Genomic DNA, 57671 nt, shown 5'->3' on the forward strand with positions numbered 1-57671 from the left:
CTGATGTTCTGCGCATTTTGTGCCATTACATTTATAGAGAGTAGCATGAGCATAATCAATAAACCCTGCAGCCTGCATACCTCGGTAAAGTAAATCAGTTTGTAAATTTTTTTCATGAATGAATAATTTATAGTTTGTTTGCATTAGCCAGAAACGGCACCTCATTTGGCGAAAACCCAATGACTAATTTTGCTACAAAGATGAGCCTGACCGGTTAGGAATTTATGATATAAAAAATACTGAATTGTTAAATTACGGAAGGAAACAGCATCTAAATGTTAAGAAAACCACGATTAAGCTCCATGTTAATCTTTTTAATTTAACATGAAGTTTAACAATCATTTATAAAACCATGGTATCAGCTGTTTCCATCTGACGCTGCTATTGAAATCGCTTTAACCTTTAAGCTGAAGGATAATTAAAAATCAGATGAACTAAATTTAATTTGCTTTTCATCCCCACTTCAGACCCCTGAAGTAGTTTTGAATCATAAAATCATTTAAAATCAAAAGAAAAGCATATGAAAAGTCAAATCAAAAAAACAGCAATAACAGCTGGTTTCACACTAATGAGTATAGCAACCTTTGCGCAGGTTCGTCCAACAGATAACGTTCCGGTACCACCGACCAGGGTACCCGGAGAAATGCCCCCTCCTCCCGCACCTCAAAGAGGCGGCTTGGAAAGAGGACATGCTTTAAAAGTTTTAACCTCGCTGAACGGAAAGGTAATTGCTTACCAAACGAACGACAGGTATATCTATAATCGTTTCACCTTGCAAAATGGCAGCCAGGTAATCACAGTCCGATTCCCGGAACAATTGGGCAAACAATTAATGAGTGCTGCAGCTAAGGGCAAATCAATAACGGTAAAAGGTTTCACAGATAATGGGCCGGATGGTGTAAGTACATTCCAGATGGCGAGTTTATCCGTTGACGGAAAACAAATAGTAGACACGCCACCAAGTTTACCTATTGCACCGGTTAGTGCAACTTCAGAGACGTTTACAGGAAAAATCAATGAGTTTAAACGAGATCAGGGCGGTGCAATCCGCGGGCTTAGCCTTGACAGCAAGGTGGAAATAGATTTACCACCACATGCAATTGAACAGCTGCAACCGCTATTGAAAGCAGGTGATAAAGTAAAGGTGACCGGCATTAAAGACACCCCGCCATCGGGTGTAGCACTGGAAACCGGCGCCCCAACCGTCATTCATCCGGAAACCATCGAGATCAATGGACAGACTTATTTGTTAAGATAGCCTGGTTGGATTGGGAGCGCAAAATTTGCTCCCAATCTTAAAATATTTACTGATGTGTATGAACTAATTGGCTGCATTACTGTTAACTGATAAAATACGACAGCTATTTTGCAGGTTTTATGAAAATGGAGCGAAATAATGATTTACAGGATAAGCCAATAAGGATGAACAATTACCGTCCACTACTGGTCGTCATCATTATTTTGCTATTGGTTATTATCTGGCTGCTGATCAAACCTCCGGTACCTGTTTTACCTAAACCACCATTACATCATAATGGGCCGAAGATGGAAGGGCCACATAAACAAAGGGTAATTACCGGAACTGTTACCCGATATAAGAACAATCCTCATTTGGATATTAATGCCCTGGAGTTAAAAACGGAAAAGGCTGGTTTAATTACTATTGATTTTCGGCCACATACGGCAGCATGGGTAACCAAAATTGGTGCCGTTGGTGAGCAGGTTACGGTAACATATGGATTAAATCCGAGCGATGAGGTAGTTGGCTACCAGTTAATAGCCATCAAAAACAATAGAAGGGGGATTAGCCAGACGCTAGATGATTTACCCCCGCCGCCTGATGTCCCCGATCAGCGATTAGAAAAGTTTCAGCTGGAAAATCCTGTTTTAATCACAGATCAATACGGTGGAATTGTGGCACTCAGAAAGAATAACCTGTTATTTCACTTTAAACCAGGTCTGGTAGATGATATTGCACACCTCATCAAAGTCAGTAATACCTTTCATCTGGAAGCAGTGAGACGGCAGGATGACCAGGGCTTTATTAACATCAATCATGACAAAGTATACATTGTGCTCCGCATTACGATAGATAACAAAACATTCCTGGTAAGATGAAAATATTATTGATAGAAGACGAGTTAAAGTTAGCTGGATTTATTGCCGACGGCCTTACGCAGGCGGGTCATATCTGTGATGTGGTTGCTGATGGTAATAAAGGTTTGGAAACCGCCATGATTGGCCATTATGATCTTATACTATTAGATATGATGTTACCCTCGCTAAATGGCCTGGAGGTTTTAAAAAACCTGCGTAGCTTTAATAACCAAACCCAGGTTATTATTATCAGTGCCCTGAATGATACCGAACATGTGATAAACGGACTTGACCATGGTGCTATTGACTATCTTAAAAAGCCATTTGAACTTGAAGAACTGTTGGCCAGGATACGTTCTGTACAGCGGCGATCATTTGCACAGGATTCACTCAAATTACAGGTTGCAGACCTCAAGGTAGACCTTTTGACCAGGGAAGTTAGCCGCTCCGGCAAAACAGTTATGCTGAGCAACCGGGAATTTGCACTACTGGAGTTCCTCCTTGCTAACCAAAATAAAGTGGTTACCAAATCACAGATCCTTGAAAAAGTGTGGGACATCAACTTTGACCCCGGTAGCAATGTAATAGAAGTACATCTTTACCAGCTTCGAAAAAAAATGGACAGAGGTTACGATGAAGAATTGATCCATACGGTTGTGGGGCGGGGTTACATTTTAAAAGGCGATGTAAAACAAGGTTAAATGAGAATAGGAAAGCGTCAGTTCGGTATCAAACTTAAAATTACGGCTGCATTTAGCCTGATTTTTATTTTGTTAAGTTTCTCCTTTAACCTTTACTGTTACCGGAAAATCAGGATGCTGATGATATCAGATAATGATGCTTATTTAATAGCGAGGGCCAAAACGCTTCTGGATAAAACGGAAGTATTGCCTGCAATTATTCCTTTGCCTGATCAGAATACCTCCATCAGGGTATTATATCATTCAGCGGGGAAACCCATCGTGGTGTTCCAGTCTCCGGGCATCATTAAAAACATCCGCACACCTGCAAAGGCAGGCGTAACCGATACCTTAGGCATGAGGGTTGCATACGTGGCTAGCAATAATGAAGACAATCCAGCCGAACTGATGCTGGTACGCAGTGCTGATCAACTTAACAGTAACTTACAATACCTGCTCCTTTTACTTTTTACCTGCAGCCTGCTGAGTGTTTTACTTGCAGGTCTCATTGCCTATATTTTATCTTTTTACCTGCTACAGCCTGTGCAGCGCATCATTAACGCAGCCAAACTCATCAATGCGCATAAACTCCGCGATGTTATTCCAGTAAAAAAAACGAATGACGAACTGCAGGAATTAACTGAAACCATCAATACCATGTTGGTTCGGATCGATGAATCGTTACGGCAGCAACAAAACTTTTTTGCCTCTGCCTCGCACGAATTAAAAACACCGCTGGCCATTATGCGTGCTGAAATAGAGGTTCAACTATCAAAACCGGGGTTGACACCCGCACTATCAAACCTAATGGAAAGTCAGCTTACCGAGATCAACAGGCTGCAACAGGTGGTGCAGGAGTTCCTGCTGGTAAGCCAGTTAAAAAGTAGCGGCATTACGTTACATCGGCAACAGATAGACCTTTCGCTGGTAATACTCCGATTGTTTAACCGGTTCCAAACATTTATGCAGCAAAAAGAATTAAGCACAGATATTGATTTTGATCAGGATGCTGAAACTTTTCTAGTCATTGCCGATGATGACAAGCTGAATATCTTATTGATGAACCTTATTGAGAACGCGATTAAATATGCTGTCCCGGGAACGCCGATCAGTTGCGTTGTAAAGCAATCTAACATAAAGGATTATATCACCATTAGTCTTAAGAATACAAATAACGAAGAAAGTTTCCCGACTGAAAATCTCCAGAATGCCTTCCATAGGGAGACCATAGAAGCCAACGGTGCAGGGATTGGCTTATGGCTGGTTAAAGAGATTACTAATTTGCACAATGGAAAATTCAGTATAGAAAGCAGCAATTTTTTCTTTGAAGCAGTGGTTGATTTGCCAACTATGCTATAACCTGGTATGGATTTATAATTATTATTGCTTATTAGTATGAAGAAAAATTAATTTAAGCAAAAAACCAATTCAATCATCTGATTTACAAACAAATAACCAAAAATATTCCTATTAAGTGTTTAAACAAAATATCGCACTTGGTGTTAGGAGACCTGTATGAGCAAACAAGCAGCTTTAGGCGTAACAGATAAGCGGATTATCTGGCCCTTACAATCTCTTAATTTTTTCATGGCCGACCTCCAGGCCGGTGTCGGACCATTTCTAGGCATCTTCCTTTTGGCACATGGCTGGAAAAGCGGGCTGATCGGTTCAGTGATGACCATTGGTGGTGTAGCCGGAATGATCATGACTATTCCGGCAGGTGCATTAATCGATGCCACTAAAAGAAAAAGGTTTTATGTGGTTATATCGGCGGTTTTCACCATACTGGCTTCAGGAATAATCTTATTCACCCAGGAGTTCTGGCTGGTGAGCATTTCGCAGGTGGCAACAGCTATTGCCGGGTCGGCCATTGGCCCGGCCATCATCGGCATTACGCTTGGTATAGTAAAACAAAAAGGATTTAACAAGCAAAATGGTTATAACCAGGCCTTCAACCATGCAGGCAATGTGGTAGGTTCTGCACTTTCAGGTTACCTGGGCTACAAATTTGGCATCACGGCTATATTTATTCTGGCAGCTTTTTTTGGGATACTGTCTATCATTTCAGTATTATTGATTCCGGCTAATTCCATTGATGATGACGTGGCAAGAGGGATGAAAGAGGGAGATAAAGATGAAAAAGCAAGTGGATTCGAAGTATTGTTTAAATGTAAGTCATTATTGGTACTGGCGGGCGCGCTGGCCTTTTTTCATTTGGGCAATGGTGCCATGTTACCGCTTTACGGTCTTGCTGCAGCATCCAGTGGAAATGGTAATGCTTCCATGTTTGTAGCCATGACGATTATCATTGCACAATTGGTAATGATCGGCACCTCACTGTTAGCCATGAAAATGGCTGATAAAAGTGGCTACTGGTTAGTATTGTTTATCTCTTTCTTATCGCTGCCTATACGTGGTTTATTTGCTGCGTATATGCACAGTCACATAGGAATTTATCCTGTACAAATTTTAGATGGCGTTGGGGCTGGCCTGCAAAGTGTTGCTGTTCCCGGCTTGGTTGCCCATATCCTGAATGGTACGGGAAGGGTAAATATCGGCCAGGGCGCTGTGATGACGGTACAGGGCCTGGGAGCATCACTTAGCCCCGCAATCGGGGGCTGGATAGCACAGGGAATGGGTTACAGCAGTGCTTTTATGATTCTTGGTGCATTTGCCATTGGTTCCATCCTGTTGTGGACCATCTTTGCAAAAACAATTAAGGATGCCTGCTAACACTGGGAGGTAATCAAAAAATGTATAGCGAAACAGCCAAGTTGAACATAACTGAAAAGCAATATCTTAGCGCGATAAAATATGGATAACATACTCATCTGGATTATTTCTTTCCTTGCCATAGCGGGTGTAATCATCAGGCCTTTTAAAGTTACGGAAGCTGTATATGCAGTTTTTGGGGCCGCGCTGTTATTATTATTCCAACTGATTACCTTTTCAGATGCCTTTTCCGGAATAGCGAAAGGTTTGGATGTGTATTTATTCCTAACCGGAATGATGTTGCTGGCCGAAACTGCAAGAGAGGAAAAACTGTTTGACTGGCTCGCCGCCCATGCCACTATAAGGGCTAAGGGATCTTCGGGACGATTATTTTTACTCGTCTATCTGGTTGGTGTGATGGTAACCACATTCCTTTCCAATGATGCCACAGCTGTTGTATTAACACCAGCTGTGGCAGCGGCAGTTAAAGCAGCTAAGGTAGAAAAACCTTTGCCCTATTTATTGATCTGCGCATTCATTGCCAATGCAGCTTCTTTTGTGCTGCCTATTTCAAATCCGGCAAATCTGGTAATCTATGGTACGAATATGCCATCCCTAATGCATTGGCTGAGTTTGTATCTGATCCCTTCAATATGTGCCATTACTGTTACTTATTTTGTGCTCCGGTTCTCACAGCGTGAGTGTTTTAAACAAAAAATCAGAACAGAGATCAACTTGCCAGAACTAAGCCCGGGCGGTAAAACAGCTTTGATTGGAATATGTGTAACTGCAACTGTTTTATTAGCTGCTTCTGCCATGAACATGGAACTGGGGTTGCCCACATTGATTACGGGTATCATCACCAGCGCCATTGTATTGACCCGCGCGAGAAAAAATCCCGTTAATGTGATTAAAGGAATATCATGGACAGTGCTTCCCTTGGTGGCAGGCTTATTTGTAGTGGTTGAAGCATTAAATAAAACCGGGATGACGCAACAGCTAAGCGGCTTGTTAAATGATGCTATAGCACAATCTGAAACAGCAGCCGTATGGCTTAGTGGTACGGTAACTGCGATAGCCTGCAATTTAATGAATAATTTACCTGCCGGACTGATAGCAGGTAGTGTATTGCAAAATGCCCATGCGCCCGATCTGGTTAAAAGTGCAGTATTAATTGGTGTAGACCTTGGTCCCAACCTCTCCATAACCGGTTCACTGGCCACTATATTATGGCTGGTGGCTTTAAGACGAGAGGGGCAGGACGTAAGTGCCTGGACATTTTTAAAATTAGGAAGCGTAATTATGACGACAGCATTGATAGCTACTATACTATCCCTATGGATTTGATTTGTATTTTATATCGATATCAATAACTTGAATTTGGTCGATACCGATCTGAAGAAGATACCAAGGTTTTGCAAAAGAGCCGCCGGGGTTGCATCAATGTGTATAAAATTGCTAATCCTGAGAAATAATTTATGCTGTAAAAATCAATATAAGTGACTTTAGTATTTAATTGAAATAAACCTTGCCTAGCACCGTCAATAACGAGTACCATCAGGGCTTTTCGCTGAAAAAGAATGGAATTTCATCCGAAAAATATAAACTGATAATCAAAAACTTAAGTTAAGATCAAGATGATTAAGTACAAACAAGCAATCTCTTGCTATTATCAGTTATCAGCTCGCAGGAAAGATTGCTTCACTCTATTGCCCCCCCTCTTCTTCAGTTCGCAATGACGTTAAAAAAACGAATCATTCACAACTCAATCCAATAGCTACTGGATGACGACTTCACTACTAATAATAAAAAAAATGCAGGCGACATCCGTCAACCTGCATAATCATCATTAACTATAAGATTTTTACTTGGTGCGTCCGTCAAATATTTCTTTGATTTTTGCTTCCAGGGCTTGGCCTCTAAGTTCTTTGGCGATAATTTTTCCGCTTGGATCGATTAAAAAATTCATAGGAATAGCTTTAACCTCATATCTAGCCGCAGCCTCATTTTCCCATCCTTTTAAATCACCCACCTGTTTCCAGGTCAGTTTATCGTCTGCTATCGCTTTAATCCATTTCGCTTTATCAGCTGCTTTATCAAGCGAAACACCTAAAATTTCAAATCCTTTTGATTTATATTGCTCGTAAACCTTAACCAGGTTTGGGTTCTCTCTACGGCATGGCGCACACCATGAAGCCCAGAAATCGACCAAAACATATTTTCCGCGGTAATCAGAAAGTTTAACCATTTTTCCGTCAACATCAGGCTGGGCAAAATCCTGGGCCTCTACGCCCTCCTGTGTTTTTTTGAAAGTAGCGATGCGCAGGCCAACCTCTTTACCGAAATACGAATCCCTTAACTTCGGATTGATGGTCAGGTATACTTTTTCCATTTCCACCGCGTCGAAGCCCGGAGCTAAAGTGGAGTTTAAAGCCATCAGCGACATAAAATTGTCAGGGTTCTTTTTTACATAATTGATCTTCGCATCCACAATTTCCTTTTCTACTTCCTGTGCACGTTTTTCCAGATCCATGATAGCCGCCTTATCCTGCTTTTTAGCTTCAGGCATATCCTGGTATTCCTTATTCAGGGCTTGCATTTTATCGTAAAGCGGACGAAGCAGATCATCTACACGGCGACTCTCTTCTGTTTGGGTTGAGCCTTTCATCACGGCGGTTTTTAAAGAATCTTTACCAGTGATGGTAATATCCTCATTATCAAGGATCAGACTCAAACCATCTATTTTAATACGTTTACCCGGAATTTCTACCGCATCGTCATGTTTCAAACGTAGGGTAGCTTCCATAGGGGCGTCTACATGCCCTTTAAAAGTAAAACTTCCGTTTACCAGAGGTACAGAATCCAGTACCTGTTTACCTTCTCTGTTTGTCAATAAAAAAGCTTTTGCAGGCTTGCCCAGTTTACCGATCTGGCCTTTAATGGTATATCCTTTTTGTGCGGTTGCACTCAGGGAACAAAGTGCAGCTAAGGCACCAATGATTAATGTCTTCATATTAGTTTTTTTTCTTTTGATTTGGAGATGATTTACTATTGGTACTTCCATCCAATAATTTGTTGTATGTGGCTTTAGAATTAAGGATAGATAAGGCAGTATCAAAGGCGGTACTGGATTCGTTACGAATGCGCAGGGCATAACCTTTACCTACGTACAACATATCTGCTATGGCGGCTTTAAGTTCTATATTGATGGTTTTTCGTGCAACAGGCGCTGTTTTTGCAGGCATTTTGACACCGAGTTTTGCTGCGTCATCAAAAATCCCATCCACCATGGTTTCTTTCACTTTGAAGCCCTGATCGAAAGCCTCAAAATTGGGATAGGTAGCTGTGAGCTCATTACGGTTCTGCTGCACCAGTTCAAAGGCTACTTTATTTACTAAACCACTATTCATAATTTGATTCAGCCAGGTACTATATAATGCCGTATCTATCGGAACAAACTGATCGGGCATGATCCCCCCGCCGCCATACACCATTCTTTTATGATTAAGTGTAGTGTATTTAAGCGAATCGGGAAAATGATAATGCCCTGCTTCTTTCAACTCACCCGAGGCCATTCTCCTGTTAAAATCTTCAAAATAATCTGCCTTGCCTTTGGTGTAAGGCTTCTGGATAGATCGGCCTGAGGGGGTATAATAGCGCGCGGCGGTTAACCTGATTACCGAACCATCGCTCAATGGCAATCCTTTCTGCATCAAGCCTTTTCCAAAGGTTCTGCGCCCTACAATAACGGCCCGATCCCAGTCTTGCAAAGCACCGGTCAGGATTTCACTGGATGAAGCGGTCGATTCGTCAACCAAAACCACCAGTTCGCCATCCATAAACTGCCCGAAACCACCGGTTAAGTAATAATCCTTTACGCCTGTATTGGTAACCGAATAAAAAACTGTTTTTTCAGGCGGGAGAAATTCATCTGCAACGCCAATGGCCATATCTACTATGCCTCCGCCATTCATTTGTAAATCCAGGATCAGCTTGGTCATGCCCTGAGCCTTCAGGCTTTTTAAGGCGGCATCCATTTCGCGGCGGGTAGATTGACTGAAGACAGATAGGGCAATATAACCGATCTGCCTGGTAACCATGTAACTGGCTGTAATGGATAATTCGGCGATCTGCTCCCGCATTACCGTGAACTTTAAAGGTTCCGGCTGCCCTTTACGCCTGATGGCCAGGTCAACGGCTTTTCCTTTTTCTCCCCTCAGTAATCGCATCACTTCCTGGTTTTTCAGGTTTTTACCTAGAATTGTCTGACCATCTACGCTTACAATCTGATCGCCCACCTTTAAGCCTACCCGGGCAGCAGGTCCGTCTGGATTTACACTGATGATAAACGTACTGTCTGAAAGCATCGCGAATCCGATCCCAATGCCGGCAAAACTTCCCGACATGGATTCGTTCATGGCCTCCACCTCTTCGCGGCTGATGTAGCTGGAATGCGGATCAAGACTGCCCAACATGCCCTTGATAGCGGCATCTACAACGGGTTCATCATTTACCGGATCTACATAGTTATCCTGGATCAGCTTTAAAGCATCCTGTAGCTTAACCTTCGGATTCATCTGCGCCTGAACAGAAAGCCCTATCCAAAAGGAAAAAAAGGCTGTAATTATCGTTTTTCTTATCATTATTTCTCTGCTCTTAAAATCTCAATGGCGGTTGATAATTCATCGCGTAGCTGACTCGGGCTACCGGAATATCCTTCTGAACTATAGCGTACTACGCCGTTTTTTACAATGATTTTGCGTGGAATGGAAGACTGTTTAAACAATGGTAACAGGCTTTTGAATACCTGGTCCTGCGCTCCAGTTGAACTAACCGCATCATGCAAAAGGTTGAAACGAAAGCCCTGACTTTTTACATAGTTCACAGATTTGGCTTTGTAATCGCCGGTTTGCATCGTACCGATCATGTACACTCCCACTTGCGGGTCTTTTGCATACTGATCTACCAGTAATTGCATCCCTGGAAAAGCTTCGATACAAGGTCTGCACCAGGTGGCCCAGAAATCAATCACGACAATTTTATTTACCCAATCATTAGAGTTTACCATTTTACCGTTGGCATCTTCCAGGCTGAAAGGCTTTAACGGATAATTGACCATATTGGCCAATGCATGGGCTTTCAATTCCGCCTTTTTATCGCTTGGCAACAGAGATGATAAATATTCCTCATAGCCTTTTTCCTGACCCTGGTGTTCGCTTTTATATAATTCCTTTAATTTGGCGAACATGTCAGGCGTAACCGCATTGGCTGCTACGCTGTTTTCAAGCAAGGGTTTAATGGCCTGGTCATCTTTCAGTTCGCTCAATACACGAAGATGCATGGCATTCATATCAGCATTACCATAAGTGCCTTCTTTAGATAGGTACTGAAAAAAGTTTTTTGCTGCTGCGAAATCTTTTTGGTTAATGGCTAACGCAACATGAGTAAATAAACGATCGTCCATTTGCTTATCGGCGTTTTCCTGTGCTTTTACCGCATCCCTGCCAAAGTCGGCCAGATAAGACTGATCATGCTGGCGTTCTAACAGGTAAGGAATAATCTTTTTGCTCAATTCGTAAAGTAATTTATAATCAGCTTTACCAGACATGGACATTTGATTCCGGGTAATGTTCCAGCGATAAATTTCGTTGGCCGTTCTAAAATCAATATCCTTAAACAGGGATAAGAATTGATCTATTTGATTACCATCGAAATAATTGGTGCCCAGCCCCCTGTAAATCTCATAATATAAAAAGCCTTTGTCATCCGGGTTTTTCTTCCACTCTGCATAAGGATATTTTTTAAGAAAATCTTCAGATGCCAATTGATAAGCTTTTGCTGAAGCTCCTTTAGTTGCGGCACGGAAACTCAATAATTTTGCTGCTCCGCTTTTTGGCTGGTACTGGAAAATCAGTTTTTCTATTTCTTTTGCCTGCTGATCCCGTTTTTCGCGGATATAGTAATTATGGGCTTCTGTTAAAAATGCTTCACTATATTTTTCCTTTTTGATGGACGACTGTATTGCTGCATCGGCAAAGGCATTAAAGTCTTCAGCAGGCATTGTTGAACGTTTTAAATTAAGATAGGTGAAAAGCACTGGTCCGGCCCCAATTGATTTACCGGAGATTTTCTCTTCTTCTTTTAACAGAGAATCAGTGATCTGGGTATTTTTTTCGGTCGAAACAAAACTATTTAAACTCCAATCGCCGGTTAAGTTTGCCCTTAATGCAGCTTCTGCCAGATAACTGCCAGTCTGTGCTTTTCCGTTGTTACCTACAACCCTGGTAAAATACCCTTTGCCATGATTATTATCACTGGCTTCCGGTGTCTCGACTGGCCCCTGATAAAATTTTAAAGCAAGGAAAACAGCATTTGCAGGCAGCGTATAATTGGCTTGCCATTGGTCTTGATCCTTTTTGAGTGTAAGCGACACAGTATCCCAGCGTTTGCCATCAAAATAGGCCAGTGTTGCTTTGGGCTCGTCGCTAAATTCAAGGTCACCACCTTTTGCCTGGTAATAAAATGTGGCTGGTTGATTTTGCCTTAACAATTCTGGTTTCCAGGTTAAGGTCTGGGCTGCCAACTGCTGCCCAAAAAAAGGGCAAAGCAGTAGCAGACCATTCAGTAAAAGATTTTTTTTCATAAGCTTTCCGCAGATTATCTCGGATTCTGTTGCAATTCGGGGTTTAATAAAATATACTTATCACCTATCGGATAGATATAGCGATTTGAAGTTGGGGAAAGTGTATAATCTGTTCCTTTGTAATTACGCGTTTTGGTTTGGATAAAGGCGTCATCAAGCATTAATCTCTTCTGATCAAACCAGCGTAAACCTGTGCCAAACAACTCCTTTCTCTTTTCTTCCACCACAATCCTTAAGGCATCAGCAGCATACGAAGCCGTTAAAGGCGCATAATTGGCGTTATTAAAACGCTTGATCCTGAGGTTATTTACCACGGTCATGGCGTCGGCCGTCTGACCTGCTCTCGCTAAACATTCTGCTTTGATGAGCATGATTTCAGGTACCGATGGGCCATTGTTAATAACGAATTCACCATTTACCAGATACTTGCATGAAGCCCTCCCTGTAAATGCAGTGCTAAACTGACCAGGAAATCTGCTTCTAACATCTGTATAAATTTTATATCGCAAATCTGTTGTGCCTAAAGATGTAAGCAAATCGTTGCTTAATGAGGTAGCGGGAATAACCACATTCGCAATTTTAGAAAATATAACCTCGGGATTTACCAATCTTACCGGAAGCGTCATCGGCGTATTTTCATAAGCCTTTAAATCGATCAAACCACTTTGCAAGGCTAAGGTGCTATCAGCATATAAAGCAGCATTATTAAAATCACGCATGCTCAAATATGTTTTTGAGAATAGCGCGTAAGCCGCAGCTTTACTCGGACGTACATTAAAATCAGCAATGGCCGGTAAACGACTTATTGAAGTTCTTAAATCTTTAAGAATCTGCGAATAAACTTCAGCTACTGGAGCTCTACTTAATTTAGTATACAGGTTAGGCGTAGTAAGCAGAGGAACCCCCAAATCAGTAGCGGCAGTTGCACTGCTATACTGCTTGCCGTACATATTTACCAATATTAAATAGGCATAGGCACGATGAACCAGTGCTTCAGCATAAATGGTTTGTTTTTCGGTTTCGTTACCACCTTGTGATGTCAACACACCTTGTAAAACTTCGTTGCACACATAGATAGTTTTATACTGCCTTTCCCAATCACCATCGCTTTGAGTATCGGACGTATATTTACTTGCCCAGGTATACACATTGGCAAAAATATCAGCAGATGCGGAGCTTAACGCATTTTGCCGTACCTGATCGGTAATTTCAATATCATCACCCGATAAAATCGGATATGAAAATGTACCTTCTAAAACATTATTGTTGTTTAACGTATTTCTATAGTCGGAGGTATATTTTAGCGTTCTGATTGAAAGCTGATCAATCTCCACATATTTTCTGCAGCCTGCCATAGCAATTGCTAAAGCAAACAATATAATTGAATATCTCTTTTTCATGTTAATTATAGTGTTGCGTTTATTCCAAAGACATAACTAGGCGTAGGCGTGGTGCTACCAAAGTTTCCATTGTTGATATATTCTGGATCGATACCATCTTTGTTAGCTCTCCAAACAATTCCCAGATTTCTTACATTGGCAGAAACGGATACTGATTTTACGAAGTTGCGAGGAAGGTATCGTTGCGGAACAATATAGGCCAGCGAAATTTGCTGTAAACGGATGTTATCTGCTTTCCTAACCACGGCATCCGAGAAACGATAGCGATTGATACTGTTAAAATTTACATTAGCAATTCCTGGAACATCGGTAATAGCCTCATCACCAGGATTTCTCCAACGATCAGCGATATCACCTGCTCTTCCCAAAACGCCTGAATAGGCAAACGTTGTTGCAGAAGGATAGTTAGAATTGGTAATGGTGTTCTTCAGGAAAACATGCCCGAAATAACCTGTAAATCTTATACCCAAATCAAACTGACCATATTTAAAGTTGTGGTTAAAACCTGTACTAAAAGGAGCATACAGCCTACCTACATTAACCAAATCTTCTTTCGTAAATGCAGATGTAAGCGTGGTTGTATTGTTGATAATATTATTGTTACGGTCAAAAATTTGAGTTTGTCCTTTATTATCAAGTCCGGCGAAACGATAAACATATAGTGTACCTAAAGGAACACCTTCGATTACCGCAGCATTACCAGCAATAGTGCTACCATTATTAATAAACCGCGAATCGTTAACCTTATTGGTATTATAGCCGACATTAAGTATTGATTTCCAGCTAAATCTGCCCGCCCTGATTATTTCTCCGTTTAAAGAGAATTCGTAGCCATGACCGCTCAAAGTTCCGCTATTGAAACTCAAGATCGACCAGCCATAAGTAGCGTTGAAAGGAAATTGAGACAAAATGCCATAAGTTCTTTTATTATAAACATCAAAACTTCCATTTAATCGACCTTTAAATAAGCCAAAATCAAAACCTAAATTGGCCATTTTGGTAGTTTCCCATCCCAATTGTGAATTAGCAGGAGTTTCAATATTGGCGTAAGGCTGGTTGGTTCTAAAATCTGTTCCAGAAAGATTAAGTAGCGGCACATTGGTACCAGAAGTAGGAACGACACCAGCGGTACCAAGCGTAGCACGGACACTAAATGCATCAAGCCAGTTTAAATCTCTTAAAAATGCTTCTTTATTCGCATTCCATCTTAAACCAACTGACCAGAATGGTTTAGCCCTTTTACTTCTATCCAAGCCCAACAAAGTATAATCATCAAACCGTACACTACCGGTTACAAAGTACTTATCCATGTAACTGTAAGACGCATTACTGTAATAAGACAAGTATCTCTTACGTGAAGCAGCCAAGCTACTTAGGTTAGCACCTAACGACTGCGAGTAACCATATAAAGTTGGGTAGAGTTGGGTTGGGTTCACAGTTTTAATGGACCGTGTATCATCATCATATCCGTATCTCGTTTCGTTGGTCCCCTCAGATCGTGTTTCTCTAATTTCACTACCTGCAATGGCATTGAACTGATGTTTACCACCAATATTAAAATCAGAATTTAATTGCCCCCTTAATGTAGTTTCTGATGATGAAGTTCCATAGGTGATGTAACGACCGCCGTAAATAAGTCCGTTGGAAGCTTTACCATTAACCAATGGAGAAAATGTATTTACCAATATCCTGCCTGTATAACTATTCAATTCATCGAGCGTGTAGGTATTTCCAAACTGACGTTGGTTAGAGATAGATAGATCGGCATTTAACCATTTTGCTATTTTACCATTTAACCCAGCACTTATTCTAATCACATTGTTTCTGGAAATGGAATTGGAATAATTTAATTCATCCAAAGTATTATAAGTGAATGGCAGATAACCTTGTCCAACCAGTTTATTGGCAAAATCATCGCGAAAAATAATGTTTCTTCCAATGCTGTTTCCATTTGCATCAATTAAAAGATCATAGGGGCGCAGCGCTGTGGTACTCACAGATACTGCATTGGCTGCCGCCGGATTATATTGAGATTTTGTATACTGATAGTTGAACAATGCCCTTAAGGTTACTTTTTTGTTTAGGAAATCAGTTGATGTATTTGCGTTTACAAATGCATTCTCTCCATAATTACTTTTAAAAATTGGTGTATCTTTTGTATAGTTTCCTGAAATATAATAGGTACTGTTTTCCGATCCGCCTGAATAAGAAAGGTTATATTGATGATTAATGGCATTCTGCAACAAATATTTTTCTATCTGTTGTGATCCATTTCTTGATCCAATTTCTGCTAAAGCAGCATCACGCTGTGCTAGTGTGATTGTACCCCTTTTGTACCTGAACATCCATTCCGTAGCTTCACTGTTGTTCTGCGTGTAAACTTCATTTCCAGGTGTTGCAGATGCAGGATCAGCTATTAATCCCTTATCAACCATTTCCTGCTCCAGATCAACATACTGCGCACTGTTCATCCAGTGTAAATCTTTTATTGAAGGGTTTTTTGAAATACCAAATGTATAACCCACGTTTAAGGTTGGCGCAATTTTTCTGCCTTTTTTAGTTTCAATCACAATTACACCATTTGCTGCTCTGAAACCCCAGATAGAGGTTGCCGAAGCATCTTTTAAAAAGGTAATCTGCTCGATATCGGCAATGTTGATATTGCTGATGACAGAATTACCAAAAGTATTTGCACCGACCTGATTAGTTAGTGTTGCCCGGTCACTTGAATTCATCAAAGGAAATCCGTCTAACACAATTAATGGGGTGCCGCTATTGCCTGCGTAATTGTTCACCCCTCTTATCTGTATATTGTTTCCTTTAATATCAAACTTTACACCTGCCACCTGGCCTTCCAACCGCTCCATGATATTAACTGCAGGATTGGCCTGCAACTCTTTACCCGTAACTACCGAGTAAGCACCTGCTGCCCGTTCTTTACTGATTTTTTGATAACCGTTAGATACTACGCTAACCTCTTCCAGCGCTGATGAAGCCGCTGTTAGTTTTACGTAATAGCTAACAGTTTTTCTGTCCACAAAAATTTCTTCCCCTTTATATCCTATATAGGAGATTTGTAATACATAACCATTGGCAGGAACATCCTTGATAAGGATATCCCCATCCTTATCAGTTACATACATTTTGTTAATGGTTTTATTATATACGTTGGCGCCAGGAAGCGGACGTCCTAACGAATCTCTGATGCTCACCTTAACATCAATGTCTTTTACCAGATCAACCAGTTTATCTGCAATACTTCGTTCCTTAATGACAATGGTTTTACCGTCGACAGAAAAAGTGAGTGGCTGGTTGTTTAACGACTTTTGAACGGCTTCTAAAACATTAACCTGATTCACCTGGATAGAAACGGGCCTGGCATCTAAAATGAGGTTAAGATCATAGATGATGTTATATCCACTTTGTCGGCGAATTTCTTTCAGGACGCGTTCCAAAGGCGCATTTTTTTCAACAATGGAAACTTTTTGTGCCTTGGTTGATGCACTTAATTGCATTAAAGCCGCCAAGAGAATCACAGCCGTCAATCGCATAACGAGTAGCAGTTTGCGGAGCTGCCTGTTGGGCAACCCGAGTGAAGTAAAATTTTTATACATTTGTTTGTTTGGTTTAGTGCATCTGGCCTGGGCTTCGAAATCAAGACCTGATGCGTGATTAGTTGATTATTATAGTCGACTACCAAATTATCCAGGGGTGCCGCCAAGCACTTCTGGTTTTTTTTGGAATCGTTTTTATTTTATCTGGAAACGATTACCCTCCTTCCTTCAAGTTTAAAGTGTACTTTTCCTGTTAACTGAATATGATTGAGTACTTCTGAAATATTGGTGCCTCTCGACATCCAACCACCAAGCATTAAATTTTCTGGTGCCGTTTCTTCATATACGATTTCCACATCATACCATCGGGCTACCTTTCTCATCGCAGTACGTAAATCTTCCCTAAATACAAATTCTCCGTTTTTCCAGGCAACCGCCATTTCGGTATCTGCCTGTTGCACCTTTATGCCTTCATTACTTAATTTGGCCAGTTGCCCCGGTTTAAGCAGTGTAGCTTGATCATTGTTCAAAGTAACCTTTACGCTTCCCTTCAATAAAGTAGTATTAATAAATGGCTCATCAGCATAGGCATTGATATTAAAATGCGTACCCAGCACTTCTACTTTTTCTGATGGAGTTAGGTTTTTAACAACTGTTACGGAAAATGGTACCCTTCCTTTAGGTCCTTCCATATGCGCTACTTCAAAATATCCCTCTCCGGTTAAGGTTACGTTTCTTCCGCTTAAAGCAAAAGCTGTTGGATATTTTAAAGACGACCCTGCATTTAGCCAAACTTTTGATCCATCAGGTAAAATGACCGTGTATTGCCCGCCGATAGGCGTGGTAATGGTATTAAATCCAACGTTTTTACCTTTTGCTTTTAAGGCTTTATAAACCAAAGTTCCATCAGCAGATTTGGTAATTTCAATGCCAGCTTCGGTAGCAATTTTTCCAACAGCGTTGTTATTTAAATCAATCACCTTACCATCAGATAAAGTTAATATGGCCTTATCAGTACCAGCAGGCAGATCATATTTTTTTGCGACCACAAACCGATCTGGAGTGGTATTATTATTTTTAAGCATCAGGTAACCTGCGCCCGCTATTAATAATACACTTGCAGCGATTCCTATTGAAATAATTCTTTTGTATGGCCTGGTCAGTTTCGCAACCTTAGGCGATTCTGCCTCTGTATGCGAAACACCAGCAATAATTTTATTCCAGATTTTCGCTTCCAATTTTTCATATGCTATTGGCGGATCGACCGATTTATTTTCTTCAGCTTTTAACAAATACCATGTTTCCAATTGGGCTTTTTGCTTTTCATTAAGTTTATTATGCAGATAGTCTCTGATAAATCCACTTATAGTTTGTTTGTTCATGTTTTTTATAGGAAGTATAATAGTAATGACAGGCAGCTCGGGCCAATGTTGTATCCAACATTAAAAAAAAGTTACTTTTTTATTAATTTATTAGGAAAAGTGCTATAATGCAGTGAAAAAGGAAGGCAAATGATTGCCAAATTTGGTTCGCAGCGTAGAAATAGCTTTGTTCATCTGTGTTTTTACAGTGAGTTCAGAAATATCCATGATACCTGCAATTTCTTTGTAAGAAAGATTTTGTTTTCGCTTTAATTCGAAAACCTCGCGCATTCTGGGAGGAAGTTTTTCAATTTCCTCTTCAATCAGTTTGGCCAAGATCCGTTCTCTGATGAGGTGATCGGTAATTTCCTGTGCCTGATCCAAAAACTGACCAAGATCGGTTAAATAAGCATGATGCACCTGGTTTTTACTAAAAAAATTCAAAATTGCATTTCTGGTAGAAACATACAGATATGCACCAATTGAAGTATCGGATGGCAATTGAGGTGCTTTCTGCCACAACCTGGTAAATACCTCCTGAACCACATCCTCGCTTTCGTTCTCTTCTTTGAGCATCCGAAAGGCATGTTTATAAAGCAATGGCCAGTATCGGCTATAAATTTCTGAAAAAGCCTTATTATCTTGAGCTATTAACAGCGAAAGTAATTTATCATCACCATATGTGGCATAATCCTGGTCCATTGATGAGTAAAAATAGAACTTATTTACGGTAAATAGAAATGGGTAAAATGCACATGGAGGATAATTTCCACATCAAATAAAAAAGGATACTGCTAAAAGCAATATCCTTTTTCGTGCACTCGTAGGGATTCGAACCCCAAACCTTCTCATCCGTAGTGAGATGCTCTATCCAATTGAGCTACGAATGCATTTCCGTATCGTTAACGGACTGCAAAGGTATAATTTGATATTTTAATTTCCAATTAAATTTTAAAAAAATCTTAAAATAATTCTTTGCAGATTTTGCCTTATGCGCTTAAAGCTTCATTAATTGCTTTGAAATCAGGCAAATCCTTTGCATTTTCCAAAACTTCGGCATAAGCAATTTTTCCTTCTTCATCAATTACAAAAGCTGCTCTTTTCGACACACCTTTTAATCCGAAGAAAAACTCATCGTAAAAAGCACCATAAGCTGAAGATACTTCTTTGTTAAAATCAGATAATAATGGAAACTGATAATTTTGCTCTTCTTTAAACTTAGCCAAAGAGAAAGGAGAATCAACTGATATGCCAATTACCTGGGCATCTATTCCTTCATAATAACTGAAATTATCACGCATCGTACATAACTGTTCTGTACATGTTCCGGTAAAAGCCATCGGAAAAAAGTGAATAATTACTTTTTTGCCTTTAAAACCAGAAAGCGAAACTTCGGTTAAATCAGAACTGTATAGTTTAAAATCTGGGGCGGTATCGCCAACTTGTATTGCCATTGGATTTTTTATTTAAAATATGTTGTTAATGTTTTCATTGCTTTGAGACTCACGACTTCAGACTATCGACTCAGGGCTATCATTTCATTTGCTGTTCCAAAATTAGCAATCCTTCTTCAAAAGAATGCGGATTGTACCCTAAATCTTTAATGGCCTTATCCAGCACAAATCCCGTTTTCACAGGCCTTTTAGCCGGTTGGTTTAAACTTGCTGAACTAATTTCATTGATAAACGACTGATCCAGTTTCCAATAATCGGCAACTTTTCTCACTAAATCAGCAATACTCATATAGTCTTTGCCTGATATATGATAAATCCCCCTCGCCGCTCGCTCAACAGCCAGCAGACAGGCCTCGGCCAAATCTTCGGCTAGCGTAGGCGTACGCCATTGGTCGTTCACTACGTTTATTGGCGAAGCTTTTTCGAGGGCACCCTTAGCCCACAGCACAATATTGCTCCGGCTCATGTCGTGGCTAATACCATACACCAATACTGTCCTTAAAATAGCATAATTTGCTTTTGAATTTTTAATCAGCTCTTCAGCCATCACCTTCGATTCGCCATAATAACTAACCGGATTTACCACATCGTCCTCTTTGTAAGGTCCGTTTTTTCCATCAAAAACAAAATCAGTGCTCAGATGGATCAATTGAATGTTTTTTTCCTCGCATATAGACAACAAAGTTGCGACGGCCTCAACGTTTAACTGACGGCAAAGTGTTTTATTTTCCTCACAGGTATCTACATTTGTCATTGCAGCAGTATGGATAACCGCATCGGGACAATATCTTTCCATAACCGCCTTTACCTGCTCAGGATTTAGTATATCCATTTCTGCGTACTCATAACCTTCTTTTACAGGATAACGGTTTGCCCCTACTGAACTGGCTATGAGTTTTACCCGCCCTTCGGCAAGTACTTTTTCTGTTATTTTCTGACCTAAAAGTCCATTGCTGCCGGTAACCAGTATTTTTTTCATTCTTTATATTAATTTATTATCTCTCATTTACCACCAACTGTAATAGCTTTATGGTAAATTGCTCATTAATCAATCCGAGAACCAAATATAACGATGAAATCTATTTTAACTGCTTTGTTATTTCTGTTTGGCCTTAACGCTATGGCCCAGGAATCAACCGTCACTACCCCCAACCTTAGAAAAAACAGCATTTACGCCGAACTCCTTGGAAACGGAGGTGTTTATTCGATTAATTACGACAGGATCTTTCAATTAAGCAGGCAGGTAAAAATTGTAGCAAGAGTTGGTTTTTCAATCCTAGAAAATGTTTTGTTTTTTCCACTGGAGGCAAACCTGCTCCTAAGCAAAAGTAGTACATCTAAAAATTTCTTCGAAACAGGTATTGGTCTAACCGTATTGAAGCCGTTAAGTGGTTTTTCAGGGCAACTGCTTACCATTAACGGATATGATTATAATTTTCATAACAACACTGTAAATACCCCCGTAATGATAAGGGCTGGTTTTAGACACCAGAAGCCAACAGGAGGATTGATGTATAGAACCGGCGCACTGTTAATGACCGGTGATGAAACCCTATTAACCATCGGAATTGGACTGGGTTATACTTTTTAACGTCGCATTGGATTCGTTGATTAAAATGATCGGTTTTTGCGAAAATTTTTCGCCAAAAATTGATCAGTTTTATGCTGTTGAAAAATTTTATAATATATATTTAAAATTCAGCAAGAATAACTTAACTTTGCCAACCGAATTGGAGCCCCTACAAACAGCTTTAATTCATTGACTGTAATAAATTTACTCACAACAGATATGCCTAACTTAGGAAAAATAGCACAAATTATCGGCCCTGTGGTTGACGTTAGCTTTGCTGATGATGCCCATCTACCTAAAATTTTTGATGCGTTAGAGATAACGAAAGAAAATGGACAAAAAATTGTTTTAGAAGTTCAACAGCACTTAGGTGAAGACCGCGTACGTGCAATTTCGATGGACTCTACCGATGGTTTGGTTCGTGGTATGCAAGTAGTTGATACTGGCGCTGCGATTAAAATGCCAGTTGGCGACCAGATTAAAGGTCGTTTATTTAATGTGGTTGGAGAAGCGATTGACGGTATCAACACAGTTGATAAAACAGATGGTCGTCCTATCCATGCAACCCCTCCTAAGTTCGAAGATTTATCTACTGAAACTGAGGTGCTTTTTACAGGTATTAAAGTAATCGATTTATTAGAGCCTTATGCTAAAGGTGGTAAAATCGGTTTGTTCGGTGGTGCTGGTGTAGGTAAAACGGTATTAATTATGGAGTTGGTTAACAACATCGCTAAAGCTTATGCTGGTTTATCAGTATTCGCAGGTGTTGGTGAGCGTACCCGTGAAGGTAACGATTTACTTCGTGAGTTTATCGAATCAGGTGTAATCAACTATGGTGACGATTTCTTACACTCAATGGAAAAAGGTGGATGGGATTTGAAAGCTGTTGATACTGAAAAATTAAAAGAATCTAAAGCAACACTGGTTTTCGGTCAAATGAACGAGCCTCCTGGTGCACGTGCACGTGTAGCATTATCGGGATTAACCGTTGCTGAATATTTCCGTGATGGTGATGGCGAAGGCGCTGGAAAAGACATTCTTTTCTTCGTTGACAATATCTTCCGTTTTACGCAGGCAGGTTCTGAGGTATCGGCTTTATTAGGTCGTATGCCATCAGCAGTAGGTTACCAGCCAACACTGGCAACGGAGATGGGTTTAATGCAAGAGCGTATTACTTCAACTAAACGTGGATCAATTACATCAGTACAGGCAGTTTATGTACCTGCGGATGATTTAACTGACCCGGCTCCGGCAACAACTTTTGCCCACTTGGATGCTACTACAGTACTTTCGCGTAAAATTGCCGAGTTAGGTATCTATCCTGCGGTAGATCCTTTGGATTCTACTTCACGTATCCTTTCTCCAGCGGTTTTAGGTGATGAGCACTATAACACTGCACAACGTGTTAAAGAAACGTTACAACGTTATAAAGAATTACAGGATATTATCGCCATCTTAGGTATGGACGAATTATCTGAGGAAGATAAATTAGTGGTATCAAGAGCACGTCGTGTTCAACGTTTCTTATCTCAACCTTTCCACGTAGCTGAGCAGTTTACAGGCTTAAAAGGTGTATTGGTTGACATTAAAGATACCATCAAAGGATTTAACATGATCATGGATGGTGAAGTTGATGAGTACCCTGAAGCTGCATTTAACTTAGTTGGTAGCATTGAAGATGCAATCGAAAAAGGTAAAAAATTATTAGCAGAAGCGAACTAAAAGAGACGTGAGACACTAGATATGAGATGTGAGAGAGACTTAGTCTCAAATCTCATATCTCTCATCTCCAATCTAAAAAAAATGAATTTAGAAATATTAACTCCAGATAAAAAAGTTTTCGAAGGCGAAGTAACAGCAGTTACGGTTCCTGGTACTTTAGGTTCTTTTCAGATTTTAAGAGACCATGCCGCTATCATCTCAACTTTGGAAGATGGAGAAGTGATTATTAAAGCAAATAAAACCGATGAGCAACGCTTCTTTATCAAAGGCGGTGTAGTTGAAGCTATCCACAACAAAATCGTGGTTTTAGCCGAAGGTATCGCTTAACCAAAATAATCAACTCATTTGGAAAGCCTTCTGATTTTAAATCAGAAGGCTTTTTTTATTATTTTATTTTCGAAATCTTGTACTGACTAACCTTCAACCGGTTTAACTGACTCAATCATTGTGCTGAACTTGTTTCAGCATCCTTCCTGTTAAATAGATCCTGAAATAAGTACAATAACGATGAGATCAGGGTAGATCCTGTTATAAATGATGTACCAATTCTCAATAAGTATGAAACACCTGTAATAACCAGTTGTCTTCCTAAGTGGTAAATGCAATTTTTCGTTGTTATTTCGTGACTAAACACCTCCAAATTTTCAATTTTTAACGCACTTCTACTTATTTTAGGCAGAAAATGAGAAAATTTACAATGCAAGCATAACAAATAGACTATATACCGTTTTGATATTTAGTCTACAACGGTCGGCATTAAATCACTAATTACACCTCAATTAAGAATTATGTTTTGATTTTAACAAAAATCAAGAAATTATATTCCGATTTAACTTTTTTTTGATTTCTCTTGCATATTAATGAACCAAAAACTAAATTGGTTTTATAAACAAGAAGATAATCATGACGATTGAAAATCACACCTTTAACCCAAAAGCATTAGCAGCAACAGTTGTCAGCGTGGTGTTGTTTCCTGTCATTTTATTTAACCTTCTACTCCTAAATATTTTAGGCAAGAAGCGGACGCAGTTTAAATAGATTTTAATAAACTAAATATATCTAAAGCGTCCCGAACAAACGGGACGCTTTTTTTAAATAACAAAATAGAGAGTATTATGAAATACTACAATTCTAATACGATTATTTACCTTGACGGAGCTTTTGAAAAAGCTGTAAATAGCAGTACTGACCTTTACGGCCAATCGCTACATTACGGTTATGCCGCTTTCGAGGGTATTAGAGCCTATAAAACGCACAATGGTAACCGCATTTTCAAAGCTGCAGCCCATTTCGACCGCCTAGAGCGTTCCTGCCAGTTGGCAAACATCCCCTTTATATGGGATAAACAAGAATTGATTGCTGCAACCTATAAACTGCTTCAGTTAAATAAGCTCAAAGATGCTTATATCCGCCCATTGGTATTTTGCCACCCGAATATGAAATTAAACGAACCAAGTGGCGTTTCAATTTTAATATGCGCCTGGGAATGGGATGCATATTCGGGTAATAAATTATTAAAATTAACCGTTTCTGATTACGAGAGGCCAAACCCAAAATCAGTTCCGATGGAAGCCAAGTTGAGTGGCAACTATGTTAATTCTATTTTGGCAACCACAGCGGCAAATATTAAAGGTTACGATGAAGCTTTACTTTTAGATATGCATGGCTTTGTTGCCGAAGCATCAGGAGCAAATATTTTCCTCGAAAAAGATGGCAAATTATATACCCCATCGCCAGGAAATATTTTACCCGGTATTACCAGAGCAACAGTTAAAGAACTGTGCAACGTTTTGGATATAGAATGTGTGGAGAAAAAGCTAACCATAGAAGACCTTAAAAAGGCCGACAGTGCTTTTTTATGTGGAACAGCCACTGAGATAGCGGGCATTGCCTCTATCGACGACATTGTATATCGCCCATTGTGGAGAGAATCTATTGGCTATACCATACAGCGTGCTTATAAAAACCTGGTGCTCGAAAAAGTAAATTATGAAGTGATCATTTAAATGGGCTGATAGCTCAGTGTCAAACGGCTAATAACAGATTAGCATAAATGCCATTAACCAAATGACCGTGAATAAGCAGCAAAAAAATTGAAATACTAACGAGCAACCAATAACAGATGACGGAAGAGATCAATCAAAATTATCCAAAGGCATACCAGCAGATCAATACGGCTACTATGGCATCAGGATTTAACATGGCTTCGGACGTATTAACCTGTTCTTTGCTTAAGACACTTGCAGCGTCTAAACCTTCCGGCAGTTTTCTTGAACTTGGCACCGGAACCGGTTTATCGACAGCCTGGATATTGGATGGTTTAGATAAACAAAGTACTTTGATATCAATAGATCACGATGCTAAATTTTTAGCAATTGCAAAAGATTATCTTGGCGATGATGATCGTTTAACCTTAGTGAATACTGATGGCGCAGAGTGGTTTAAAGAAAATGAAGGCAAAAAATTCGATTATATATTTGCAGATACCTGGCATGGAAAATATTTGCTTTTAGATGAAGCGATTGCCATGCTCAACAAAGGTGGTCTTTATATAATTGATGATATGTTACCTCAACAAAATTGGCCTGACGGTCACCAGGAAAAAGCCAATAAGTTGATTAAAGATTTGGAATCCCGTGATGATTTACATTTAACCAAACAGCTTTGGGCAACAGGAATCGTAATCGGGGTGAAAAAATAGAGTAATATAGTAAATAGTTCTTTGCATTTTTAAAGAAGTTAGTATGTTTGTAGTTCAGTCGACGACATGAACATAAATACAAACATTATTAGCAACCTTATTATTGTCATTTCTAAAAAAAGAGGTGGAAATCGTTGCGTATAATATAAAAATATACCCTTATCGAAACCGCCTCCTAAAAGAGGCGGTTTTTTTTTGCCTCAAAAGAATACAACTAACAGAACCAGAATATACATTTTAAACAATGAGCGAATTAAACAAGTACAGTAAAACATTTACACAAGATCCAACACAACCTGCTGCTCAGGCAATGCTTTACGGCATCGGTTTAACCGATGCGGATATGGCTAAAGCGCAGGTAGGTATTGCAAGTATGGGCTATGATGGTAACACCTGCAACATGCATTTGAACGACCTTGCAAAAGAGGTCAAAGCAGGGGTCTGGAAAAATGATTTAGTGGGCTTGGTTTTTAATACCATTGGTGTAAGCGACGGAATGAGCAACGGAACGGATGGTATGCGCTACTCATTGGTTAGCCGCGATGTAATTGCCGATAGTATCGAAACCATTTGCGGCGGACAGTATTATGATGGCATCATTTCCATTCCTGGATGCGATAAAAATATGCCGGGCGCCATCATGGCCATGGCGCGGTTAAATCGCCCGTCTATTATGGTTTACGGTGGTACAATTGCTCCAGGCCATTATAAAGGTGAAGAATTAAATATTGTTTCGGCATTCGAGGCACTAGGACAAAAAATCTGCGGTAATCTTTCTGATGAAGATTATCAGGGAATCATCAAACATACTTGCCCGGGTGCAGGCGCTTGTGGCGGCATGTATACCGCCAATACCATGGCTTCAGCAATTGAGGCTTTAGGTATGAGTTTACCTTATTCTTCTTCAAATCCGGCAACAAGCCCGGAGAAAAAGCAAGAATGTTTAGATGCGGGTAAATACATTAGGATTTTACTGGAGAAAGATATCAAACCATCTGATATCATGACCAGAAAAGCATTCGAAAATGCCATCCGTTCCATTATCATTTTAGGTGGAAGTACCAATGCGGTATTGCACTTTATCGCTATGGGTAAGGCTATCGGTGTAGAAATTACACAGGATGATTTCCAGCGCATGAGTGATGTAACACCGGTACTGGCCGATTTTAAACCCAGCGGAAAATATTTAATGCAGGATTTACATCAATATGGAGGCATCCCTGCGGTATTAAAATATTTGCTGAATGAAGATCTGCTCCATGGCGATTGTTTAACCGTAACTGGTAAAACAGTAGCTGAGAATCTTGCTGATGTGAAATCGATTATGGATTATGACCAGAAAATCGTACAAAAATTAAGTGAACCGATCAAAGCAACCGGCCACCTGCAGATTCTTTACGGAAACCTGGCCGAAAAAGGTTCGGTAGCTAAAATAAGTGGTAAAGAAGGCGAAAAATTTGAAGGCCCAGCACGCGTTTTTGATGGCGAGCACGATTTAATTGCCGGTATCTCGAGCGGCCGTGTAAAACCTGGCGATGTAATCGTAATAAAAAACGCTGGTCCGGTTGGTGCTCCAGGTATGCCAGAAATGTTGAAACCAACCTCAGCCATTATCGGCGCAGGCCTAGGTAAATCGGTAGCTTTAATTACCGATGGGCGTTTCTCTGGTGGCACACATGGTTTCGTGGTCGGCCACATTACACCTGAATCTTACAAAGGCGGTTTAATCGGCCTGGTTGAAGATGAAGACCCGATTTTAATCGATGCTGTAAATAACATCATCAACCTGCAGGTTAGCGATGAAATAATTGCTGAACGTAGAAAAAAATATGTACAGCCAGAATTGAAAGTTACAAAAGGTGTACTATATAAATATGCTAAAACGGTGTCGGATGCAGCCAGTGGTTGTGTAACCGACGAATACTAAAATCAAAAAACCATCCCCCAGATTAATTGATTACTAAAAAAACAGATTATGCAAATAATTAAAAGTATTCAGAATAGGATTTATGAAATCAGGGGAGAAAGAGTCATGCTCGATTTTGATCTGGCAGCACTTTATGAAGTGGAAACCAAAGCGCTTAATCAGTCGGTAAAACGTAACATAAAGCGTTTTCCGGATGATTTTATGTTTCGGCTCACTCCAGTTGAATGGGAAAGTATCCGGTCACAATTTGTGACCGCATCTTTAGAAAAGGCTGATGCCTCCCCAAAAATTTTGATGGTAAGTCAAAATAAAAGAAATGTGGGAGTAACACCTTATGCCTTTACAGAACAAGGGGTAGCCATGTTAAGTGGAGTTGTCAATAGCGATAAGGCCATTAACATGAACATCGCCATTATGAGGGCTTTCGTTGATGTCCGTAAAATATTGCTGAAACAAAGCAACATTAATGAACAATTAACGGAGATTAAAGAACGGATTGGTGAACATGATGTTCAGCTCAACGAACTTTATGACGCCATGGAAAACCTGATTGACGAGAAAATTGCTCAGATCAATTGGAAAGACAGAGAAAGAATAGGGTTTAAAATTAATGAATAATAGAACCGCAAAAACATAACTATGGAAACTGCACAAGAAACAATGCAACAAACCGGGGCGAAAGCAGAAACCTCAAAAACCTTATTTAAAGGTACGGGCTCTCAGGTATTGTTGAATGGATTAATTGAAGAAGGTGTTACCACCATTTTCGGTTATCCTGGAGGAGCAATCATGCCTATTTATGATGCTCTTTATGATTATGCCGATAAATTAGAACATATATTGGTTCGCCATGAGCAAGGTGGTATACACGCCGCTCAGGGTTTTGCACGTGCAAGCGGCAAAGTGGGTGTTTGTTTTGCCACCAGCGGACCCGGCGCAACCAACCTGGTTACTGGCCTGGCTGATGCACAAATTGACAGTACGCCATTGGTATGTATTACAGGTCAGGTATTTGCCCATTTATTGGGAACAGATGCTTTCCAGGAAACCGACGTAATCAACATTACTACGCCGGTTACCAAATGGAACTATCAGGTTACCGATGCCAAAGAAATCCAGGAGGTTTTGGCCAAAGCCTTTTACATTGCTAAAAGTGGCAGACCAGGTCCGGTTTTAATTGACATTACCAAAAATGCACAGTTACAGCTTGAGGAATTCCCTGAATACGTAAAATGCAACCATATCCGCAGTTATCGCCCAAAACCAAAAGTTAGGGTTGAATATATTGAGCAGGCCGCCGAATTGATTAATGCCGCTAAAAGACCTTTTGTATTGTTTGGTCAAGGCGTGATTTTAGGCAAGGCCGAAAAAGAATTTAAAGCCTTTATCGAAAAAGCGGGCATCCCTTCTGCCTGGACCATCATGGGCGAAAGTGCCATCCCAACTGCTCACCCTTTAAATGTAGGTATGTTGGGTATGCATGGTAATTACGGTCCTAATGTGTTAACCAACGAAGCGGATGTAATTATCGCCATCGGTATGCGATTTGATGACCGCGTAACCGGCCGTTTAGATAAATATGCCAAACAGGCCAAAATTGTACATTTAGACATCGATCCTGCTGAAATTGATAAAAACGTTAAAGCTGAAGTAGGTGTTTGGGGCGATTGTAAGGAAACTTTACCCCTCTTAACCAATTTGGTTAATGAAAACAAACATGAAGATTGGTTAGCTAAGTTCAGACAATACAACCAACAGGAAATAGACCAGGTAATTACACCAGAACTTTATCCTGCTGGCGAAGAAATGACCATGGGCGAAGTATTACGCAACATCAACGAAATCTGTGGTGGTGAAGCCGTAATTGTTACCGATGTTGGCCAGCATCAAATGGTAGCTTGCCGTTACGCAACATTCAACAATAGCCGCAGCAATATCACTTCTGGTGGTTTAGGAACCATGGGTTTTGGTTTACCGGCGGCAATTGGTGCTAAATACGGTGCTCCTGAAAAAACCGTTATTGCTATTATTGGTGACGGGGGTTTTCAAATGACTCCTCAGGAATTAGGTACGATTATGCAATTCGGTGCTGCAGTAAAAATCCTGATCCTGAATAACCGTTTCTTAGGAATGGTTCGCCAATGGCAGCAGTTATTTCATGATAAACGTTACTCTTTTGTTAACATCACCAGCCCTGATTTTGTAGCATTGGCTAAATCTTATTACATCGAGGCAGCCAAAGTTGACGAACGCGCAAACCTCAGAGCAGCATTGGAAACCATGATCAACCACGAAGGCTCTTACTTACTTGAAGTAATGGTTGGCAGAGAAAACAATGTTTTCCCAATGGTTCCACAGGGAATGAGCGTAAGCGAAATCAGATTGAAATAAGCGGGAAGGGTAAAAGCTGCGTAACCGTCATCCCGACTGCAGCGAAACGAAGAGATCTTCCTTCGGTCAAATTTAAGATTTCTTAACAAGACCGAAAAGACGAACAGATAAAAGAAATTATCATGAGTACTGAAAATACATTAGAACATAAAACAACAAAAGCCGACTTTGACGGTAAGCAGGAATATACCATTACGGTTTACGCTGAAAACCGCATCGGTTTATTAAACAGGATTGCGATTATTTTCTCGAAAAGAAAAATTAACATCGAAAGCCTTAACACCTCCCCTTCTGAAATTGACGGCATCCACCGTTTCAACATTGTGATACAGGAAAGCTACGAAGTAGTACGGAAACTGGCACGCCAAATTGAAAAGCAGATCGAAGTACTGAAAGTTTATTTTAATACCAATGATGAGATCATCTGGCAGGAACTGGCACTTTATAAGGTTTCTACCGATGAGATTGCTGAAAAAGTAACTGTTGAGCGTTTATTAAGGCAATATGGCGCCAGTGCGGTGGTGATCCGTAAAGATTATACTGTTTTTGCAGTAACTGGTCACCGCGAAGAAACGGATGCATTGGTAAAAGCTTTAGAACCTTATGAACTGATTGAATTTGTTCGCTCAGCGAGAGTTGCCATTATTAAAGACAGCGCAGGTTTCCATGAAAAGTTAAAAGAATTCGAAGCCTTTGAACCAGGGGAAGAACTGGTAGAAAATGAGTTTCTTGATAAAGGAGAGAAAATTTTTACCATGTAAATCACAACAAATCCGTCATTGCGAGAAGGAACGACGAAGCAATCTTTTAGAGTACTCGCATAGATTGCTTCGGCCCAAACAAACCCGGCCTCGCAATGATGAAAAAATAGGAATATGAAATGCCATAAAGCCATACCAGTGCTAAGAATATTCGATTACGATAAAGCCATTGAGTTTTATGTGGACTGGCTTGGCTTTAAAATAGACTGGAAACATACTTTCGAAGAAAATGCCCCGGTTTATATGCAGATTTCACTCAATGGTATCGAATTACATCTAACTCAGCATCATGGCGACTGTTCTCCAGGTGCAAGTGTTTTTGTAGATTGTACAGGGCTGAAAGAATTTCATAAAAGCATTATTGATAAAAAATATAAATACAACCGCCCCGGATTGGAAAAAACATTTTACGGAACCTGGGCAGTAACCGTAAATGATCCGTTTTACAACAAAATAATCTTTAACCAAACTTTAACTGAAGCAGAAAAACAACAACAAAATGGATCAGATATTTGACTTTATTATTAACTCAAGAACAGCATTTATTAAGTTGGTTGATAGCTTAACTATCGAACAGTTGAATAAAATTCCGGATGGTTATAACAACAACATCATCTGGAACTTTGGGCACATTGTAGTAAGCACCCAGACACTGTGTTATTTCCGTACCGGTATCTGGCCTGATGCAAGTGCTGTGAAGTTTAATGAGTTTTACAAGAAAGATACAAAACCAACTTATATGGTAACGGAAGCGGAAGTTGCGGAACTGAAAGCTATGGCTTTAGTGAGTATCGAAAACATTAAAGCCGATTATGCAAAAGGAACATTTACAAACATTACCCCTTTTTTGACATCAACCTACGGTGTGCAGCTGAATAGTATTGAAGAGGTACTGATTACCACTATCGGACATGACAATGTACATTTTGGCTACGCCTCCGCGTTGAAAAAACAATTGTAAAACAGAAAGATGCTTCGACTACGCTCAGCATGACAACAAAAACTAAAAATCGGTAAAGTCACTCAATCAGAGTAATCAATCCGAAAGAAAAAAAGAATATATAAAACGATAATTAAATAGAAATTAACCAATAAAAACAATGGCAAATTATTTTAACACATTACCTCTTAGAGAAAAACTAAACCAATTGGGTGTTTGCGACTTCATGGACAGTGCTGAATTTTTAGATGGCGTTAGCGCATTAAAAGGCAAAAAACTGGTAATTGTAGGTTGCGGTGCTCAAGGCTTAAACCAAGGGTTAAATTTAAGAGATAGTGGTTTAGATGTAAGCTACACTTTACGTAAGGAAGCAATTGAGGGCAAGCGCGATTCGTGGAAAAATGCAACTGAAAATAATTTCACCGTTGGCACTTACGAAGAACTTATCCCAAATGCGGATGTGGTAATCAACCTTACTCCAGATAAACAACACACTGCAGTTGTAAATGCAATTATGCCTTTAATGAAAGAAGGTGCCACCTTGCTATATTCTCATGGCTTCAATATCGTTGAAGAAGGCATGCAGATCCGTAAAGATCTAACGGTGATTATGGTTGCACCTAAATGCCCGGGTAGTGAGGTTAGAGCAGAATATGTTAGAGGTTTTGGTGTTCCTACTTTAATTGCAGTTCACCCGGAAAACGATCCTCAGGGAAAAGGTCTGGCGCAAGCTAAAGCATACTGTGTGGGTACAGGCGGGCACAGAGCGGGCGTTTTAAGATCATCTTTTGTAGCCGAGGTAAAATCAGATTTAATGGGTGAGCAAACCATCCTTTGCGGTTTATTACAAACCGGTTCTATTTTGTCATTCGATAAAATGATAGAAAAAGGAATTGATGCAGGTTATGCTTCTAAATTGGTTCAATATGGTGTTGAGGTTATCACTGAAGCCTTAAAACAAGGTGGCATCACGGCCATGATGGACCGCTTAAGCAATGTAGCTAAAATCAAAGCCTTCGAAATCTCAGAAGAATTGAAAGATATTATGCGTCCATTGTTCCAGAAACACCAGGATGACATTATGAGCGGCGAATTTAGCCGTACCATGATGGAAGATTGGGCAAATGGTGACAAGAACTTATTAAAATGGAGAGCTGAAACAGGTGAGACTGCATTTGAAAAAACTCCGGCTGGTGATGTTAAAATCGGTGAGCAGGAATATTTCGACAACTATACCTTAATGGTGGCTTTTGTTCGCGCCGGTGTTGAATTGGCTTTCGAAACCATGGTACAGGCTGGTATCAAACCAGAGTCGGCTTACTACGAATCGTTACACGAAACACCACTTATTGCCAACACCATCGCCCGTAAAAAATTATTTGAAATGAACCGCGTAATTTCTGATACTGCGGAATACGGATGTTATCTGTTCGACCAGGCGTGCAAACCGTTATTAGGTGATTTCATGAAAAAGGTAGATACCGATTTAGTTGGTAAAAACTTTAATGAAGGTAAAGATGGCGCTGTTGATAACAGACAACTAATTGAGGTAAACGAAGCGATCCGTTCTCATCAGGTTGAGCAAATTGGTGCTACCTTACGTAAAGCCATGACTGCTATGAAAGCCATTAAAACTGCATAGAAACAAAAAGAATGTCATCCTGAGCCTGTCGAAGGAATTCTTTTTGTTTCATGATGAAAAGTCTTCGACAAGCTCAGTCTGACAAACATTAAATAATAACAGAAGATGTCAAAAACATTAGTAGAAAAAATTTGGGATGCTCATGTTGTAAAAAGTGAAGAAGGATTTCCTGATATTTTATACATTGATACACACTTAATACATGAGGTAACCTCTCCGCAGGCATTTGATGGCTTGCGCAAAAGAGGTTTACCTGTTTTCCGTCCGAAACAGACGGTAGCCACTGCCGATCATAACGTGCCTACGTTAAATCAATTACTGCCAATTAAAGAAGAGCTTTCTCGCTATCAGGTAGATATGCTCACTAAAAACTGTGCAGAATTCGGAATAGAGCTTTATGGCTTAGGCCACCCTTTTCAGGGGATTGTACATGTTATCGGTCCTGAGTTAGGCATTACTTTACCTGGTAAAACGATGGTATGCGGCGATAGCCATACCTCAACACATGGTGCTTTTGGTGCCATTGCATTTGGTATCGGCACCTCGCAGGTAGAGCAGGTTTTCGCTACGCAATGTTTGTTGCAGTCGAAACCTAAAACCATGAAAATTGAGGTAAATGGCGAACTTGGAAAAGGTGTTGGTGCAAAAGATATTATCTTATACATCATCGCGAAGATTTCTGCTGCCGGTGGTACCGGTTATTTCATCGAATATGCAGGTTCGGCAATCGAATCGTTAAGCATGGAAGCCCGCATGACCATCTGTAACATGAGTATCGAAATGGGTGCACGTGGTGGATTGATTGCACCAGACCAAACCACTTTCGATTACATCAAAGGAAGGGAATTTGCTCCGGCTGGCGAAGAGTGGGATAAAGCCTTAGCTTACTGGAACACTTTATATAGCGATGCTGATGCAAAATTTGATAGCGTGTTAACTTTCAACGCTGCGGATATTGCCCCTATGATTACTTATGGTACCAACCCAGGGATGGGAATGGGCATCCAGGAACATATTCCGGCAACCACAGCACAACCAGAAACCGAAAAAGTATCGTATAAAAAAGCGCTGGATTATATGGGCTTTGATGATGATTCATCATTGATCGGGAAACCTGTTGATTATGTTTTTATCGGAAGCTGTACCAACTCCCGCATAGAAGATTTACGTGAAGTTGCCAGTTTTGTTAAAGATAAACGCAAAGCGGATAACGTTACCGTTTGGATTGTTCCAGGCTCAAAACAGGTAGAACAACAGGCTAAAAACGAAGGTTTGGATAAGATTTTCGAAGCAGCCGGTTTTCAGTTACGCGAACCGGGATGCAGCGCCTGTTTAGGAATGAACGAAGATAAAATTCCGGCAGGTAAATATTGTGTATCAACATCAAACAGAAATTTTGAAGGTAGACAGGGACAAAATGCACGCACGCTATTGGCCAGCCCACTTACAGCTGCAGCAGCAGCCGTAACCGGAAAAATTACCGATGTAAGGGAAATGTTGGAAAAGGTAGAGGGTTAAAAGGCAGAAGGTTTAAGGTACAGGCAAAAGCCTAGCTTAATCTTCCGCTAATAAATATATGATTTTAGAAGTTGCCATACTAAATGTAAAAGCCGGGTTATCGGCTGATTTTGAAAGCGCTTTTGACGAAGCGCAAAAAATCATTTCCTCAATGGAAGGTTACATTTCCCATCAGCTTCAAAAATGTGTAGAGGTAGAAAATAAATATATCCTGCTGGTTAACTGGAAAACGCTGGAGGCACACACCGAAGATTTTAGAAGATCTGCAGCCTACCAGGATTGGAAAAAGTTATTGCATCACTTTTACGATCCTTTTCCAACAGTTGAACACTTTACCAAGGTAGAAGGTGGTAAGGCTTAAGGTGGAGGGTAAACACATGAGGTATAAAATTACTACCATTAAGCAAAAGGCTTAAGATAAAAGATAAAAAGTGGAATTTAAGTCTCGCTACTTAATACTCCCTACTTGATACTAATTGACATGAAAAAATTCACAAAATTGACATCGGCCGTTGTGCCTTTAAATATAGAAAATATTGATACCGACCAGATTATCCCGGCAAGGTTTCTAAAAGCGACTACCCGTGAAGGTTTCGGCGAGAACCTGTTCCGTGATTGGCGTTATAATGGAGATAATACGCCGAAACCAGAGTTTGTAATGAACAATCCTACCTATAACGGTCAGATTTTGGTTGCAGGAAAAAACTTTGGTTGTGGAAGTAGTCGCGAGCATGCCGCCTGGGCCATTCAGGATGCTGGCTTTGATGCCGTAATCAGCAGTTTTTTTGCCGATATTTTTAAAGGAAATGCGCTGAACAACGGTTTGCTACCCATACAGGTAAGCGACACCTTTCTGGCGCAGATTTTTAAAGCGGTGGATAACAATCCAAAATCGGCCTTAGAAGTTGATTTGGAAAAACAAACCGTTACTATTGTAGAAACCGGTGCTCAGGAATCCTTCGAGATCAATCCTTACAAAAAATCATGCTTGATAAACGGTTACGATGACATCGATTTCATCTTAAACCAAAAACAATTAATTGAAGAATTTGAACAGGCCAGGTAATGGATAAACCATTCGTTTACATACAGGATTTAAATTTAGGTTACCGCAATAAAACGGTGCTAAAGAATTTGTATTGGGAAATGAATAGAGGTGAAAGCTATGCAATCGGCGGCAAAAGTGGAACCGGTAAAACAGCTTTGGCCAAAGCCATTGCCAGCCTCGTCCCTTTTCAGGGAAGCATAGAAATTAATTTTGACCAGCAGAATAAACTTCCTCAGGAAGTACTTTATGTAGAAAGCTGGTACCAGTTTAAAAACCTGGAAGGTGTGGCCAATTTTTATTATCAACAGCGGTATACCAGTTTACAGGCTAATGATACCTTGACCGTTCATGCAGAACTGGTGAATTATGGAAAAGAGAAAGGACTTCATTTCGATCAGGTTGAGCCGATTTTGGAAGCTTTGGGTTTTGCAACATTTGCCAGTTCACAATTAATCGAATTATCCAGCGGCGAACACAAAAAGTTGCAACTGGTTAAAGCACTTTGGTTAAAACCGCAGCTGTTGATTATCGATCAACCATATACAGGTTTAGATACTGCTTCGCGGAAAAACCTAAACACTTTATTGGATCAGGTGGCTGCAGAAGGTGTGCAATTGATCTTGATTAGTAATGACACTGAATTGCCAAATTCCATTCGTTCATTTGCTGAAATAAGAGACGGGCAGCTGTTCAAAGTAGATGCATTGGAAAGTGCTGCTGTCGAAATCCACTCAAGAGAAATACCGGATTTTTTAAAAGAATCGCCCGTTTACAGTATCCATGATATTGTAAAAATGGTTAATGTAAACATCAGCTATGGTGAAAAACAGGTATTGAAAAACATTAACTGGGAAATTAAAGCAGGAGAAAAATGGCTTCTTCAAGGCCATAACGGGTCAGGGAAGTCGACCTTACTAAGCCTGATCAACGGCGATCATCCACAATCTTATGCCAACGAACTTTATTTATTCGGAAACAGACGTGGAAGCGGCGAAAGCATATGGGACATTAAACAGCATATCGGGTTAATATCACCCGAATTTCATTGGTATTTCGATCCCACCGCTACCGTTTGGCAAAGTATTGCGTCCGGTTTTTATGATACCGTAGGTTTATTCCAGCAATTGCCTTATACTAAAAGTACACAGGTTGATGAATTGGTAGCATACTTTGGCCTTACCGAAGAGAAAAATGAATTGTTAACTGCGCTTCCACTCGGTAAACAACGATTGGTGTTGTTGGCGCGGACAATCATAAAAAATCCGGAACTATTAATTCTGGACGAACCTTGCCAGGGCTTAGACCAGCAGCAAAGCAAACATTTTAACCAATTGGTTGATGAATTATGCAGCAATGGGATGACCTTAATTTATGTTGGCCATTTTGAATCGCAGCTGCCAACCTGCATAGAAAAAAGAATATTGTTAGAAAAAGGCGAGGTAAAAGTCGTCGAAAGTTTAAACACAGAAATATTAAGCTGATGCAAATTAACCACAGATAAGATTCTAATGGTTTGTGTCTTCACAAACCAAAGCAGAAATTAATATCATGGTAAAACTGTAACAGCAAAAGAGGAGTCAACAATGAAGAAGAACATTTTAGTAATACCTGGAGATGGTATCGGCCCTGAGGTCACGACTTGGGGAAAAGCAGCATTAGAAAAAATTGCCGAAATTTTTGGGCATGAATTTAACTTCGAAGAAGCTTTAATGGGCCATGCGGCGATTGAAGTTACCGGCGAACCCCTGCCAGACGAAACTTTGGAAAAAGCAAGGCAAAGCGATGCGATCCTTTTTGGTGCAATTGGGCATGCCAAATATGACAACGATCCAAGTTTAAAAGTCAGACCAGAACAAGGACTTTTAAAAATCCGTAAAGAACTGGGATTATTTGCCAATCTCCGCCCGATATTACTATTTGATGAACTTCTTCAGGCATCGAGCATTAAACCCGAAATTTTAAGGGGAACCGATATTTTGTTTTTCCGTGAGTTAACGGGTGATGTTTATTTTGGGGAGAAAACACGTTCCGACGACCGGAACACGGCTTCAGATCTGATGATTTACCACCGCTATGAGGTAGATCGCATTGCACATAAAGCTTACCAGGCTGCACAACAACGCAACAAAAGGTTATGCTCGGTAGATAAAGCCAATGTTCTGGAAAGCTCACGCCTGTGGCGCGAAACTGTTCAGGAAATTGCCAAACAATATCCTGATGTGGAAACAGAGCATATGTTTATCGATAATGCAGCCATGCAGCTGATCAAAAACCCGAAAAAGTTCGACGTGGTATTAACCGCTAATTTGTTTGGGGATATCTTGACCGATGAGGCATCGCAGATTGCAGGTTCAATGGGTATGCTGGCTTCAGCTTCTGTTGGCGAAAGTACTGGTTTCTTCGAACCCATCCATGGTTCTGCTCACGATATTGCCGGTAAAGATTTAGCCAATCCGCTAGCCTCTATCCTATCGGCAGCACTGATGCTGGAAATCGGATTCGGACTGAAAGAAGAAGCTAAATTATTGGTTGATACCATCGACCAGGTATTAAAAGAAGGCTTCAGAACGCACGATATTGCCGACCAAAGCACTAACCGTTTTAAAGTTTTGGGTACCGCCGAAATGGGAAAGTTAGTATTGAAATTCTTATCACAAAAATTAATCAACTCCTAAATCAAAGATTATGATTCACGACCCTAACAAAGTTTATATTTTCGACACCACCTTACGTGATGGTGAGCAGGTTCCAGGCTGCCAGTTAGATACAAACCAAAAAATAGAAATCGCTAAATCACTTGAGCTTTTAGGCGTTGATGTGATTGAAGCAGGTTTTCCGGTATCCAGTCCCGGAGATTTTAACAGCGTAATTGAATTATCAAAGGCAGTAACCAACCCGATTATCTGTGCCTTAACACGCGCCAATAAAAATGATATCGACGTTGCTGCAGATGCGTTGCGTTACGCCAAGAGGCCGCGTATTCACACCGGGATCGGCTCTTCGGACTTCCACATCAAACATAAATTTAACAGTACCCGCGAAGAAATTTTAGAACGTGCCGTAGAAGCAGTAAGGTATTCGAAAAAATTTGTCGAAGACGTTGAATTCTATGCAGAAGATGCCGGCCGTGCCGATATCGAATTTTTAGCCAAAATGGTTGAAGCCGTGATTGCGGCGGGTGCAACTGTGGTCAACATTCCGGATACCAACGGTTATTGCCTGCCAGATCAATACGGCTCGAAGATTCTTTATTTAAAAGAGAATGTAAAAAACATCGATAAAGCCATAATCTCAGTACATTGCCACAACGATTTGGGTTTAGCTACCGCCAACTCTATCGCTGGCTTACAAAATGGTGCCCGCCAGGTGGAATGTACCATTAACGGTATTGGCGAGCGTGCAGGCAATACATCAATGGAAGAAGTGGTGATGATTTTGAAAACACACAAAATTCTGGGTTTAAATACCCAGATTGATGCCACCCGCTTTTACGAAATGAGCCATATGGTTAGAAACCAGATGAATATGCCGGTACAACCCAATAAAGCTATTGTTGGCGGAAACGCATTTTCGCACAGTTCGGGCATACACCAGGATGGTTTCTTAAAAAACCGCGAAAACTACGAAATTATTAAACCCGAAGATGTCGGTTTTCCTGATGCGACGATAGTATTAACTGCAAGAAGCGGTCGCCATGCCTTAAAACATCATTTAGAACGTTTAGGCCATCAATTGGAAAAAGAACACCTGGATATTGTTTACAAACAGTTTTTGGTCTTAGCCGATAGCAAACAGGGCATTAACGATGCCGATTTGAACCAATTGGTAGCGCTGCACCTGGCCTAGAAGCCGAAAGTTTAGAGACAAAAGCTAAAAGCGACAAACGAACGGCCTAAAGATTCAGGGTTTTGTCGTTAAGCTGGTGCGTTTTAGTTTAACACACCGACTAGGCTTCCCTAAACCTGATAGCAGTGGAAATACTTTTTAATTGCAGCCAACTTAAATATGATGTCATGCTGAGGCACGAAGCATCTGTAACCGATAGAAAACAGGGTTTTCGCTCCTCAGCACCACAGCTGTATTAAAAAGATTGAAACGAATAGCAGGGCTGTAATAACCGATGGAATACAAACCCTGCTTTACAAAAAAACACAAGAAGATATCTGTTTTGATACCAGATATTTGATTCTTAGTTACTATAAAAAATGAACACTACAACACCACATACACTAGATTTTAAATCTGCAACAGAAAGGCTCAAAAACGTGGTAAAACGTACCCCGCTTGAGTTTAATGCCGGACTTTCTTCTTTTTACAATGCCAATATTTATTTAAAAAGAGAAGATCTGCAGATTGTACGCTCTTACAAACTGCGTGGTGCTTACAATAAAATCAGTTCGCTGCCTCAGGAACTGTTGGTAAACGGCGTAGTTTGTGCAAGTGCCGGAAACCACGCGCAGGGTGTGGCTTACTCTTGTAAAAAACTGGGCATTAAAGGTGTGATATTTATGCCTGAAATTACCCCGAAACAAAAGGTAAAACAAACTTATATGTTCGGTGGCGAACATGTGGAAGTGGTTTTGGTTGGAGATACTTTTGACGATTGTTTAAAAGAAGCGCTTGCTTACAGCGCTGAAAAAACTGCCACTTTTATTCCTCCTTTTGATGATGAAAAGGTAATTGAAGGACAAGCTACCGTAGGCGTAGAAATTTTTGAAGACCTGCCTGATTTAGATATGGTGGTGATGCCTGTAGGTGGCGGAGGACTGGCATCAGGTGTAAGTGCTTACCTAAAAACCGTTAAACCCGATGTTAAACTGATTGGTGTTGAACCACTTGGCGCACCCTCGATGGTTACAGCAATGGAGCATGGTGGCCCCTACACATTAGATGAAATAGACCGCTTTGTGGATGGTGCCGCTGTAAAAAGGATCGGCCACATTACTTATGAATATTGTAAGGAACTGCTTGACCAGATGCATTTAATACCCGAAGGAAAAATCTGCACTACCATTTTAAAACTGTATAATGAGGACGCCATTGTGGTAGAACCGGCCGGAGCGCTGTCTATCGCTGCATTAGATCAGCTTAAAGACCAGATTACCGGCAAAACGGTAGTATGTGTTGTTAGCGGCGGAAACAATGACATAGAGCGCATGCAGGAGATTAAAGAGAAGTCTTTACTTTTCGAAGGTTTAAAACATTATTTTATTGTCCGTTTCCCACAAAGACCAGGCGCTTTAAAATTATTTGTGAATGAAGTTTTAGGACCACAGGATGATATTACCCGTTTCGAGTTTATTAAAAAAACCAACAGGGAAAACGGTCCGGCGTTGGTGGGCATTGAGCTTTCGAACAAAAATGATTACGCCAGTTTATTACAGCGTATGAAAGATTTTAAATTCGAAATTATCGAGTTAAATCAGGATCAGACTTTGTTTGAATATTTGGTTTAAGGGTCTAATCTTTAATCGAAGGGCGCAAAGTTTTTCGCAAAATACCCAAAAGCGGTTCGTCATTCCCAACTTGATTGGGAATCCTAATGCAATAGCTTTAAGATTCCCGCCTGCGAGGGAAAGACGACGACTCTTTTAATATATATTTATAAAAATGAACTTCAAAGATTTAACCAACAAAACCTTAATTTCTGATCACGATATCAGCTGGGAAGATTTAGGTGCTGGCGTAAAACGAAAAATTATGGCTTACGATCACAACCTGATGTTGGTTAAAGTAGCATTTGAGAAAGATGCCATTGGTACCATTCATAATCATCCGCATTTACAGATGAGTTACGTAGCCAAAGGCAGTTTTGAAGTAAGCATGGGTGATGATAAAAAAATCCTGAACGAAGGCGATGTTTTTTTAGCCCCATCAAATGTATTTCACGGCGTGGTTTGTTTGGAAGATGGGATATTGATTGATGTCTTTAACCCACACCGGGAAGATTTTTTAAAATAAGACCGTGGTCGGGAGTCGGAAAGCCCGAGGTCGGGTGCAACCCTAAACCTTCCACCTTCTACCTTATTCAAAGGTAAACCTCACATTCTTGTAGCCCAACCCCTCAATAATGGGCTTAAGCACGGTGGTAGCATTTGTTTTTGTTTGCGCTAAAATGCTCGATTTTTTAACTTCAGCAGTAACTTGTCTTTCTGCGGCTTTGTATGCTTCATCTACCAAACTCGCCTCGCGAAAAAAAGCCATTTTCGTATCGTAAACACGTGAGTTTTTATGGTCGATTTTTACATAACAGATTTCGGGCTGTGGTAAATTTACTACAGCAGTGTCCGCAACAATGCTTATATCTTCTTTCGCAATTTTAGTCAGATCGATACAGCCTACCGCTTCGGCTTTGATAATCAATAAAACACTGGCTTCAGGTAAAAAATCTGTCTTATTTTTATGTTCCAAAACATCGCTGATCTGGTACCTTACCAGTTCCAGTTTACCTATAGCCTCAATTTTCTCTACCAGAAGCTGATGTTTGCTTTCTACAGTGGTATTGATACTGAACTTTTTGGAGATAAATAAGTACCCTGCAACAATTAAAATTAACCAGGGTAAGAGACGGAAAAAGATTTTCATAGGTGTAAATAAATGCAATTTTATAATTGGTATCTATTGCTAACTGTACAATAATTAATCCATAAATGGGTAGTTAATTTTTTTGGCAGAAGATTTGTAATACCAATATCACACACACAAATAACACTAATCAAAATGAAAAAATTTACCATCTTAATGCTTTGCATTGCCACACTAGGTCTGGCTTCGTGCAAGAAAGAAACTGTCTATCAAGAACTAAGAGCTAAAACTTATAATTTTACGATCAATTCAAATGAATGGTTACGTAATAGCAATGGGAGTTACTCCGTAAATAAGGCCTTATCAGCAATTGATGGCGTAACATTGGATGATGAAGGCGTACTAGTTTATTTTGAGCACCCCAACGATCCAAATGGTGATATCCAGTTGCCTTATACATTTAATTACAATGCTTTTAGCTATAAAATTTCCAATGGTGGTTTAAGGTTCGATGTTCAGGATACTAATAATTTAACAGCTACAGTTCCACCTAATTATAATACTTTAGTAAAAGTTGTAATTATTCCATCAGATTATGCGGGAAATTAAATTATAACAGTTTTTTAAAAAACTCTTAAAACGACTATTGTTCAATTCAACATAGTCGTTTTTTTTGTCTTATTATTTCTTAAAAAAGTTTAATCATAACTTTTCAATCTAATTGAAGATATTAAACTACAATTAAAATTCCAGATACTGACCAATATTCTATTGAACGTAGTCTTTTTTTTTGTCTTTTATTCCCACATTAAAAAATCACGGATATAAACATGTTGTATACCTTGATAGGTATTGCCATTAAACTCGCTATTTGTAATTACATATTTTGGATAATTATCATCAATCTGAAGCAGGTTTTCAAATTCGCGCTTAATGGTTGCTTCATCCTCTAATTTTAAAGCTACCTGGACATAAATAAGTTCGCCTTTGCGTTCGCCAATAAAATCGATTTCCTTGGTATTCATTGTACCAACCTTTATTTTGTAGCCCAAATATAAGAGATGGTTATATACTACATTTTCAAGTAATTTCCCTAAGTCCTGTGGCCTATAACCGATAATGGCATTTCTAATGCCGGTATTTTCAAAATAAAATTTACTACCTGTTTCAAAAATTCGTTTCCCAACAATATCATATCGGTCTACCTCGTGAATAATATATGCATTTACCAAATACCTGGTATATGTTTGTATTTGATTTGGGGCTAGGTTAGTTTGTTGAGATTTAAGAAAATCGCTGATTTTTTTTGCAGAAAACAAACTTCCAATATTGTCTGCCAGGAAAAGAACAAGTTTTTCCAGGAAATTACTATTTCTCAAATTATATCTCGAAACAACATCCCTAAACAAAATAGTGGTATAAATACTATTAAGATATTCGAAAGCCTGCTCATTCAGCGTTAAGTTGATCAAATAAGGCAGCCCCCCATATTTAAAATAGTGTTCCATACTTTTATCATTATTCTTCAGTTTATGAAACATTAAAAATTCGGAATACGACAAACTGTAAATGGTAAATTCAACATATCTGCCACTTAAGTAGGTGGCTAATTCTCCTGAAAGCATTTTAGCATTGCTACCAGTAATGTAGATATCGTTATTTTGATCGAGTAAAAGTGATCTTAATGCCTTTTCAAAATCAGTTATATCCTGTATTTCATCTACAAAAATATAATTATGCACATCAGGCTTTACTCTTGATAGGATATAATCATTCAGATCGTTTGCATTGTGAATAAAATCGAACTGTAGATCTTCTTTATTAATATAAATAATATTTGCATCCTGATCCTGTTCAATAATAGTGTTTATAATCTGAAAAACCAGATAACTCTTTCCAACTCTACGTTGCCCGGCTAATACCTTAATCAGGTTTTTACGGATGAATGGCTGTATTCGGGAAATGTATTTATCTCGGTTTAAAACGCCAACAGGTATATTCATATTATAGCTATGATTATAATTATTACAAATATAATATAAAATTTTAATTATAATTATAACTTTTTCATGCCTAAACGTAAATTATAAATACAATTAAAACTCCAAAAACCGAGTAATATTCAATTGAACGTGATCGTTTTTTTTATGTTCTTCCCTATTTAGCTGTATTGCACGGATATGCACACCATTCCGTTCCAATAAAAGTTCATCGTAAAAACCTTTGTAGTACATATCTTTTACCTCGAAACGCCTGCTGCTCCAATTGCTATTGATTTCTGCCCATTCCGGATAAAATACAACAAAATCTTTTTGTGTTTTCAAACCGATTTTCTCGGCATCACTACGGGTTAAAACTACAGCATTACCCAAAATTTGAGCCGTATAAATGTGTTTTGGCTGCTGGTAAATTTCAGCTGGTTTTCCTGTTTGCAAAAGTTCGCCATTCCGAAGAATCAATAACTGATCGGCCAGAAACAAACCATCGGCAGGGTCGTGCGATACCAGTATTACCGTCACACCAGTTTCGGCAGCTATACGTTTGATATCAGCACGCAGCTGGTTTTTAAGCAAAGCATCAACCTGGCTGAAAGGTTCGTCTAAAAGCAGCACCTGCGTATCCGAAACCATGGCTTTAGCGATGGCCACACGTTGTTGTTCGCCCCCACTCAGTTCAATAATTTTCTTATTCTGGAGCGGTAAAATCCGTAAATGCTCCATGATGGCCAAAGTTTTTTCAGCTTTGGTTTTCAGGTCGGTATTGGATAATTGTGAGGCAATATTATCGTAAACTTTCGCATAAATGTTAAGCGAGAAATCCTGTGTAACCATTTTCATCTGCTTATGGCCGGGAATCAACTGCTCATCTGGTCCTTTAACACGCTTATCTTCGAAATAGACTTCTCCTTCATCAGTTTTTAACAAGCCATAGATGGATTTTAATAAGGTTGATTTCCCGCTACCGCTTTCGCCGATAATGGCAACCACATCGCCTTTTTTAATGTCGAAACTTACATTTCTGATTCCACCGGCCTGTTCTGCCTGATATTGCTTGGTTAAATTTTTAACGCTGATTAGGATATTGCTCACGTGATAAAGATAGTGAATAAGCTTAAAGTGGAAAGACTAAAGCTTAAAGCAATTTTACACGTGTAATGCAACGTTCATTTGCACGTGTAACAATATATATTTACTTTTATATCAATAAATAACAAAATATGAATACAAAGCTAACTTTAACGATAAACGATGCCGTTATTAAACTTGCCAAATCCTATGCAAAAAAGCAAGGTAGAAGTTTATCGGCTTTGATAGAAAATTATCTGATGGCCATCACGCAAAAAGAAGAGATTGTAGCTAAAGATGATGAGTTATCGCCTTTAATAAAGTCTTTAATGCTTCGTCCAAAAGTAGATTTACCTAATGATTACGATTATAAAAGAGAATTAGACAAGATTAAGGATGAAAAGTATCAAAAATACTTAAATAACAATGAAGGATAACGTTCTACTAGATTCAGATATTTTGCTCGACTTTTTTTTAAAAAGAGAGCCATTTCTCGATCATGCATCAAAAATTTTGAATCTATGTGCCATCAAGGCTGTTAATGGTTTTGTTACCGGATTGATTATTGCAAATACATACTATTTGTTGAGAAAACACTTTCAACATAAAGATATTTTGGCTGATTTTAAGATTTTATTTACTTTTTTAGATGTCTTAATAATTGATAAAAGTGTTATTATATCCTCAATTGATTCAGATTTTTTGGATTTTGAGGATGCCCTACAAAATTTTTCAGCTGAAAATAATAGCCTAATCAAAACTATAGTTACCCGGAATATTAAGGATTACAAAAAAAGTAAATTAAGCGTTTTAACTCCTGAAATGTTTCTAAAAACACGCTAAACAAAAAATCCTGTCTCGCCTAACCGAAACAGGATCTGTTCATGTGTGTGTTAACTTTATGTTTTTTAGATTACCTCATCTAAATAAATTGATCGGTCCCCTTTTAGAAGATTTAGGGCTTAGTTCAACCCAAAAGTAATTCCGAAGCTCATATTCTTTAAGCCGGCTTGCTGTGCAGTAGTAAACATATCGTTGAAATAGTATTTGGTAAACAAACCTAAACCGCCATAACCAAACCTAACAGTACCACCGTAACGAACCGATTGAAAGTGGTAGTTATCATATTGCTTCTCTTTACCGCGCTCTTCGCTAATCTGTTTGATTTTTCCGTTTAGCAAAAAGCTAACCTCCGGACCTAATACCAGATAAAACCTTTTGCCGTTTTTGTTTTCTGCGGTACGGAATTCAAAATTTAAGGGAATGTGTACATAACTGCTCGAGAAACGGTTTTTAGAAAAATGTACTGGCGATTCTGTATAAACAAACTCATTTGAGTTTTTTGCAATGGTAATATCTTTTCTCAAACGGATCAAAGTCCAGTCAAATCCTCCCGCTACGTAAACCTTAAAATTTGAATTGAAACGGTATCCAAACTGTAACACATCAAACGAGAACGTACTGGTTTTGCCACCTTTATAATCTAAAAAATCGTTATTTGGAGATAAATTGAAACTGCCGTTATCAATTAACCTGGAGAAACCTAAATCTACACGGGTAAAGGTAATACCACCTACAAAACGGCCGTTTTTGGGTTGTTTATTTACGCTGTCTTTGCCGTCCCTTGTTATCTTTACAATTCCATAATCCAAATCTTTTCTATTCCTTTTGATAGAATCTTGTTGTGCAAAAGCACCAGGAGCCATAACACCGGCAAGTCCGCTTACCAAAAGTGTTGTATAAATTAGACGTTTCATATTTATGTGTTTGTTATGTTTAATGTTGTAATGTTTAAATGTTGTGATTTTTTAGTGTTGGTAACTGAAAATTGTAAACTGAAAACTGCCAACTGATAACCGCTATTTCTTCCGTTTACCAAATTTAAAAGGGCCGATATTGATGGATGACAGAGAAGAATCATCATCATCAGTACGGAACTGGATCAGTTTATCTTTTCTTTTGTCCATTTTGTTAACGATTAGGTTGACTACATCGCCCACATTACGGATACCTTTATTACTTTGTTCATTATCGTTAACAGGCTCATCTGTTTTAACCGGAGTTGCAACAGCCGCCGTTACCATCTCCTCTTTCGGTTGCAGAATCGCCTCTTCGATTTTCGTTTTAAGATCTTTTTTAGGTTCCTCAATTTTCGCTATAACAGCTTCCTGTTTCTGCATTTCAGTTGCCGTAATTATGCTATGTGTTTCCTTCAATCCAGTTGCCTTGATTTCCTTTTTAACCTTTGTTTTGGCTATAGCGTTAACTACTTTAGGTCTAACTGGTAAAACGGGCTCAATACTTTCAACTGTTGTAACTGCCGTATCCTGGGCAATCGGTTCTTTCACCTCTGGTTTAGTTTTTTCAATTACATTATTTGCCAATTGTTTACCCTGATTGGTTGTATTTTGTTGTTGATAAATCAAAATCCCTATCGTGGCGACCAATAAAATCGCTGCAGCCGACAACCAATATACTGGTATGATTCTTTTCTTCTTCGGCGCGATTTCGCTTTCTATATTGCTCCACAAATCTCTTGAAGGTGTTACTTCCGCATCAGCAAAAGTATCCTTAAATAACTTATCGAAATCCTTATCCCGTATAGGTTGCATAACCAAATCCCTCCATTTTTATAATTTCTTCTTTTAATATTGCTCTTGCTCTCGATAGTTGCGATTTGCTCGCCCCTTCTGAGATGCCTAATGTCTCGCCAATTTCTTTATGTGAGTAACCTTCAATTACATACATGTTAAAAACCATCCGGTAACCATCAGCCAGTTTTTGTATCACTTTCATCAGGTCTTGCATACCTAAACGGCTAAAATCAAATCCGGTTGATGGTTGCTCATAAGCTTCATCTATTTCCACTACATTTAAGCTGCGTAAATTTTTACGGTAACTCTCAATAGCGGTATTTACCATCACCCGCCTAATCCAGCCTTCAAAAGAACCCTCGCCACGGTATTCCTTAATTTTCTGAAAAACTTTAATGTAGCCCATCTGCAATACATCTTCAGCTTCCATTCTATCTTTGGCGTAGCGCATACAAACGGCCAACATCTTCGATGCTGTTTGCTTATAAAGCAACTCTTGCATCTTCCGGTCGCCAGCCTTGCAGCCTTCCATCAAATCGTTTATTGTATAGCTTCGCGTCAATTTCATTGTGTGTTTGTATATAGAAGATGGCAGATTACAAACAATGGTTGCAAGAGGTAAGAAAAAAAGTTAAATAAAGTTAAATTATTAATCATCAAACTGATTTTCAGCAAGATAAATGATATAATATTTTTCAGAAAGATATAGCTTTTTGATTTGGAAAGCAAAGACAGGAGCAATTTTGAAGTGTTAGTCCCGCTATCCGCTGCAAAGCCTCGGCTCGTTCCTCACCTTCGTGTTTCCGCTGCTATCGGGTTTAGGAAGCAGTGGCAATGCTTAAAATAACAAATCCCTTAGCTTTTTAAAACTATGGGTTTGAAATGGATGAATTTCAACCCTAAACCTTCTACCCTCTACCTTTCACCTTTCTTCGCCTTAAACAATTTAAAGTCCTGCTTATAGGTTAAGAAAAATGAATGGTTAAACTGCAGTTGTTTATCAGTATGATCAAGATCGATATGTGGTTCGAAACGTACATCAAGGTATAAATGCGGTATCAGTTCTTTTTGATAAGCATAACGCAACGAAACAATATTCCGCGAACTCTGTCTTAACCCGGGGCTATATAAATTATCGGAAACCGACTCATACAGCGGCATACCTTTAATCGAAATAAAATTATTGCCTTTCCAGTAAGAGGCGACCAAACTGCCCCATTTACTTTCTACACCTGCATTTAACCATAAACCAAAACCACCCTGATAAGCCCTTCTTTTATCAGGAGAAAAATCTTTGTAAACAGTAATATAATTATCGGTATATACCTGCTTGATATTTTTGTTAATGTCTTTATGCAACTTTATACCTGTAGCACCATTAAACATGGTAGTAATCGGGATTTCTTTCAGCACATCAATCTGTCCGCCTTGGTGGAAAGCCAAAAATTGTGCGGGGATACTCAATTTCCAGTCGTCATTTTTAATTAAAAAACTCTCTGTAGATAATCCACCTATAATTTCTTCTTTGGCCGGATCGCCCTTATAAATCATTTTTTGCCAGGCAATCCATGCATCTAAAGTAAACTTCTTACGCTCTACCAATAGTTGTGTCCCATATTCAATCGGGGTAGTCAAAATCCTTTCAAAATCATATAAAGGCTCGATATACTTATGCTGGATATTCCCTTCTAAACTTCCAAAAATTAAGGTAAGGTTACGCTTATGATATTTTACATTAAACAAGGGTTTGGCATCAGAAACCCCATTCCGTCCGAAATCTTTTCTGATAAAAGCACCCGCCGTGATGGCCAGGTTTGGATGTGCATAATATACCAACTGAGGCTGTAGCTGTGTGCCATACAAGGTATAACCATCATGGAAATCATTAGTGTATTCGTAATTCCGAACGTAGTTTAAATTGTAAAAATTAAAATGAACCTCGTTTACTAAACTACTATCGGGACGGATCCTGTTTTCGAAGGCCGATTGATTAAACTGTGCCGAGGCAATGTAAGAACTGAGCAGAAAACTTATTAAGGTTAAAGCCTTCTTCAGACCTGTTTTTAAAAACATGAGCTTGGATTTTATGGCCCAAATTTAGAATAGTTTTTGGTTTATTTAACCGCAATTCATGCGAAGTTTACGCAGGGGAAACAAAGTAACAAATAAACCTTATTCTTGAATTCACAGATTTAATTCCCTATCCTTTTCTACTCATCTCCTATATGATGAGCCAGTAGCAGACTATTTTTATATTCCTGCAGATCTTAGCCAAGCTTGTAAAATAAGGCGGTAATTATCAAATGTTAAACATTCAGCTGTCAACAAATAAAAAATATTCTTTCTGCTTTTTAACAAATTTCTAATATGTCGGATTTGTATAAAAAAAAGTCCATTTGTGCCAATTTTTTATGCCTACCATAAATTAGCTTTGTATCAGCGGATTAAAGCCATACAATTAATTGTGTTTGACTATAGCTTGCCAAATAACTAACTAAATATCTGAATATAAGAAGCAGTGAAATCAATTCTTCCTGAGATCCCCGGATTACGGCGCATACCTTTTGTTTATTATATTTTCCAAAATCACCAAGTTTTAAATAGCCTTGATGATTATTAGCATTATGAATAAAATTAAATATTTAAAGTTAAATTGCTTAGCAATTGCTTTTTTCGCACTTAGTATAAATGCTGTTTTTGCACAAATAGCTCGTAGAGCCGAAACACTAAAATCACCTGATGGTAAACTCCTTATTTCTTTCAATTTTTCAGATTTAAAACATGTCTCTTATGCATTTACCGCATACGGAAAAACGTTGATCGGGCCATCGTCATTAGGTTTGGATATTCTAAACCAAATAGGATTTATCCAGGCAAGCCATCGTTCGGTGAATACTGTATGGAAACCTATATGGGGAAAACGGACTATCGTGCCCGACCAGTTTAATGAAATTACAATTGATTTAAAAGCCTATAAAATAGTTGCACGGGCATATAATAATGGTTTTGCCATTAAATACCAACTACCTGCCGGAAGCCCCAGATCCAGGGATTTAACGCAATTTAATTTCAGCGGAGATTACACTGCATGGTTTTACAACGGAGAACTGCACAATATCGGGCCTGAAAAACTAACGGAGGTGGACGGGAAGCGTTTACCAGTAATGACGGTAAAAGCTGATGATCATGATTACATGGCCGTACATGAGGCTGATTTAGAACAGGGTGAGCCGCTAATACTGGGATCGAAAAAAGGTTCAAAAAACTTTACAATTGCTTCAAAGGCTAATGCTGCCTGGCGGATTGTAATGTATGGACGTACACCAGGAGAATTGGTAGACTCACATTTGATAGAGCTATTAAACCCGCCACCAGCAAAAAACATTGACTTTTCGTGGGTAAAGCCAGGGGTTGCCGTATGGGATTGGCGAATTAATGGAGCTAAAGTAGATAACTTCGAGTATAAAATGTCGCTACCATCATGGAAGCGCATGGTTGATTTCGCGGCGCAAAGCAGTATGCGTTACCTGATGCTGGATGCTGATTGGTACGGACCAGAATTTGCAGAAGGTTCAGATCCGGTTAAAGGTGGCAAGGTGGCCCAAGTGCATGAAATCATAACCTACGCCAAAACCAGAGGCATTGGCATCTGGCTATATATCAATGATGTGGGCGGACGTAAATATCCAATTGAGCAAACTTTGAAGCAATACAGTGATTGGGGTGCAGCAGGAATAAAATATGGTTTTATGATTGGCGATCCGGAAGAAAAAAACATACGGACCAAGCTCATCACAGAATTGTGTGCTAAATACCGCTTATTGTGCGATTTTCATGATGGCCCTGTTCATCCATATGGACAGATGCGCACCTGGCCAAATGCGCTCACACGAGAATACGGCCCTGCCCAACTGGATGCACATCGCGTGGTTGCCCCTAAAACATTTGTAACAGAAGTATTTGTTAACATGCTTGCTGGCCCGATTGACATGAACAATGGATTGGCAGACCTTACTCAGGCTGGTCGCGTTGACGAACCCTCACCTGTTCCCTCTACTTTGGTTGGTGAAGCAGCGCGAACTTTGATCATGTTTTCAGGTGTTACGGTAATTCCTGATATTCCTGAGAATTACAGAAAACATCCGGAAATACTAGAATTTTACGCTTCTGAAAAGATGCCATGGCGGGAAAGTAAAACCATTAGTGGTGTTATTGGAGAGTATATTTCGATGGCCAGGCAATCAGCCGATGGAACGTGGTTGGTTGGTGCAGCCACTAACGAAGAGCCACGCGATCTGGAAATTCCGTTATCTTTCTTAAGTAAAGGCAACTACCGCGCAACTGTTATTCAAGACAGTAAAGATTCTGATTATCGTACGCATAAAGAAGGTTATACCTCAAAAGAAATGAACGTTACATCTGGCAGTAAAGTTCTGGTAAAACTTGCTCCAGGTGGTGGTGCCTGTGTTATTTTGAAAAAGACGAATTAGATCGAAAAAATTACGCATTACCATAAAAACCACATATCAGTTAAACTTTGTGGAAGGGTGATCATTGATTAGTGAATAGATATCATTATGGCGAAAGTGCAAAAAACACATAATAAGACTTGGATAGTCGGTGGTTTTAACCTGAAGTCCTCAATATTTCATATTTAAAGGAATAGTACGGAGTTTAATTTCCCAAAATGAATTAAGTATATTATTATTACAAAGTAAATGTTATGCCTAACGCGCTTATTATTTTATAGCCAATCATTAAATAATGACCACATCTCAAAAATTCCTTAGACTTACGATCATAATAATTCCGATAACAGTATTTTGTTCATCTCTCTTTTTTAAGGTGTTAAGCTACCAGTACATACAGATAGAAACGCCAAAAGGCTACGAATTACTTTTGATAGGAGGAATAGCTATTTTGGGTGGCGGTATGCTTGAAACCGTGATATGGATGGCCAATCCAATTGCACTGTTTGCCATAATCCGTTTCCTGCGAGAAAACAGGACTCAAGTAAAAATAGATTCCGTTTTGAATAAACCTGTGCCAAAACTTAAACGTAAAAGTAAGTGGTTCTCTTTACTCGCAACAGCCATAGCAATTTCCTTTAGTCGTTGGAACGAAGTACTTGCTGCAGAAAGTGGGTCGAAAGGAAAAATACTGGCGTTTCATATAGGTTATTGGCTTTGGATGTCAAGCTTCGCCTTATTTACAATGGGAGTTATCTTTTTTAATTTCAGATATCGAGAAACAGGAACCAGAATGGATTGATATACAAAAATTTACATACAGAATTCTGTAAACAAAAAAACCTTTCAGGTTTCTGAAAGGTTTTTTTATAGTAGTGGAGAATACCGGATTCGAACCGGTCACCTCTTGCCTGCCAGGCAAGCGCTCTAGCCAAATGAGCTAATCCCCCAATTTTATATCCAATGGTAAATTAACTACACATTGAAAAACAAGCTTCCGGCCTGGGCTGCAAAAATAGCAAATACTTTCTCGAATGCAAATGATAATTTAAATTTTAATTAATCTTTAAATCTAAAGGCAAACAATGCCATCAAACAGATTACCGCAAAAGCTGATGGCATGGGATAATTAATGAACAGAAAAAGTACAAATGTGGCAATTAGCAACATCACAAAAAATATCACGGCCTTTAATGCAGTGTCCATATAACACATGGCTACAATAGCCAAAAGGTAAAATGGAATAATTACGGCGGTAATAAACATTACCGAAAATAAATATCTAATATTAATTGGATATTAAATGCTGCTTAGGCTTGAAGGTTTAGATTAAAGAGGAATGTTAACCTCTTCATTATTTAACAGCGCCTGATAGTAATCTACAAACTGGGCAACATTAAATCCATCCATCAGAGCATGGTTTACATGTATAGAGACAGACATTATTTTTCTTTCGTTGTCATCTCTAAGCTTGCCAAAAGATATTTTAGGACAGCTATCCTGGTAAGCATAATTTCGGGCATGTGATAAAGAAGTGAAATTTAGCCACGGCAATGCCGAGTAATGGATTACATTTTCGCCAGATGAAGAAGGAATTAAACCGGTGCTGTTTCTTACTTTTTCAATTTCCTGATTAGCTGCCTCCCTAAAATCTTCAAAATTCTCATAGAAATCCATATAACCAAAACCAAAGGTTCCATTCGGGCGGTTAATGGTGGCCGCGGCATTTATAATATCGTATTTCCAAACTTCACCATCAATAATGCGGTACCTGAATGGCTCTACCTGGTTGGCGGCTATTAACGATTTGTGCAGATAAAGCAGGAAAAAGGAAACGTTTTGTTTTTTTGCTTCTTTATAGGTCGTGGTACAATCTAATTCGACAGTAACTCCGAAGAAAGGCTCTTCAAAAACGCTAAAAAATTTAAAATGATCTTTTCTGATCCAGGTATTGATGTCTATTTTTTCTTTCATTCCATTAATTTTGGTAAAATCTCAGATAGACTTTCCATCTGGTGAAAATTTGCGTGTTCAATGGTATGATCAATATGCTCATGCACCCAGGTAGTATGAAAAGGAATGTGAACGGCGTACCCGCCAATATTCAGTACCGGTAAAACATCAGATTTTAAGGAATTGCCCAGCATTAAAAATTCTTCAGGTTTACAGTCCAGGTGTTTGATCAGTTTTTGATAATCTCTTTCCTGTTTATCACTCATAATTTCAATATGGTGAAAATAATGATCCAGTCCTGATTTGGTCAGTTTTCGTTGCTGATCCAATAAATCACCTTTGGTAGCCACCACAAGTTTATACTTTCCGTGTAAGGCCCTCAATACTTCTTCCACCCCATCTAGCAGCTCTACAGGTTTCTGAAGCATTTCCTGTCCCAGTTCTATCGCCCTGTTAATCACAATAGGGTCTATTTTACCGGCCGTTATCCGTAAAACAGTTTCGATCATACTTAATACGAAACCTTTAATTCCATAACCATAAAGTGGCAAATTGGCTATTTCCGTTTTATAAAGTTCAGCTAGGACGTTATGGTGGGGCATAAAATCTTCTAAAAGGCCTGCAAACTGATTTTCGGTTTCGCGGAAATAAGGTTCGTTTACCCAAAGGGTGTCATCCGCATCAAAAGCAATTACAGTAATCTGATTTTTCATGGTTATGCTTACTTTAGCACCACAAAAGTAAAGCAACAATTCCCTTCAAAAAAGGACATTTGTCTCGACTAATAAATATGCTACGCACCAACCTTACTTTCTTATCTTTTATAGAACGTTTTTGTACCGAAAACAAGGAGGCAGACATGACGCTTAAAAGCTTTAAAGCAGGATATAAATTTATTGAGCAGGGCGAAAAAATCAGCAATATCTATATCATTAAAGATGGAATCAGCAAATGTTTTATTTCTGAAGAAAACGGTAAGGACTTTATCATCGAGTTTTTAGGTAAGGGCGAGGTGGTTGGCGAGCTGGAAGCGCTAAAAAAGATTAATTGTCTTTGTAATGTAGCTGCAATTAGTGATGTTACGGCTTATGTTATCCCTCATCATCTTTTTCTTTCATTGATTAATAAAAATAGTGAATTCACGATACTCTTACTTCAGGAATTGTCTACCAGAATTATACAAACCAGTACACGCGCATCTTTTCAGCAGTTATATACCCTGGAGTATGCGCTTTTAAAATTGCTTAAGCTACAGGCTGATGAGCATATTTCCATTTCCAAAGAAGATATGGCAGCCTATCTGGGCATTTCCGTAAGAAGTTTTAACAGAAGTTTAAAACAGATCATCATTAAAGGAGATTTTAATACATCTGAATTTAAAAACACCCTGCAAGCAGCCCATATGAAGAAGCTACTATCAAATCTGTAAACATTTAGGGATAAAACTTGTTAGTAAAGCGATCAAAAAGAAATTTATCTGTTAGTGCCTTTAATTTCTATGCATTAATAGCAAAAGATTATTTTTGGTATTATGATTGAATAAAAACAGCTTAACAATAATTTATTTATCCAAAACGCTATTAAAGCACCATTATGAATGTAGAAGACGTTTTTAAGAACAACGAAAAGTGGATAGCAGAAAAACTATCTATTGATCCCAATTATTTTACCGAGCTATCTAAAGGACAAAGTCCGGAGTTTTTGTATATCGGATGTTCAGATAGTCGGGTGACGGCCGAAGACTTAATGGGTATACAACCTGGGCAGGCTTTTGTGCACCGAAATGTGGCCAATCTGGTAAATAACGTAGATTTAAACGTAATGACGGTTTTAAACTACGCTGTTCGTCACTTAAAAGTAAACCATATTGTGGTTTGCGGACACTACAACTGTGGAGGTGTTAAAGCTGCCATGCAACCTGCTGATATGGGTATATTAAATCCATGGTTAAGAAATATCCGCGATGTTTACCGCATCCACAAAGAGGAGTTAAATGCCATTGAAGATGAAGGTGCGCGTTACAACAGACTCGTCGAACTGAATGTTCAGGAACAATGCGTTAACCTGTTAAAAACCGCAGCGGTGCAAGAGGCCATTACTGAACGCGGAATAACCGTTCATGGCTGGGTTTTCGATATCCACACTGGTAAATTAATCGATCTTAAAATCGATTTTGAAAGTATTTTGAAGGATATTAAGGAGATTTATAATCTTTATTAATAGCTAAGCACTTGGCGTTGAGCGTTTAGAGTCCAAGGTGCATTGAAAAGCATCAGGGTTTTAAAAAGCTGGGAGTTTGGGTTTTGGAGTATTATACCACTCACTACTCCAAACTCCCAACTCATAACTAAAGACTCAGGACTCCAGACTAAGGACTAACCTACCGTCCCATCCAACCGCCATCAACGGTTAAAATTGTTCCGTGAACATAATCGCTGGCAGCTGAGGCCAGGAATATCGTTGGTCCTTTAAAATCTTCAGGTATACCCCATCTTCCGGCAGGGATACGAGATAATATAGATGTGCTCCTATCCTGATCTTCACGCAAGGCAGAAGTGTTATCAGTAGCGATGTACCCAGGTGCAATCGCATTTACGTTTACACCTTTTGATGCCCACTCATTTGCAAAAGCCTTTGTTAAAGATGCAATTGCTCCTTTACTTGCGGCATATCCCGGTACGGTAATTCCGCCCTGAAATGAAAGTAATGAAGCTGTAAAAATTACTTTTCCACTTCCTCTTGCAATCATTTCCCTGCCTATTTCGCGCGTTAGAATAAATGGTGCCGATTGGTTTACAGCAATTACTTCATCCCAATATTCGTCTGAATGTTCAGCAATTGGCTGGCGCAAGATCGTTCCGGCGTTATTAACCAGAATATCGATCACAGGGTGATCAGTTTTTACCTGAGCGGCAAAAGCCAAAGTATTTTCGCGTTTACCAAA

54 protein-coding genes and 2 tRNA genes (2 of these 56 only partly in view) are annotated in these 57671 nt (G+C 39.3%); 33 read left to right on the forward strand and 23 right to left on the reverse strand.

Annotated elements, in window-relative coordinates; all coding sequences use genetic code 11:
• Nucleotides 1–116, reverse strand: partial view of a SusC/RagA family TonB-linked outer membrane protein gene (locus tag ACIQXP_RS09105; protein WP_387505282.1) — the 5' end (the start) only. The gene continues 2872 nt to the left of window position 1, outside the view; 116 of the gene's 2988 nt are visible here — the first part of the coding sequence; its start codon is at nucleotides 114–116; its stop codon lies beyond the left edge, outside the window.
• A 404-nt stretch (nucleotides 117–520) separates the two neighbouring features.
• Here ACIQXP_RS09105 and ACIQXP_RS09110 point away from each other — a divergent pair, with 404 nt between their 5' ends.
• The 6 genes from ACIQXP_RS09110 (at nucleotide 521) to ACIQXP_RS09135 (ending at nucleotide 6836) form a co-directional block, all read left to right on the forward strand.
• Nucleotides 521–1258 (forward strand): hypothetical protein, encoded by a 738-nt coding sequence (locus tag ACIQXP_RS09110; RefSeq protein ID WP_387505283.1) that lies wholly within the window; start codon nucleotides 521–523, stop codon nucleotides 1256–1258.
• Between the two features lie 119 nt (nucleotides 1259–1377).
• On the forward strand, nucleotides 1378–2118 hold the full coding sequence (locus ACIQXP_RS09115) for a hypothetical protein (protein ID WP_387505284.1): 741 nt from the start codon (nucleotides 1378–1380) through the stop codon (nucleotides 2116–2118).
• Nucleotides 2115–2798 carry a response regulator transcription factor gene (locus ACIQXP_RS09120; RefSeq protein WP_387505285.1) on the forward strand — a complete coding sequence of 228 codons (684 nt, stop codon included), beginning with the start codon at nucleotides 2115–2117 and terminating at the stop codon, nucleotides 2796–2798. Before ACIQXP_RS09115 ends, ACIQXP_RS09120 begins: the two co-directional genes overlap by 4 nt.
• Nucleotides 2799–4136 (forward strand): sensor histidine kinase, encoded by a 1338-nt coding sequence (locus tag ACIQXP_RS09125; protein WP_387505286.1) that lies wholly within the window; start codon nucleotides 2799–2801, stop codon nucleotides 4134–4136.
• 156 nt (nucleotides 4137–4292) lie between these two features.
• Nucleotides 4293–5510, forward strand: coding sequence for an MFS transporter (locus tag ACIQXP_RS09130; protein ID WP_293744127.1), 1218 nt, complete (start codon nucleotides 4293–4295; stop codon nucleotides 5508–5510).
• Nucleotides 5511–5591: 81 nt separating this feature from the next.
• The gene (locus ACIQXP_RS09135) at nucleotides 5592–6836 is read left to right on the forward strand and encodes an arsenic transporter (protein WP_387505287.1); all 1245 of its coding nucleotides are present in this window, start codon (nucleotides 5592–5594) and stop codon (nucleotides 6834–6836) included.
• Between the two features lie 517 nt (nucleotides 6837–7353).
• Here the strand turns inward: ACIQXP_RS09135 and ACIQXP_RS09140 are convergent.
• The 10 genes from ACIQXP_RS09140 to ACIQXP_RS09185 all read right to left on the reverse strand — a co-directional run bounded on the left by ACIQXP_RS09140 (nucleotide 7354) and on the right by ACIQXP_RS09185 (nucleotide 20880).
• Nucleotides 7354–8502: a redoxin domain-containing protein gene (locus ACIQXP_RS09140; protein WP_387505288.1), complete on the reverse strand. Its 1149-nt coding sequence runs from the start codon at nucleotides 8500–8502 to the stop codon at nucleotides 7354–7356.
• 1 nt (nucleotide 8503) lies between these two features.
• Entirely contained in the window at nucleotides 8504–10132 is a 1629-nt protein-coding gene (locus ACIQXP_RS09145) for a S41 family peptidase (RefSeq protein WP_387505289.1), read from the reverse strand.
• Nucleotides 10132–12132 carry a TlpA family protein disulfide reductase gene (locus tag ACIQXP_RS09150; RefSeq protein WP_387505290.1) on the reverse strand — a complete coding sequence of 667 codons (2001 nt, stop codon included), beginning with the start codon at nucleotides 12130–12132 and terminating at the stop codon, nucleotides 10132–10134. The genes ACIQXP_RS09145 and ACIQXP_RS09150 overlap by 1 nt, the downstream gene beginning before the upstream one ends.
• A 14-nt stretch (nucleotides 12133–12146) precedes the next feature.
• Nucleotides 12147–13532 (reverse strand): RagB/SusD family nutrient uptake outer membrane protein, encoded by a 1386-nt coding sequence (locus tag ACIQXP_RS09155; RefSeq protein ID WP_387505291.1) that lies wholly within the window; start codon nucleotides 13530–13532, stop codon nucleotides 12147–12149.
• A 5-nt stretch (nucleotides 13533–13537) separates the two neighbouring features.
• Complete coding sequence (locus ACIQXP_RS09160) at nucleotides 13538–17146, reverse strand: SusC/RagA family TonB-linked outer membrane protein (protein WP_293744116.1); 3609 nt, start codon at nucleotides 17144–17146, stop codon at nucleotides 13538–13540.
• Between the two features lie 140 nt (nucleotides 17147–17286).
• Nucleotides 17287–18468, reverse strand: a complete 1182-nt coding sequence (locus ACIQXP_RS09165; protein ID WP_293744113.1) for a FecR family protein — start codon at nucleotides 18466–18468, stop codon at nucleotides 17287–17289.
• 102 nt (nucleotides 18469–18570) lie between these two features.
• Entirely contained in the window at nucleotides 18571–19149 is a 579-nt protein-coding gene (locus tag ACIQXP_RS09170) for an RNA polymerase sigma factor (RefSeq protein WP_293744111.1), read from the reverse strand.
• Between the two features lie 114 nt (nucleotides 19150–19263).
• A tRNA-Arg gene (locus ACIQXP_RS09175) sits at nucleotides 19264–19337 on the reverse strand.
• A 99-nt stretch (nucleotides 19338–19436) separates the two neighbouring features.
• The gene (locus tag ACIQXP_RS09180) at nucleotides 19437–19901 is read right to left on the reverse strand and encodes a redoxin domain-containing protein (protein WP_293743597.1); all 465 of its coding nucleotides are present in this window, start codon (nucleotides 19899–19901) and stop codon (nucleotides 19437–19439) included.
• A 79-nt stretch (nucleotides 19902–19980) separates the two neighbouring features.
• On the reverse strand, nucleotides 19981–20880 hold the full coding sequence (locus ACIQXP_RS09185; protein ID WP_387505292.1) for an SDR family oxidoreductase: 900 nt from the start codon (nucleotides 20878–20880) through the stop codon (nucleotides 19981–19983).
• A gap of 93 nt (nucleotides 20881–20973) precedes the next feature.
• Between ACIQXP_RS09185 and ACIQXP_RS09190 the strand changes: the two genes are divergently transcribed.
• From ACIQXP_RS09190 to ACIQXP_RS09285, 20 genes are all read left to right on the forward strand, one after another.
• The gene (locus ACIQXP_RS09190) at nucleotides 20974–21492 is read left to right on the forward strand and encodes a hypothetical protein (protein ID WP_293743599.1); all 519 of its coding nucleotides are present in this window, start codon (nucleotides 20974–20976) and stop codon (nucleotides 21490–21492) included.
• 198 nt (nucleotides 21493–21690) lie between these two features.
• Nucleotides 21691–23193, forward strand: a complete 1503-nt coding sequence (gene atpD, locus ACIQXP_RS09195) for a F0F1 ATP synthase subunit beta (protein ID WP_293743600.1) — start codon at nucleotides 21691–21693, stop codon at nucleotides 23191–23193.
• Between the two features lie 81 nt (nucleotides 23194–23274).
• Complete coding sequence (gene atpC, locus ACIQXP_RS09200) at nucleotides 23275–23520, forward strand: ATP synthase F1 subunit epsilon (RefSeq protein WP_090984893.1); 246 nt, start codon at nucleotides 23275–23277, stop codon at nucleotides 23518–23520.
• A gap of 788 nt (nucleotides 23521–24308) precedes the next feature.
• Nucleotides 24309–25199 (forward strand): branched-chain-amino-acid transaminase, encoded by an 891-nt coding sequence (gene ilvE / locus ACIQXP_RS09205; RefSeq protein WP_387505293.1) that lies wholly within the window; start codon nucleotides 24309–24311, stop codon nucleotides 25197–25199.
• A 116-nt stretch (nucleotides 25200–25315) separates the two neighbouring features.
• The gene (locus tag ACIQXP_RS09210; protein ID WP_387505294.1) at nucleotides 25316–25894 is read left to right on the forward strand and encodes an O-methyltransferase; all 579 of its coding nucleotides are present in this window, start codon (nucleotides 25316–25318) and stop codon (nucleotides 25892–25894) included.
• A 244-nt stretch (nucleotides 25895–26138) separates the two neighbouring features.
• Nucleotides 26139–27821: a dihydroxy-acid dehydratase gene (gene ilvD / locus ACIQXP_RS09215; RefSeq protein WP_293743605.1), complete on the forward strand. Its 1683-nt coding sequence runs from the start codon at nucleotides 26139–26141 to the stop codon at nucleotides 27819–27821.
• Between the two features lie 48 nt (nucleotides 27822–27869).
• On the forward strand, nucleotides 27870–28439 hold the full coding sequence (locus tag ACIQXP_RS09220) for an ORF6N domain-containing protein (RefSeq protein WP_293743606.1): 570 nt from the start codon (nucleotides 27870–27872) through the stop codon (nucleotides 28437–28439).
• A 21-nt stretch (nucleotides 28440–28460) separates the two neighbouring features.
• Nucleotides 28461–30212 (forward strand): biosynthetic-type acetolactate synthase large subunit, encoded by a 1752-nt coding sequence (ilvB, locus tag ACIQXP_RS09225; RefSeq protein WP_387505295.1) that lies wholly within the window; start codon nucleotides 28461–28463, stop codon nucleotides 30210–30212.
• 122 nt (nucleotides 30213–30334) lie between these two features.
• A complete protein-coding gene (gene ilvN, locus ACIQXP_RS09230) occupies nucleotides 30335–30973 on the forward strand; it encodes an acetolactate synthase small subunit (protein WP_090984907.1) in 639 nt (212 codons plus the stop codon).
• A gap of 114 nt (nucleotides 30974–31087) precedes the next feature.
• A complete protein-coding gene (locus tag ACIQXP_RS09235) occupies nucleotides 31088–31489 on the forward strand; it encodes a glyoxalase superfamily protein (RefSeq protein WP_293743607.1) in 402 nt (133 codons plus the stop codon).
• Nucleotides 31473–31934: a DinB family protein gene (locus tag ACIQXP_RS09240; RefSeq protein ID WP_293743608.1), complete on the forward strand. Its 462-nt coding sequence runs from the start codon at nucleotides 31473–31475 to the stop codon at nucleotides 31932–31934. Before ACIQXP_RS09235 ends, ACIQXP_RS09240 begins: the two co-directional genes overlap by 17 nt.
• Nucleotides 31935–32073: 139 nt before the next feature.
• Nucleotides 32074–33555, forward strand: a complete 1482-nt coding sequence (gene ilvC / locus ACIQXP_RS09245) for a ketol-acid reductoisomerase (protein ID WP_090984913.1) — start codon at nucleotides 32074–32076, stop codon at nucleotides 33553–33555.
• A 105-nt stretch (nucleotides 33556–33660) separates the two neighbouring features.
• Nucleotides 33661–35073, forward strand: a complete 1413-nt coding sequence (leuC, locus tag ACIQXP_RS09250; protein ID WP_293743609.1) for a 3-isopropylmalate dehydratase large subunit — start codon at nucleotides 33661–33663, stop codon at nucleotides 35071–35073.
• 58 nt (nucleotides 35074–35131) lie between these two features.
• Nucleotides 35132–35434 carry an antibiotic biosynthesis monooxygenase family protein gene (locus ACIQXP_RS09255; protein ID WP_293743610.1) on the forward strand — a complete coding sequence of 101 codons (303 nt, stop codon included), beginning with the start codon at nucleotides 35132–35134 and terminating at the stop codon, nucleotides 35432–35434.
• Nucleotides 35435–35554: 120 nt separating this feature from the next.
• Nucleotides 35555–36139, forward strand: coding sequence for a 3-isopropylmalate dehydratase small subunit (leuD, locus tag ACIQXP_RS09260; RefSeq protein WP_293743611.1), 585 nt, complete (start codon nucleotides 35555–35557; stop codon nucleotides 36137–36139).
• Nucleotides 36139–37602, forward strand: a complete 1464-nt coding sequence (locus ACIQXP_RS09265; RefSeq protein ID WP_387505296.1) for an ATP-binding cassette domain-containing protein — start codon at nucleotides 36139–36141, stop codon at nucleotides 37600–37602. The genes leuD and ACIQXP_RS09265 overlap by 1 nt, the downstream gene beginning before the upstream one ends.
• Nucleotides 37603–37704: 102 nt before the next feature.
• Entirely contained in the window at nucleotides 37705–38796 is a 1092-nt protein-coding gene (gene leuB, locus ACIQXP_RS09270; RefSeq protein WP_293743613.1) for a 3-isopropylmalate dehydrogenase, read from the forward strand.
• A gap of 10 nt (nucleotides 38797–38806) precedes the next feature.
• Nucleotides 38807–39967, forward strand: coding sequence for a 2-isopropylmalate synthase (locus ACIQXP_RS09275; protein WP_293743614.1), 1161 nt, complete (start codon nucleotides 38807–38809; stop codon nucleotides 39965–39967).
• Nucleotides 39968–40326: 359 nt separating this feature from the next.
• Complete coding sequence (gene ilvA / locus ACIQXP_RS09280; protein ID WP_293743615.1) at nucleotides 40327–41577, forward strand: threonine ammonia-lyase IlvA; 1251 nt, start codon at nucleotides 40327–40329, stop codon at nucleotides 41575–41577.
• 154 nt (nucleotides 41578–41731) lie between these two features.
• Nucleotides 41732–42082, forward strand: a complete 351-nt coding sequence (locus tag ACIQXP_RS09285; protein WP_293743616.1) for a cupin domain-containing protein — start codon at nucleotides 41732–41734, stop codon at nucleotides 42080–42082.
• 63 nt (nucleotides 42083–42145) lie between these two features.
• Here the strand turns inward: ACIQXP_RS09285 and ACIQXP_RS09290 are convergent, their stop codons facing one another.
• Nucleotides 42146–42706, reverse strand: a complete 561-nt coding sequence (locus tag ACIQXP_RS09290) for a DUF4230 domain-containing protein (RefSeq protein ID WP_387505297.1) — start codon at nucleotides 42704–42706, stop codon at nucleotides 42146–42148.
• A 135-nt stretch (nucleotides 42707–42841) separates the two neighbouring features.
• Between ACIQXP_RS09290 and ACIQXP_RS09295 the strand changes: the two genes are divergently transcribed.
• On the forward strand, nucleotides 42842–43255 hold the full coding sequence (locus tag ACIQXP_RS09295) for a hypothetical protein (protein WP_387505298.1): 414 nt from the start codon (nucleotides 42842–42844) through the stop codon (nucleotides 43253–43255).
• A 188-nt stretch (nucleotides 43256–43443) separates the two neighbouring features.
• Here ACIQXP_RS09295 and ACIQXP_RS09300 read toward each other — a convergent pair whose 3' ends face one another.
• Together ACIQXP_RS09300 and ACIQXP_RS09305 are read right to left on the reverse strand one after the other, a co-directional pair.
• On the reverse strand, nucleotides 43444–44649 hold the full coding sequence (locus ACIQXP_RS09300; RefSeq protein ID WP_387505299.1) for an ATP-binding protein: 1206 nt from the start codon (nucleotides 44647–44649) through the stop codon (nucleotides 43444–43446).
• Nucleotides 44650–44742: 93 nt separating this feature from the next.
• The gene (locus ACIQXP_RS09305) at nucleotides 44743–45735 is read right to left on the reverse strand and encodes an ABC transporter ATP-binding protein (protein ID WP_387505300.1); all 993 of its coding nucleotides are present in this window, start codon (nucleotides 45733–45735) and stop codon (nucleotides 44743–44745) included.
• A 128-nt stretch (nucleotides 45736–45863) separates the two neighbouring features.
• Here ACIQXP_RS09305 and ACIQXP_RS09310 point away from each other — a divergent pair, with 128 nt between their 5' ends.
• Both ACIQXP_RS09310 and ACIQXP_RS09315 read left to right on the forward strand, forming a co-directional pair.
• Nucleotides 45864–46148 (forward strand): DUF6364 family protein, encoded by a 285-nt coding sequence (locus ACIQXP_RS09310; RefSeq protein WP_387505301.1) that lies wholly within the window; start codon nucleotides 45864–45866, stop codon nucleotides 46146–46148.
• A complete protein-coding gene (locus ACIQXP_RS09315; RefSeq protein ID WP_293743626.1) occupies nucleotides 46138–46554 on the forward strand; it encodes a type II toxin-antitoxin system VapC family toxin in 417 nt (138 codons plus the stop codon). Before ACIQXP_RS09310 ends, ACIQXP_RS09315 begins: the two co-directional genes overlap by 11 nt.
• A gap of 119 nt (nucleotides 46555–46673) precedes the next feature.
• Here ACIQXP_RS09315 and ACIQXP_RS09320 read toward each other — a convergent pair whose 3' ends face one another.
• The 4 genes from ACIQXP_RS09320 to ACIQXP_RS09335 form a co-directional block, all read right to left on the reverse strand.
• A complete protein-coding gene (locus ACIQXP_RS09320) occupies nucleotides 46674–47468 on the reverse strand; it encodes an outer membrane beta-barrel protein (protein ID WP_387505302.1) in 795 nt (264 codons plus the stop codon).
• A 102-nt stretch (nucleotides 47469–47570) separates the two neighbouring features.
• Nucleotides 47571–48323 carry a hypothetical protein gene (locus ACIQXP_RS09325; RefSeq protein WP_293743630.1) on the reverse strand — a complete coding sequence of 251 codons (753 nt, stop codon included), beginning with the start codon at nucleotides 48321–48323 and terminating at the stop codon, nucleotides 47571–47573.
• Nucleotides 48304–48873: an RNA polymerase sigma factor gene (locus ACIQXP_RS09330; RefSeq protein ID WP_090984941.1), complete on the reverse strand. Its 570-nt coding sequence runs from the start codon at nucleotides 48871–48873 to the stop codon at nucleotides 48304–48306. Before ACIQXP_RS09330 ends, ACIQXP_RS09325 begins: the two co-directional genes overlap by 20 nt.
• 347 nt (nucleotides 48874–49220) lie before the next feature.
• Nucleotides 49221–50378 (reverse strand): hypothetical protein, encoded by a 1158-nt coding sequence (locus ACIQXP_RS09335; RefSeq protein ID WP_387505303.1) that lies wholly within the window; start codon nucleotides 50376–50378, stop codon nucleotides 49221–49223.
• A gap of 551 nt (nucleotides 50379–50929) precedes the next feature.
• On the opposite strand from ACIQXP_RS09335, the gene ACIQXP_RS09340 reads away from it, so the two are divergent.
• A complete protein-coding gene (locus tag ACIQXP_RS09340) occupies nucleotides 50930–52795 on the forward strand; it encodes a glycoside hydrolase family 97 protein (RefSeq protein WP_387505304.1) in 1866 nt (621 codons plus the stop codon).
• Between the two features lie 274 nt (nucleotides 52796–53069).
• Nucleotides 53070–53576, forward strand: a complete 507-nt coding sequence (locus tag ACIQXP_RS09345; RefSeq protein WP_387505305.1) for a hypothetical protein — start codon at nucleotides 53070–53072, stop codon at nucleotides 53574–53576.
• Between the two features lie 74 nt (nucleotides 53577–53650).
• On the opposite strand, the gene ACIQXP_RS09350 is transcribed toward ACIQXP_RS09345, so the two are convergent.
• The 4 genes from ACIQXP_RS09350 to ACIQXP_RS09365 form a co-directional block, all read right to left on the reverse strand.
• Nucleotides 53651–53724: transfer RNA gene (locus ACIQXP_RS09350), tRNA-Ala, on the reverse strand.
• Nucleotides 53725–53833: 109 nt separating this feature from the next.
• Nucleotides 53834–54040 carry a hypothetical protein gene (locus ACIQXP_RS09355; protein ID WP_387505306.1) on the reverse strand — a complete coding sequence of 69 codons (207 nt, stop codon included), beginning with the start codon at nucleotides 54038–54040 and terminating at the stop codon, nucleotides 53834–53836.
• A gap of 63 nt (nucleotides 54041–54103) precedes the next feature.
• Complete coding sequence (locus ACIQXP_RS09360; RefSeq protein WP_293743637.1) at nucleotides 54104–54748, reverse strand: chloramphenicol acetyltransferase; 645 nt, start codon at nucleotides 54746–54748, stop codon at nucleotides 54104–54106.
• Nucleotides 54745–55440 carry an HAD family hydrolase gene (locus ACIQXP_RS09365; RefSeq protein WP_387505307.1) on the reverse strand — a complete coding sequence of 232 codons (696 nt, stop codon included), beginning with the start codon at nucleotides 55438–55440 and terminating at the stop codon, nucleotides 54745–54747. The genes ACIQXP_RS09360 and ACIQXP_RS09365 overlap by 4 nt, the downstream gene beginning before the upstream one ends.
• Nucleotides 55441–55517: 77 nt before the next feature.
• On the opposite strand from ACIQXP_RS09365, the gene ACIQXP_RS09370 reads away from it, so the two are divergent.
• Both ACIQXP_RS09370 and ACIQXP_RS09375 read left to right on the forward strand, forming a co-directional pair.
• A complete protein-coding gene (locus ACIQXP_RS09370) occupies nucleotides 55518–56156 on the forward strand; it encodes a Crp/Fnr family transcriptional regulator (protein WP_387505308.1) in 639 nt (212 codons plus the stop codon).
• A 164-nt stretch (nucleotides 56157–56320) separates the two neighbouring features.
• Nucleotides 56321–56947, forward strand: a complete 627-nt coding sequence (locus tag ACIQXP_RS09375) for a carbonic anhydrase (RefSeq protein WP_090984958.1) — start codon at nucleotides 56321–56323, stop codon at nucleotides 56945–56947.
• A 160-nt stretch (nucleotides 56948–57107) separates the two neighbouring features.
• Here ACIQXP_RS09375 and ACIQXP_RS09380 read toward each other — a convergent pair whose 3' ends face one another.
• Nucleotides 57108–57671, reverse strand: the 3' portion of a protein-coding gene (locus ACIQXP_RS09380) for an SDR family NAD(P)-dependent oxidoreductase (RefSeq protein ID WP_387505309.1). 204 nt of this gene lie beyond the right edge of the window; 564 of the gene's 768 nt are visible here — the last part of the coding sequence; the start codon falls outside the window, past its right edge; the stop codon is at nucleotides 57108–57110.

Origin of the sequence: Pedobacter suwonensis, assembly GCF_044762335.1 — a bacterium.
Classification (GTDB): domain Bacteria; phylum Bacteroidota; class Bacteroidia; order Sphingobacteriales; family Sphingobacteriaceae; genus Pedobacter.

Bases quoted from the DNA above. Each gene is read 5' to 3' on its own strand.
- ACIQXP_RS09170 (WP_293744111.1), bottom strand. From the start codon at position 19,149: ATGGACCAGGATTATGCCACATATGGTGATGATAAATTACTTTCGCTG.
- ACIQXP_RS09140 (WP_387505288.1), bottom strand. From the start codon at position 8,502: ATGAAGACATTAATCATTGGTGCCTTAGCTGCACTTTGTTCCCTGAGT.
- ACIQXP_RS09295 (WP_387505298.1), top strand. From the start codon at position 42,842: ATGAAAAAATTTACCATCTTAATGCTTTGCATTGCCACACTAGGTCTG.
- ACIQXP_RS09220 (WP_293743606.1), top strand. From the start codon at position 27,870: ATGCAAATAATTAAAAGTATTCAGAATAGGATTTATGAAATCAGGGGA.
- ilvN (WP_090984907.1), top strand. From the start codon at position 30,335: ATGAGTACTGAAAATACATTAGAACATAAAACAACAAAAGCCGACTTT.
- ilvD (WP_293743605.1), top strand. From the start codon at position 26,139: ATGAGCGAATTAAACAAGTACAGTAAAACATTTACACAAGATCCAACA.
- ACIQXP_RS09145 (WP_387505289.1), bottom strand. From the start codon at position 10,132: ATGATAAGAAAAACGATAATTACAGCCTTTTTTTCCTTTTGGATAGGG.
- ACIQXP_RS09360 (WP_293743637.1), bottom strand. From the start codon at position 54,748: ATGAAAGAAAAAATAGACATCAATACCTGGATCAGAAAAGATCATTTT.
- leuC (WP_293743609.1), top strand. From the start codon at position 33,661: ATGTCAAAAACATTAGTAGAAAAAATTTGGGATGCTCATGTTGTAAAA.
- ACIQXP_RS09180 (WP_293743597.1), bottom strand. From the start codon at position 19,901: ATGGCAATACAAGTTGGCGATACCGCCCCAGATTTTAAACTATACAGT.
- ACIQXP_RS09255 (WP_293743610.1), top strand. From the start codon at position 35,132: ATGATTTTAGAAGTTGCCATACTAAATGTAAAAGCCGGGTTATCGGCT.
- ACIQXP_RS09115 (WP_387505284.1), top strand. From the start codon at position 1,378: ATGAAAATGGAGCGAAATAATGATTTACAGGATAAGCCAATAAGGATG.
- ACIQXP_RS09300 (WP_387505299.1), bottom strand. From the start codon at position 44,649: ATGAATATACCTGTTGGCGTTTTAAACCGAGATAAATACATTTCCCGA.
- ACIQXP_RS09330 (WP_090984941.1), bottom strand. From the start codon at position 48,873: ATGAAATTGACGCGAAGCTATACAATAAACGATTTGATGGAAGGCTGC.
- ACIQXP_RS09160 (WP_293744116.1), bottom strand. From the start codon at position 17,146: ATGTATAAAAATTTTACTTCACTCGGGTTGCCCAACAGGCAGCTCCGC.
- ACIQXP_RS09240 (WP_293743608.1), top strand. From the start codon at position 31,473: ATGGATCAGATATTTGACTTTATTATTAACTCAAGAACAGCATTTATT.
- ACIQXP_RS09155 (WP_387505291.1), bottom strand. From the start codon at position 13,532: ATGAAAAAGAGATATTCAATTATATTGTTTGCTTTAGCAATTGCTATG.
- ilvA (WP_293743615.1), top strand. From the start codon at position 40,327: ATGAACACTACAACACCACATACACTAGATTTTAAATCTGCAACAGAA.
- ACIQXP_RS09345 (WP_387505305.1), top strand. From the start codon at position 53,070: ATGACCACATCTCAAAAATTCCTTAGACTTACGATCATAATAATTCCG.
- ACIQXP_RS09150 (WP_387505290.1), bottom strand. From the start codon at position 12,132: ATGAAAAAAAATCTTTTACTGAATGGTCTGCTACTGCTTTGCCCTTTT.
- ACIQXP_RS09315 (WP_293743626.1), top strand. From the start codon at position 46,138: ATGAAGGATAACGTTCTACTAGATTCAGATATTTTGCTCGACTTTTTT.
- ACIQXP_RS09275 (WP_293743614.1), top strand. From the start codon at position 38,807: ATGATTCACGACCCTAACAAAGTTTATATTTTCGACACCACCTTACGT.
- atpC (WP_090984893.1), top strand. From the start codon at position 23,275: ATGAATTTAGAAATATTAACTCCAGATAAAAAAGTTTTCGAAGGCGAA.
- atpD (WP_293743600.1), top strand. From the start codon at position 21,691: ATGCCTAACTTAGGAAAAATAGCACAAATTATCGGCCCTGTGGTTGAC.
- ACIQXP_RS09190 (WP_293743599.1), top strand. From the start codon at position 20,974: ATGAAATCTATTTTAACTGCTTTGTTATTTCTGTTTGGCCTTAACGCT.
- ACIQXP_RS09210 (WP_387505294.1), top strand. From the start codon at position 25,316: ATGACGGAAGAGATCAATCAAAATTATCCAAAGGCATACCAGCAGATC.
- ACIQXP_RS09325 (WP_293743630.1), bottom strand. From the start codon at position 48,323: ATGCAACCTATACGGGATAAGGATTTCGATAAGTTATTTAAGGATACT.
- ACIQXP_RS09365 (WP_387505307.1), bottom strand. From the start codon at position 55,440: ATGAAAAATCAGATTACTGTAATTGCTTTTGATGCGGATGACACCCTT.
- ACIQXP_RS09120 (WP_387505285.1), top strand. From the start codon at position 2,115: ATGAAAATATTATTGATAGAAGACGAGTTAAAGTTAGCTGGATTTATT.
- ACIQXP_RS09320 (WP_387505302.1), bottom strand. From the start codon at position 47,468: ATGAAACGTCTAATTTATACAACACTTTTGGTAAGCGGACTTGCCGGT.
- ACIQXP_RS09285 (WP_293743616.1), top strand. From the start codon at position 41,732: ATGAACTTCAAAGATTTAACCAACAAAACCTTAATTTCTGATCACGAT.
- ilvC (WP_090984913.1), top strand. From the start codon at position 32,074: ATGGCAAATTATTTTAACACATTACCTCTTAGAGAAAAACTAAACCAA.
- ilvB (WP_387505295.1), top strand. From the start codon at position 28,461: ATGGAAACTGCACAAGAAACAATGCAACAAACCGGGGCGAAAGCAGAA.
- ACIQXP_RS09265 (WP_387505296.1), top strand. From the start codon at position 36,139: ATGGATAAACCATTCGTTTACATACAGGATTTAAATTTAGGTTACCGC.
- ACIQXP_RS09235 (WP_293743607.1), top strand. From the start codon at position 31,088: ATGAAATGCCATAAAGCCATACCAGTGCTAAGAATATTCGATTACGAT.
- ACIQXP_RS09110 (WP_387505283.1), top strand. From the start codon at position 521: ATGAAAAGTCAAATCAAAAAAACAGCAATAACAGCTGGTTTCACACTA.
- ACIQXP_RS09290 (WP_387505297.1), bottom strand. From the start codon at position 42,706: ATGAAAATCTTTTTCCGTCTCTTACCCTGGTTAATTTTAATTGTTGCA.
- ACIQXP_RS09375 (WP_090984958.1), top strand. From the start codon at position 56,321: ATGAATGTAGAAGACGTTTTTAAGAACAACGAAAAGTGGATAGCAGAA.
- ilvE (WP_387505293.1), top strand. From the start codon at position 24,309: ATGAAATACTACAATTCTAATACGATTATTTACCTTGACGGAGCTTTT.
- leuB (WP_293743613.1), top strand. From the start codon at position 37,705: ATGAAGAAGAACATTTTAGTAATACCTGGAGATGGTATCGGCCCTGAG.
- ACIQXP_RS09340 (WP_387505304.1), top strand. From the start codon at position 50,930: ATGAATAAAATTAAATATTTAAAGTTAAATTGCTTAGCAATTGCTTTT.
- ACIQXP_RS09125 (WP_387505286.1), top strand. From the start codon at position 2,799: ATGAGAATAGGAAAGCGTCAGTTCGGTATCAAACTTAAAATTACGGCT.
- leuD (WP_293743611.1), top strand. From the start codon at position 35,555: ATGAAAAAATTCACAAAATTGACATCGGCCGTTGTGCCTTTAAATATA.
- ACIQXP_RS09310 (WP_387505301.1), top strand. From the start codon at position 45,864: ATGAATACAAAGCTAACTTTAACGATAAACGATGCCGTTATTAAACTT.
- ACIQXP_RS09185 (WP_387505292.1), bottom strand. From the start codon at position 20,880: ATGAAAAAAATACTGGTTACCGGCAGCAATGGACTTTTAGGTCAGAAA.
- ACIQXP_RS09355 (WP_387505306.1), bottom strand. From the start codon at position 54,040: ATGTTTATTACCGCCGTAATTATTCCATTTTACCTTTTGGCTATTGTA.
- ACIQXP_RS09135 (WP_387505287.1), top strand. From the start codon at position 5,592: ATGGATAACATACTCATCTGGATTATTTCTTTCCTTGCCATAGCGGGT.
- ACIQXP_RS09335 (WP_387505303.1), bottom strand. From the start codon at position 50,378: ATGTTTTTAAAAACAGGTCTGAAGAAGGCTTTAACCTTAATAAGTTTT.
- ACIQXP_RS09130 (WP_293744127.1), top strand. From the start codon at position 4,293: ATGAGCAAACAAGCAGCTTTAGGCGTAACAGATAAGCGGATTATCTGG.
- ACIQXP_RS09165 (WP_293744113.1), bottom strand. From the start codon at position 18,468: ATGAACAAACAAACTATAAGTGGATTTATCAGAGACTATCTGCATAAT.
- ACIQXP_RS09370 (WP_387505308.1), top strand. From the start codon at position 55,518: ATGCTACGCACCAACCTTACTTTCTTATCTTTTATAGAACGTTTTTGT.